At 64.8% G+C, this 48,425-nt stretch carries 52 protein-coding genes and 2 pseudogenes (1 of these 54 only partly in view); 19 read left to right on the forward strand and 35 right to left on the reverse strand.

Translation table 11 applies throughout. The annotated features are described in order from the left end of the window. Positions 1–913: the 3' portion of a hypothetical protein gene (locus FDT80_RS08115; RefSeq protein ID WP_138661671.1), read on the forward strand. Its footprint begins 140 nt before the window's first position; 913 of the gene's 1,053 nt are visible here — the last part of the coding sequence; its start codon lies off the left edge, out of view; it ends in the stop codon at positions 911–913. A 78-nt stretch (positions 914–991) separates the two neighbouring features. On the opposite strand, the gene FDT80_RS08120 is transcribed toward FDT80_RS08115, so the two are convergent. Genes FDT80_RS08120 through FDT80_RS08135 form a run of 4 tightly spaced genes read right to left on the reverse strand, consistent with a single transcriptional unit; the run spans position 992 to position 5,050 of the window. Beyond that, positions 992–3,049: a molybdopterin-binding protein gene (locus FDT80_RS08120; protein ID WP_138661834.1), complete on the reverse strand. Its 2,058-nt coding sequence runs from the start codon at positions 3,047–3,049 to the stop codon at positions 992–994. 20 nt (positions 3,050–3,069) lie between these two features. Then, the gene (gene mobB, locus FDT80_RS08125; RefSeq protein ID WP_138661672.1) at positions 3,070–3,561 is read right to left on the reverse strand and encodes a molybdopterin-guanine dinucleotide biosynthesis protein B; all 492 of its coding nucleotides are present in this window, start codon (positions 3,559–3,561) and stop codon (positions 3,070–3,072) included. Further along, on the reverse strand, positions 3,558–4,166 hold the full coding sequence (gene mobA / locus FDT80_RS08130) for a molybdenum cofactor guanylyltransferase MobA (RefSeq protein WP_138661673.1): 609 nt from the start codon (positions 4,164–4,166) through the stop codon (positions 3,558–3,560). The genes mobB and mobA overlap by 4 nt, the downstream gene beginning before the upstream one ends. After that, complete coding sequence (locus tag FDT80_RS08135; RefSeq protein WP_138661674.1) at positions 4,163–5,050, reverse strand: formate dehydrogenase accessory sulfurtransferase FdhD; 888 nt, start codon at positions 5,048–5,050, stop codon at positions 4,163–4,165. Before FDT80_RS08135 ends, mobA begins: the two co-directional genes overlap by 4 nt. A gap of 49 nt (positions 5,051–5,099) precedes the next feature. On the opposite strand from FDT80_RS08135, the gene FDT80_RS08140 reads away from it, so the two are divergent. Beyond that, on the forward strand, positions 5,100–5,819 hold the full coding sequence (locus FDT80_RS08140; RefSeq protein ID WP_138661675.1) for an AzlC family ABC transporter permease: 720 nt from the start codon (positions 5,100–5,102) through the stop codon (positions 5,817–5,819). Continuing rightward, a complete protein-coding gene (locus FDT80_RS08145; RefSeq protein ID WP_138661676.1) occupies positions 5,816–6,142 on the forward strand; it encodes an AzlD domain-containing protein in 327 nt (108 codons plus the stop codon). Before FDT80_RS08140 ends, FDT80_RS08145 begins: the two co-directional genes overlap by 4 nt. Here the strand turns inward: FDT80_RS08145 and FDT80_RS08150 are convergent. The 5 genes from FDT80_RS08150 to FDT80_RS08170 all read right to left on the reverse strand — a co-directional run bounded on the left by FDT80_RS08150 (position 6,139) and on the right by FDT80_RS08170 (position 10,245). Next, a complete protein-coding gene (locus tag FDT80_RS08150) occupies positions 6,139–6,738 on the reverse strand; it encodes a hypothetical protein (RefSeq protein WP_138661677.1) in 600 nt (199 codons plus the stop codon). The genes FDT80_RS08145 and FDT80_RS08150 overlap by 4 nt on opposite strands. A gap of 26 nt (positions 6,739–6,764) precedes the next feature. After that, on the reverse strand, positions 6,765–6,899 hold the full coding sequence (locus FDT80_RS08155) for an aa3-type cytochrome c oxidase subunit IV (RefSeq protein WP_138661678.1): 135 nt from the start codon (positions 6,897–6,899) through the stop codon (positions 6,765–6,767). A gap of 86 nt (positions 6,900–6,985) precedes the next feature. After that, on the reverse strand, positions 6,986–7,459 hold the full coding sequence (locus FDT80_RS08160) for a DUF6173 family protein (RefSeq protein ID WP_138661679.1): 474 nt from the start codon (positions 7,457–7,459) through the stop codon (positions 6,986–6,988). Between the two features lie 15 nt (positions 7,460–7,474). Further along, positions 7,475–8,521, reverse strand: coding sequence for an MBL fold metallo-hydrolase (locus FDT80_RS08165; protein ID WP_138661680.1), 1,047 nt, complete (start codon positions 8,519–8,521; stop codon positions 7,475–7,477). Beyond that, positions 8,521–10,245: an acyl-CoA dehydrogenase family protein gene (locus FDT80_RS08170; RefSeq protein ID WP_138661681.1), complete on the reverse strand. Its 1,725-nt coding sequence runs from the start codon at positions 10,243–10,245 to the stop codon at positions 8,521–8,523. Before FDT80_RS08170 ends, FDT80_RS08165 begins: the two co-directional genes overlap by 1 nt. 131 nt (positions 10,246–10,376) lie before the next feature. Here FDT80_RS08170 and FDT80_RS08175 point away from each other — a divergent pair, with 131 nt between their 5' ends. Beyond that, on the forward strand, positions 10,377–11,321 hold the full coding sequence (locus FDT80_RS08175; RefSeq protein ID WP_138661682.1) for an L-threonylcarbamoyladenylate synthase: 945 nt from the start codon (positions 10,377–10,379) through the stop codon (positions 11,319–11,321). 7 nt (positions 11,322–11,328) lie between these two features. Here the strand turns inward: FDT80_RS08175 and FDT80_RS08180 are convergent, their stop codons facing one another. Beyond that, positions 11,329–11,883 (reverse strand): YqgE/AlgH family protein, encoded by a 555-nt coding sequence (locus tag FDT80_RS08180; RefSeq protein ID WP_138661683.1) that lies wholly within the window; start codon positions 11,881–11,883, stop codon positions 11,329–11,331. Positions 11,884–12,068: 185 nt separating this feature from the next. Between FDT80_RS08180 and FDT80_RS08185 the strand changes: the two genes are divergently transcribed. Then, positions 12,069–12,896, forward strand: coding sequence for a protein-disulfide reductase DsbD domain-containing protein (locus FDT80_RS08185; RefSeq protein WP_246039898.1), 828 nt, complete (start codon positions 12,069–12,071; stop codon positions 12,894–12,896). A 41-nt stretch (positions 12,897–12,937) separates the two neighbouring features. Here FDT80_RS08185 and FDT80_RS08190 read toward each other — a convergent pair whose 3' ends face one another. The 5 genes from FDT80_RS08190 to FDT80_RS08210 form a co-directional block, all read right to left on the reverse strand. Beyond that, on the reverse strand, positions 12,938–16,345 hold the full coding sequence (locus FDT80_RS08190) for an efflux RND transporter permease subunit (RefSeq protein ID WP_138661684.1): 3,408 nt from the start codon (positions 16,343–16,345) through the stop codon (positions 12,938–12,940). A 4-nt stretch (positions 16,346–16,349) separates the two neighbouring features. After that, entirely contained in the window at positions 16,350–17,810 is a 1,461-nt protein-coding gene (locus FDT80_RS08195) for an efflux RND transporter periplasmic adaptor subunit (protein ID WP_138661685.1), read from the reverse strand. Positions 17,811–17,902: 92 nt separating this feature from the next. Continuing rightward, positions 17,903–18,445, reverse strand: coding sequence for a molybdenum cofactor biosynthesis protein B (gene moaB, locus FDT80_RS08200; protein WP_138661686.1), 543 nt, complete (start codon positions 18,443–18,445; stop codon positions 17,903–17,905). Between the two features lie 3 nt (positions 18,446–18,448). Further along, a complete protein-coding gene (locus FDT80_RS08205; protein WP_138661687.1) occupies positions 18,449–19,060 on the reverse strand; it encodes a LysE family translocator in 612 nt (203 codons plus the stop codon). Next, entirely contained in the window at positions 19,053–19,838 is a 786-nt protein-coding gene (locus FDT80_RS08210; protein ID WP_138661688.1) for a uracil-DNA glycosylase, read from the reverse strand. The genes FDT80_RS08205 and FDT80_RS08210 overlap by 8 nt, the downstream gene beginning before the upstream one ends. A gap of 114 nt (positions 19,839–19,952) precedes the next feature. Between FDT80_RS08210 and FDT80_RS08215 the strand changes: the two genes are divergently transcribed. The 6 genes from FDT80_RS08215 (at position 19,953) to FDT80_RS08240 (ending at position 24,233) form a co-directional block, all read left to right on the forward strand. Next, the gene (locus tag FDT80_RS08215; RefSeq protein ID WP_138661689.1) at positions 19,953–20,903 is read left to right on the forward strand and encodes an aspartate carbamoyltransferase catalytic subunit; all 951 of its coding nucleotides are present in this window, start codon (positions 19,953–19,955) and stop codon (positions 20,901–20,903) included. Then, the gene (locus FDT80_RS08220) at positions 20,900–21,397 is read left to right on the forward strand and encodes a hypothetical protein (RefSeq protein WP_138661690.1); all 498 of its coding nucleotides are present in this window, start codon (positions 20,900–20,902) and stop codon (positions 21,395–21,397) included. The genes FDT80_RS08215 and FDT80_RS08220 overlap by 4 nt, the downstream gene beginning before the upstream one ends. After that, positions 21,394–21,939 carry a hypothetical protein gene (locus FDT80_RS08225; protein ID WP_138661691.1) on the forward strand — a complete coding sequence of 182 codons (546 nt, stop codon included), beginning with the start codon at positions 21,394–21,396 and terminating at the stop codon, positions 21,937–21,939. The genes FDT80_RS08220 and FDT80_RS08225 overlap by 4 nt, the downstream gene beginning before the upstream one ends. A 128-nt stretch (positions 21,940–22,067) precedes the next feature. Continuing rightward, positions 22,068–23,351 (forward strand): dihydroorotase, encoded by a 1,284-nt coding sequence (gene pyrC / locus FDT80_RS08230; RefSeq protein WP_138661692.1) that lies wholly within the window; start codon positions 22,068–22,070, stop codon positions 23,349–23,351. Next, positions 23,351–23,974, forward strand: coding sequence for a glycerol-3-phosphate 1-O-acyltransferase PlsY (gene plsY, locus FDT80_RS08235; RefSeq protein ID WP_138661693.1), 624 nt, complete (start codon positions 23,351–23,353; stop codon positions 23,972–23,974). Before pyrC ends, plsY begins: the two co-directional genes overlap by 1 nt. A gap of 40 nt (positions 23,975–24,014) precedes the next feature. Beyond that, positions 24,015–24,233, forward strand: coding sequence for a hypothetical protein (locus tag FDT80_RS08240; RefSeq protein WP_138661694.1), 219 nt, complete (start codon positions 24,015–24,017; stop codon positions 24,231–24,233). Between the two features lie 6 nt (positions 24,234–24,239). Here FDT80_RS08240 and FDT80_RS08245 read toward each other — a convergent pair whose 3' ends face one another. The 4 genes from FDT80_RS08245 to FDT80_RS08260 all read right to left on the reverse strand — a co-directional run bounded on the left by FDT80_RS08245 (position 24,240) and on the right by FDT80_RS08260 (position 27,479). Next, positions 24,240–24,668, reverse strand: a complete 429-nt coding sequence (locus FDT80_RS08245; RefSeq protein WP_138661695.1) for a CBS domain-containing protein — start codon at positions 24,666–24,668, stop codon at positions 24,240–24,242. A gap of 111 nt (positions 24,669–24,779) precedes the next feature. After that, positions 24,780–26,150 carry a glutamate--cysteine ligase gene (locus tag FDT80_RS08250; protein WP_138661696.1) on the reverse strand — a complete coding sequence of 457 codons (1,371 nt, stop codon included), beginning with the start codon at positions 26,148–26,150 and terminating at the stop codon, positions 24,780–24,782. Positions 26,151–26,217: 67 nt separating this feature from the next. Continuing rightward, positions 26,218–26,709, reverse strand: a complete 492-nt coding sequence (locus FDT80_RS08255) for a hypothetical protein (RefSeq protein ID WP_138661836.1) — start codon at positions 26,707–26,709, stop codon at positions 26,218–26,220. 35 nt (positions 26,710–26,744) lie between these two features. Next, a complete protein-coding gene (locus tag FDT80_RS08260) occupies positions 26,745–27,479 on the reverse strand; it encodes a 16S rRNA (uracil(1498)-N(3))-methyltransferase (protein WP_138661697.1) in 735 nt (244 codons plus the stop codon). A gap of 25 nt (positions 27,480–27,504) precedes the next feature. Here FDT80_RS08260 and ubiA point away from each other — a divergent pair, with 25 nt between their 5' ends. The 3 genes from ubiA to FDT80_RS08275 are packed head-to-tail and all read left to right on the forward strand — an operon-like array spanning position 27,505 to position 30,755. Continuing rightward, positions 27,505–28,467, forward strand: a complete 963-nt coding sequence (gene ubiA / locus FDT80_RS08265; RefSeq protein ID WP_138661698.1) for a 4-hydroxybenzoate octaprenyltransferase — start codon at positions 27,505–27,507, stop codon at positions 28,465–28,467. Between the two features lie 60 nt (positions 28,468–28,527). Further along, entirely contained in the window at positions 28,528–30,432 is a 1,905-nt protein-coding gene (locus FDT80_RS08270) for an OmpA family protein (protein WP_138661699.1), read from the forward strand. After that, a complete protein-coding gene (locus FDT80_RS08275) occupies positions 30,429–30,755 on the forward strand; it encodes a hypothetical protein (RefSeq protein WP_138661700.1) in 327 nt (108 codons plus the stop codon). The genes FDT80_RS08270 and FDT80_RS08275 overlap by 4 nt, the downstream gene beginning before the upstream one ends. A gap of 53 nt (positions 30,756–30,808) precedes the next feature. Here the strand turns inward: FDT80_RS08275 and FDT80_RS08280 are convergent, their stop codons facing one another. The 11 genes and pseudogenes from FDT80_RS08280 to FDT80_RS08325 all read right to left on the reverse strand — a co-directional run bounded on the left by FDT80_RS08280 (position 30,809) and on the right by FDT80_RS08325 (position 39,542). Then, positions 30,809–31,255, reverse strand: a complete 447-nt coding sequence (locus tag FDT80_RS08280) for a molybdenum cofactor biosynthesis protein MoaE (protein ID WP_138661701.1) — start codon at positions 31,253–31,255, stop codon at positions 30,809–30,811. Between the two features lie 3 nt (positions 31,256–31,258). Next, positions 31,259–31,504, reverse strand: a complete 246-nt coding sequence (moaD, locus tag FDT80_RS08285; RefSeq protein WP_138661702.1) for a molybdopterin converting factor subunit 1 — start codon at positions 31,502–31,504, stop codon at positions 31,259–31,261. After that, positions 31,504–32,169 (reverse strand): CDP-diacylglycerol--glycerol-3-phosphate 3-phosphatidyltransferase, encoded by a 666-nt coding sequence (gene pgsA / locus FDT80_RS08290; protein ID WP_138661703.1) that lies wholly within the window; start codon positions 32,167–32,169, stop codon positions 31,504–31,506. Before pgsA ends, moaD begins: the two co-directional genes overlap by 1 nt. Before the next feature lie 58 nt (positions 32,170–32,227). After that, a complete protein-coding gene (gene uvrC / locus FDT80_RS08295) occupies positions 32,228–34,105 on the reverse strand; it encodes an excinuclease ABC subunit UvrC (protein ID WP_138661704.1) in 1,878 nt (625 codons plus the stop codon). A 292-nt stretch (positions 34,106–34,397) separates the two neighbouring features. After that, a pseudogene (locus FDT80_RS08300) lies at positions 34,398–35,186 on the reverse strand (SDR family oxidoreductase); the annotation flags it as partial. Between the two features lie 21 nt (positions 35,187–35,207). Next, positions 35,208–36,164 carry a calcium/sodium antiporter gene (locus tag FDT80_RS08305; protein WP_138661706.1) on the reverse strand — a complete coding sequence of 319 codons (957 nt, stop codon included), beginning with the start codon at positions 36,162–36,164 and terminating at the stop codon, positions 35,208–35,210. Between the two features lies 1 nt (position 36,165). Then, complete coding sequence (locus FDT80_RS18860; protein ID WP_170311814.1) at positions 36,166–36,333, reverse strand: hypothetical protein; 168 nt, start codon at positions 36,331–36,333, stop codon at positions 36,166–36,168. Between the two features lie 3 nt (positions 36,334–36,336). Then, positions 36,337–37,134 (reverse strand): S49 family peptidase, encoded by a 798-nt coding sequence (locus FDT80_RS08310; RefSeq protein ID WP_138661707.1) that lies wholly within the window; start codon positions 37,132–37,134, stop codon positions 36,337–36,339. Between the two features lie 72 nt (positions 37,135–37,206). Further along, positions 37,207–37,968, reverse strand: a complete 762-nt coding sequence (locus FDT80_RS08315) for an ABC transporter permease (RefSeq protein ID WP_138661708.1) — start codon at positions 37,966–37,968, stop codon at positions 37,207–37,209. After that, positions 37,965–38,903, reverse strand: a complete 939-nt coding sequence (locus tag FDT80_RS08320; RefSeq protein WP_138661709.1) for an ABC transporter ATP-binding protein — start codon at positions 38,901–38,903, stop codon at positions 37,965–37,967. Before FDT80_RS08320 ends, FDT80_RS08315 begins: the two co-directional genes overlap by 4 nt. A gap of 114 nt (positions 38,904–39,017) precedes the next feature. Further along, positions 39,018–39,542 carry an SRPBCC family protein gene (locus FDT80_RS08325; RefSeq protein WP_138661710.1) on the reverse strand — a complete coding sequence of 175 codons (525 nt, stop codon included), beginning with the start codon at positions 39,540–39,542 and terminating at the stop codon, positions 39,018–39,020. Positions 39,543–39,684: 142 nt separating this feature from the next. Between FDT80_RS08325 and FDT80_RS08330 the strand changes: the two genes are divergently transcribed. Next, a complete protein-coding gene (locus FDT80_RS08330; RefSeq protein ID WP_138661711.1) occupies positions 39,685–40,662 on the forward strand; it encodes a DMT family transporter in 978 nt (325 codons plus the stop codon). A gap of 6 nt (positions 40,663–40,668) precedes the next feature. Here FDT80_RS08330 and FDT80_RS08335 read toward each other — a convergent pair whose 3' ends face one another. After that, on the reverse strand, positions 40,669–41,634 hold the full coding sequence (locus FDT80_RS08335; protein ID WP_138661712.1) for an NADPH:quinone oxidoreductase family protein: 966 nt from the start codon (positions 41,632–41,634) through the stop codon (positions 40,669–40,671). Between the two features lie 207 nt (positions 41,635–41,841). Here FDT80_RS08335 and FDT80_RS08340 point away from each other — a divergent pair, with 207 nt between their 5' ends. Then, positions 41,842–43,647 (forward strand): CHASE domain-containing protein, encoded by a 1,806-nt coding sequence (locus tag FDT80_RS08340; RefSeq protein ID WP_138661713.1) that lies wholly within the window; start codon positions 41,842–41,844, stop codon positions 43,645–43,647. Then, positions 43,644–44,093 carry a response regulator gene (locus FDT80_RS08345; protein ID WP_138661714.1) on the forward strand — a complete coding sequence of 150 codons (450 nt, stop codon included), beginning with the start codon at positions 43,644–43,646 and terminating at the stop codon, positions 44,091–44,093. Before FDT80_RS08340 ends, FDT80_RS08345 begins: the two co-directional genes overlap by 4 nt. 415 nt (positions 44,094–44,508) lie before the next feature. Here FDT80_RS08345 and FDT80_RS08350 read toward each other — a convergent pair whose 3' ends face one another. Continuing rightward, positions 44,509–44,763, reverse strand: coding sequence for a PNPOx family protein (locus tag FDT80_RS08350; protein ID WP_170311815.1), 255 nt, complete (start codon positions 44,761–44,763; stop codon positions 44,509–44,511). Positions 44,764–45,006: 243 nt separating this feature from the next. Further along, a complete protein-coding gene (locus FDT80_RS08355) occupies positions 45,007–45,729 on the reverse strand; it encodes a winged helix-turn-helix transcriptional regulator (protein WP_138661716.1) in 723 nt (240 codons plus the stop codon). A gap of 102 nt (positions 45,730–45,831) precedes the next feature. Between FDT80_RS08355 and mddA the strand changes: the two genes are divergently transcribed. Then, entirely contained in the window at positions 45,832–46,617 is a 786-nt protein-coding gene (gene mddA / locus FDT80_RS08360) for a methanethiol S-methyltransferase (RefSeq protein ID WP_212733843.1), read from the forward strand. Between the two features lie 246 nt (positions 46,618–46,863). Beyond that, the gene (locus FDT80_RS18865) at positions 46,864–47,004 is read left to right on the forward strand and encodes a hypothetical protein (protein WP_170311816.1); all 141 of its coding nucleotides are present in this window, start codon (positions 46,864–46,866) and stop codon (positions 47,002–47,004) included. Positions 47,005–47,268: 264 nt separating this feature from the next. Here FDT80_RS18865 and FDT80_RS08365 read toward each other — a convergent pair whose 3' ends face one another. Together FDT80_RS08365 and FDT80_RS08370 are read right to left on the reverse strand one after the other, a co-directional pair. Further along, positions 47,269–47,730, reverse strand: a complete 462-nt coding sequence (locus FDT80_RS08365; protein WP_138661717.1) for a thiol-disulfide oxidoreductase DCC family protein — start codon at positions 47,728–47,730, stop codon at positions 47,269–47,271. 159 nt (positions 47,731–47,889) lie between these two features. Further along, positions 47,890–48,425 (reverse strand): annotated as a pseudogene (locus tag FDT80_RS08370) (IS6 family transposase); the annotation flags it as partial.

Genomic DNA, 48,425 nt, shown 5'->3' on the forward strand with positions numbered 1-48,425 from the left:
CTGGCTGCTAGGCGCGGGCCTGTTCTTTCTGCTGATGCCACCCAGCGCCGGCACGGGCGACGCGGGCATCGACAGCCTGCGTTTCCTGATGACGATGCTTGCGATCTTCATGCCCGTGGCGATGATCTGGGTCGCGGCCACGGCGGCGCGATCGTCGCGCGTCATGCGCGAGGAAAGCCAGCGCCTGCAAGCCGCGATCGACGCGATACGCCAGGCCTATATCGCACAACAACAGGGCCGCGACCTGAATAACGAACCCTCCGTCGCCCGCAAGCTCGATGAAATCGCCGCCGCAGCGCGCAAGACCGAAACGGCGCTTGCCACATTCTCGTCGCGCCGCGAGGCCGAAGCGTCCCGCCCCCGCCCGCCGCTGGTGCAGCCCGCCGCGCCCAACGACCAACCCGTGCTGGCGCTGGGAACGCCCGCAGGCGACATGACGCCGCCGCTCTCGACCGAAGATTTCATCCGCGCGCTCAACTTTCCCGAAACCGCAGAAGACGAAAGCGGCTTTGCCGCCCTGCGCCGCGCGCTCAAGGATCGGCCGGCGGCACAGCTCATACAGGCCGCCCAGGACGTGCTGACCCTGCTCAGCCAGGATGGCATCTACATGGACGATCTGCGCCCCGACCGGGCCCGCCCCGAGGTCTGGCGCCAATTCGGACAGGGCGCGCGCGGACGGCCCATCGCGGCTCTGGGCGGCATCCGCGACCGGTCGTCGCTGGCCCTGACGGCCGGGCGGATGAAACAGGACCCCATCTTTCGCGACGCCGCGCATCACTTCCTGCGCCGCTTCGACAAGACCTTCGCGGAGTTCGAAAAAACCGCGTCCGACGGTGAAATCTCGGCTCTGGCCGATACCCGCACCGCGCGGGCCTTCATGCTTTTGGGGCGTGTCGCGGGCACGTTCGACTGACCGCACGGCGGACACAACCGATCGACCGTTTCTCCTGGCCCGACATACCTCGGGGTCCGGCGCACAGCCCCGGAATGCCTACAGCCCGAAAGCGGCGAACGGGATATAGCGCACCCTGTCGCCCGGTCGGACATCGCGCGCCTCCGGTCCCAGCTCGACAAGCCCGTCAGCCCAGCTCAGGCCGCTGATCCGCCCCGATCCTTCAGAGCCAAAGACCTCCGCCGCACCCTCCCGGATGCGGGCCCGCAGGAATTCCGTTCGCCCCGGCTTCTTGCGCTTGGAAAACGCGGCGGGCACGTCGAACCCCTGGGGCACCGGCCACGCCTGCCCCGCCAGCCGCGCCATCGCCGGATGCGCGAAGATCAGCGCGCAGACCAGCGCCGCCACCGGATTGCCCGGCAAACCAAAGACGGGCACGCCGGACCACAGGCCCAACGCCAGCGGGCGCCCGGGCTTGACCGCAATGCGCCAAAGCTCCATCGCGCCCGCCGCGCGCAACAAGGCCGAAACATGGTCCTCGTCTCCGGCCGACGCGCCGCCGCTTGTCATGATCACATCCGCGCGCCCGGCGGCTTGATCCAGCCGCGCCCGCAACGCCTCTCGGTCATCGCCGACGCGGCCCATGTCCACGGGCTCATGCCCGAAGGCCGTGATCATCGACAGCAGCATGGGCCGGTTGGCGTCGTAGATCTGGCCCGGCAAGGCGGGCGTGCCCGCCTCCACCACTTCGTCGCCGGTGGACAGCACGCCGACGCGCAGGGGTTTGCGCACCGGCACATCGCCCACGCCCGTCGCCGCCAGCAACGCCGCCTGCGGCGGCCCGATCCGCGATCCGGCCTCCAGTATGATCTCTCCCGCGTGCACGTCCTCTCCGGCGTTGCGGGTGTTGGCGCCCTGCCTGACCGGACCCTGAAAGGCGATCTGCCCGCCGCCCAGCGTCACGTCTTCCTGCAAGACGACCGTATCGACCCCCTCGGGCAGGGCCGCACCGGTGAGCACGCGGATGGCCATCCCGTCCGGCACGCGCCGCGGCGCATCGCCCGCCGCCGCACGCCCCTCCGCCAAAGGCATCACATGCGCCCCCGCATCGCGCCCGCCGGCAAAACCATAGCCATCGACCGCCGTATTGGGCAGCGGCGGATTGGCGCGAACCGCGCGCACATCCTCGGCCACGATACGGCCCGTGGCCCTGGACGCAGGCAGGCTTTCGACTGCGGTCACCGGCGTCAGGCCCGCGCGCAGCAGCGCCAGTGCATCCTGGACCGGGGTCCAATCCACACCGGCAGGCAGGGCAAAGCAATCGTTGCGCAACGGCGGCGGCGCGGGCGGCTGGCTGCGCAGGATCTCCTCGTGTCCCAGGCCGAAAATCCAGCCCTCTTCCGAGGCCTCGACCGCAAGGATGTCCGCCAGGACTTCGGGCGCGAGCGCAGAGACCGACCGGGCAACCTCGCAGACCTGCCATGCGTCCTTGATCATCCCCTCGGGCGCTGCGCCGACGGTCAGCGACGGCCAGATCTCGACCAGCGCCACCGGCGTCTCGAGCGGCTGGAACGGCCAGACCGACACCGCATCGCCCAGCCGCGCGCGCAGCCGCGCCAGAACCGGCAGACCCATGAAGACCTGGCTGCCCACCGCCCCCGCGCCGGCCATCTGCCAGCAGGTGAACGCACCCTTGGCCTGCGTCTCGGCCTGCCGGCGATCCGCAAAGGGGTTCTCGTAATCCGCCTTGGTGCGCGGCAGCCCGTCGATATCGCGCCCCGGCAACCCATTGGCCCAGAACGGCCCCTTGCCGCCAAAGCGCAGGTTGATCTCTGCGGCGAGGTCAAAGCGGTTGTTGGCCCCGGGCTCATCCGTCACATGCGCCGCGTACCAGTCCCACAGCGCCAGCGGATCATCCAGCCCGGTCAGCGCCGCGGCATACCCGCGCGGATACCCGAACGGAAAATCGAACCCCGCCAGCACGCGCCGCCCCGCCTCCAGTTCCGTCTCCAGCAGTTCGGCGATCCACGCTTCGGCGACTTGACGATTGCGCAGGTAAACCGGCGCCTCCGCCGCGCCGGCCCGCGCGACGCAGGCCCAGATCGCGTCTTTCACCGGCTTGGCGCCACGGTCGTTGCCGCCCGACCAATCCACCATCAGCACCGTGTCGAAATGGCTCACAGGCCGACCTCTCGCAGGATGAAATCGGCGATCGTGCAAGTATCGTCGAGGTCGAACACAGGGCGATCCAACGCAAGCTCACTGTCACTGGCCACGGCCCGGATCGTGGGATCACCGGGTGCGATCAGCGGATTGCCGGTGACCGCGCGATGCGCTTCGATCTTGCGATGTCCGTCGCGCTTGTAACCTTCGATCAAAACCAGATCGACCGGCGACAACTTGGTCAACAGCACCTCCAGCGGGGGTTCATCCTCGGCCCGCAATTCGTGCATCAGCGCAAAGCGGTTGCGCGAGGCCAGCAGCACCTCGGTCGCGCCAGCGACGCGGTGGCGATGGCTGTCCTTGCCCGCGTGGTCCACGTCAAAGCTGTGGTGGGCGTGCTTGATCGTGGACACGGTGACGCCGCGGCCGGTGATTTCGGTCACCAGCCGCTCCATTAACCCGGTCTTGCCCGCGTTCTTCCATCCGACGACGCCGTACATCCTCATGCCAGTGCCTCGGCGCGGGTCAGATCGTCGGGGGTGTTGACGTTGAAGAACGGGTCCACGCCGGCGACCGCGAACACCGCCTCGCGCCCAGCGTGCCGATCGGTCCAGACCACGACCTTGCGCAGCCCGTCCTGCAAGGCCGCGCGCAGATCGTCGCGCAGCGCCACGGGCCAGAGGCCGAAGGTCGGGTGCCGCACCTGCCCGCGATCGGGGTCCGGCGTGGCGGCCAACACCAGCGGGTGCGCCATGCCCTCGCCCGCCTCGATCAGGCGGGGCACCAGGTCGCAGGGAAAGAACGGCGTGTCGGCAGCAGCGGTCACGATGCTGTCCGCGCCCTGCGCCGCCGCCCAGTCCAGACCGGCCAGAACACCGGCCAAAGGCCCTGCGAACCCTTCGACGCTGTCGGCCAGCACCGGCAGGCCATAGCCCGAGAACCGCGCCGGATCGCCGTTCGCATTCAGCGCCAGCGCCGCCACCTGCGGCGCCAGCCGGTCGATGACGCGCGCCAGCAGCGTCTGTCCGCCAAGCGCCAGAAGCCCCTTGTCGCCCCCGCCCATGCGGGTCGCCTGCCCTCCGGCAAGGATCACGCCCATTGGTTGCTTCATACCGCCCCCTTGCGCCCCGCACGGCGCGGTTCTTCGGCGACGGATGCCGGATCGGCGTCACGCAGCAGCCGGTCCTCGCCCGCCAGGCAGACGAACCGCTGGCCGCGCATCCGGCCGATCAGCGTCAAGCCGACCTGCTGCGCGATTTCCACGCCCCAGGCGGTAAAGCCCGACCGCGAGGCCAGCACGGGGATGCCCATCATCGCGGTCTTGATCACCATCTCCGACGTCAGCCGACCGGTGGTGTACAGGATCTTGTCCTCCGGCCCGGTGCCGCTACGCAGCATCCAGCCCGCGATCTTGTCCACCGCGTTATGCCGGCCCACGTCTTCCATATAGACCAGCGGGCGATCGCCCTGGCACAGCACCGTGCCATGGATCGCCCCCGCCTCGAGGTACAAGGACGGCGTGCGGTTGATCTTGGACGACAGCGCATAAAGCCAGGATGTCCGCACCGGGGTCGCCGGAAGCCGGACGCCCTCCAGTCCCTCCATCATGTCGCCAAAGACGGTGCCGACGGCGCATCCGCTGGTGCGGGTCTTCTTGCGCATCTTGTCCTCGTAATCGGTCTTGCGCGCGGTGCGCACGATCACGGTCTCAAGCTCTTCGTCGTAGTCAACGCCGGTGATCTCGTCGCTGTCGCGCAGCATCCCCTGATTGCGCAGGAATCCCAGCGCAAGGTAATCGGGATAATCCCCGATGGTCATCGCGGTCACGATTTCCTGCGCATTGAGAAAGATCGTCAGCGGGCGTTCCTCGACCACGTTGGTGATCACGGGCGCGCCTGTGTGGTCGAACCCCTCGACCGCACGGGTCAGGCCCGCGCGCCCGGGATCGGGCGCGATCAGGTAGTCGGAAATATCGTCATGGGCCGTCAATTGCATCCCCCCCGGATCGGCGCTAAGCGGTTGATCCGTAATGTAGGGGCAACGCATGGCCATCACCACCATCAAATCGGCCTATTGGAAGGGCTTTCGTGACGGCGCACCGTTTTTGCTGGTCGTGGGGCCGTTTGCGCTGCTGTTTGGCGTATTGGCGATCGAGGCGGGGCTGAATGTCTTTGAAACGATGGCCTTTTCCATTGTCGTCATCGCCGGCGCGGCGCAATTCACCGCGCTGCAACTGATGGATGAAAACGCGCCCACGGTGATCGTTCTGGCCTCGGCGCTGGCGGTCAACCTGCGGATGGCGATGTACAGCGCGTCGCTGACCCCCTACATCGGCGCGGCGCCGCTGTGGCAGCGGGCGCTGGCGGCCTATTTCACGGTCGATCAGTCCTATGCCTGTTCGGTCGCGCAATATGAAAAGGAGCCGGACATGACGGTGCCGGAGCGTATGGCCTATTTCGCCGGCGCGGTCAGCCCGGTCTGTCCGATGTGGTACGTGTTCACGCTGGTGGGGGCCCTGATCGGCGCCCAGATCCCGGACGGATGGGCGTTGGATTTCGCGCTGCCGATCACCTTTCTGGCGCTGGTTACGCCGATGCTGCGCACGCCCGCCCATGTGATCGCGGCGCTGGTCGCCATCGTGGCAAGCCTGGTCACCGCCGGTGTGCCTTACTCGTTGGGGCTGATCCTGTCGGGCGTTGCGGGCATGGTGGCCGGCGCACAGGCCGAAGTGTGGCTTGAAGCGCGCAAGGGGGGGCAGCAATGATCGATCCCGTCACCTTGTGGACCGTGATCATCGGGCTGGGTGTGGGCAGCTTTGCCCTGCGCTTTGCCTTTACCGGGCTGGTCGGCAACCGGCCCATGCCCGCATGGCTGCTGCGGCATCTGCGATATACCGCCGTGGCGATCCTGCCCGCGCTGGTCGCGCCGCAGGTCGTGTGGCCCGGTGCGACGGACGGCCAGATGGATGCCCCCCGCCTGATGGCCGCGCTGGCCACGGTCGCGATCGGTCTTGCCACGAAAAATGTCTTTGCCGCGATCATCGGCGGCGCCGTGACGCTATATGCGCTGCTCTACCTGCTTGGCTAGAGCTTGAGCGACGCAAGCCCGTCCAGCACGTCGCCCGCGTCATTCTCGTAATAGCGATCGGTCCGCACGTCAGGGCGTTGCGCGATCGCCTCCATCAGGGTGACGGGAAAGAACGTCACGCCGACGTTCTCGAACCCCGGCACATCGCGCAGCAGTCGCGTTGTGGAATTCGTGCAATAGGCGGCGGCGACCGGTCCATAGGTCTGCGCCAGTTGCAGGGCCCGCTCGGCCTGTTCGGGCGTGACTTCGATTTCCTGCGTCACCACGTGAAAGCTGTCGCGCGCATGGGCGCTTTTGTAGGAGCTGACCCAATTGGGCGTGATCCCGTAGAGCACGTCGTTCTTTTCCGGTACGGTTTCGTGCCGGAACGATCCCGCAGGATCAAAGATCACACGCTGCGATCCGTTGATCATCAGTGCCGTGTGGCCGCCGCTGCCCGTCCGGTTGTTGACCATGGTAAAGATGGTCAGCGTGGCGGGGCCGGGCGCGCGGTATGCGCTGGCGGCGATCGCCTGCGGGCTGGCATCCTTCCCGTCCGGAACCGCACAGGCCCCAAGGGCGGTCAGAACCGCCATCGAAAAAACGATACTCTTCACGCGCGCAGATCCCCGCCACAGAGGTGTCAGGTGATGAACAGCGCCATCAGGACGATGATGGCCAGGATCACGATCACCGACCACGTGGTGAAGCGCATGAAGCCTTCGAATGTCTTTTCCTGGGTTTCGGTGTTCATCTCACCGTGCTTGTGTTCTGCCATGGGTGCAGTCCTCTTTGAATGACGCTGGCTGCTGACTAATGGATTCTGCGGGCCGTGTCACGCCGTCAAAGCGGCGCAGGCGCAGATCAGGTCTCCGCAGGGGTATCGCCATCGAGATCCTGCGCCAGGCGAAAGCCGATCCGGCTGGGCGTCTCGCGTTCCACCGGTTTCGGCAGGGCGCGCAGCATCACGTTCAACTGGCTGACGTGCTGAACAAGCTGGGTCCGGCCGCCGCTGCCATCTGTGCCGTAGAAGGTGACGATATCGGGGTCGAAATACCCCATTCCCTCGATGCGCAGGACACCGGCATCGCCGCCGGTGAACCCCATTGCGACCTCCTGGTCGGCATCGAGCTGCTCTTCGAAGTTCCTGAGATACAGCACGACCCGCTCATAGGCCCATTGCGCCGGGCTTTTCTTGGCGAGCGGGGTGTCCTTCACCGCCCTTGGGATTGGTTGGTCGCCCGCATTGGCGGTGTTCGGGTCCGCGTGAACCTCGTGGCACCGCGGCAGCGCATCGTCTTCGTGGGCCTCCGCGGCGGTCCTGATGTCGTCGTCCATATGCTCCTCCCCGGTTCAGGCGGCGCGCTGGTACACCCATGCGCCGTCGTCGCGCATTTCGCGCGTGGCAAGGCCGGTCTGATAGAGATGGCTCAGATGGGCCACCGCCTCGACCAGCGCAAGGCCGTATTCGCCCTCGCCGATCTTGCGCTTGAACAACGGCGCGAAACACTCCGACGCGGCCTTTGGCGTGTCGATGAAGGCCAGCAGGCGCTTCAATGCGCCGTGATGATTGTCGATCAACTGGCGCATCCGCGTGGGCAACCCTGTAAAGGGCAGCTTGTGTCCCCCCAGCACCAGGTGGTCCTCGCGCGCCAGAGGGGCCAGACGCTCGCAGGCCTCCAGCCATTCGCCGATCGGGTCCGCCATCGGCTCTGTCGCATAGACGCCGACGTTCGGGCTGATCGACGGCAGGATCTGATCGCCCGCCAGCACGAGGTTGTCGTCACGGCTCCAGAAGGTCGCATGCTCGGGCGCGTGGCCGTTGCCCATGTGCACATCCCACGTGCGGCCGCCCATCGTGATCGTGTCATCCTGCCTGATGCGGGTATAGCCCAGCGGCATGGGCGACACGACGTCGGAAAAGTTGAAGGGCCGCTCGCTCGCGCGCTTGTCGTAGATTTCGGAATGCATGCCGGACTGGCGGTAGAACGACAGCGATTCGTCCGACGGAACCTGCTGTTCGTCCAGGGTCAGCATCCGTGCGGTCAGCCATGCGGTGCGCGTGGTGACCAGTTCGGCCCCGTGGTCTGTCTGGAACCACCCGGCCAGGCCCACGTGATCGGGATGATGATGCGTGACGACGACGCGGGACACGGGCTTGCCCCCCAGGGGCCCGGCCATGATGTCGGCCCAGATTCCCTTGGATTTCTTCGACGCGAACCCGGTATCGATCACGGTCCAGCTATCGCCTTCGTCCAGCGCGTAGACGTTGACGTGGTCCAGCTTCATCGGCAGCGGCAGGCGCAGCCACAGCACACCTGGGGCGACCTCTATCCCGGTGCCGGCGTCGGGCGGCGTCTCCCATGGATAGCGCAGTCCTCGGGGGGCTTGGGTATTCATCACGCGGCCAAATCGTCGGCCGTCAGCGCGTAAAGGTCCTGCGCCCCTGCTTGCGCATGGGCCAGCAGGCCGACATGTTCGGGCAAAAGCCGCTGGATGTAGAATCGCGCCAGCTTTTCGCGGGCGCCGCCCTTGTCGGCCAGCGCGGCACGCAGGTGCAGATGCCCGCCCAGCACCCGCGCAAAGGCCCGCAGATAGGGAACGGCCCCGGCAAAGCGCGCATTGAGATCCTTCTGCTCGGCCAGCCAGTCGGTCGCCTCGCGCAGGCTTTCGGCGGCGTTCCAGACGGCTTCGGCCAGATCGGGCAGCGTGGCTTTGGCGGCCTCGGCGGTGGCTTCGACCTCGTCGAGCAGCCGGCCCGCGGCATCGCCCCCGTCCATCATCTTGCGTGCCACGAGGTCCATCGCCTGTATGCCGTTGGTGCCCTCGTAGATCGCGGTCACGCGCACATCGCGGCTGAATTGCGCGGCGCCGGTTTCCTCGACGAATCCCATGCCGCCGTGCACCTGCACGCCGGTGTGGGCAACCTCCATCCCCACATCGGTGCCAAAGGCCTTGGCGATGGGGGTCAGAAAGGCCGCGCGCGCCTTCCAGTCGGCGTCGCCGGTGGCATTGGTCATGTCGATCGCCACGGCACAAGACAGCGCGATGGCGCGGGCGGCAAAGATGTCCGCCTTCATCGTGGTCAGCATGCGGCGCACGTCCGCATGATCGACGATGGTGCCGGTGTGGCCGTCCTTGCCCTCCAGCGCGGTGCGGCCCTGCTTGCGGTCCATCGCGTAGGCCAGCGCGTGCTGATAGGCGCCTTCGGCAACGCCGATGCCCTGCCCGCCGACGCCCAGCCGCGCATTGTTCATCATCGTGAACATCGCCGCCATGCCGCCCTGTTCGGGCCCGACCAGCCAGCCGGTCGCGCCGTCGTATTGCATCACGCAGGTGGGCGAGCCGTGCAGGCCCATCTTGTGCTCGAGGCTGACCACCTTGACGCCGTTGAGCTTGCCGGCATTGCCGGCGTCATCCGGCAGGTATTTGGGCACCAGGAACAACGAAATCCCCTTGGTGCCCGCGGGCGCACCGGGCAGCCGCGCCAGCACCAGATGACAGACGTTGTCGGCCAGGTCATGATCGCCCCAACTGATGTAGATCTTCTGGCCGGAGACGGAATAGGTGCCGTCACCATTGTCCTCGGCCTTGGAGCTGAGCGCGCCCACGTCCGATCCGGCCTGCGGTTCGGTCAGGTTCATGGTGCCCGTCCACTCCCCCGAAATCAGCTTGGGAAGGTACAATTGCTTGATCGCGTCCGAAGCATGGTGCTCCAGCGCCTCGATCTGGCCCTGGCTCATCAGCGGGGCCAGTTGCAGCGACAGGCAGGCGCCGCTCATCATCTCGTTCACCGCGCTCGTCACCGTCATCGGCAAGCCCATGCCGCCATATTCGGGATCCGCCGACATGCCGATCCAGCCGCCCTCGGCGATCGCCTTCCAGCCCTGGTCATACCCCGGCGAGGTGCGCACGACACCGTTTTCCAGCCGCGCGGGATGCAGGTCGCCGGGGCGTTGCAGCGGGGCCAGGACCTCGTCACACATCTTGCCCGCCTCGGTCAGGATGGCGCGGGTCACGTCGTCCGTGGCATCGGCAAAGCGGTCGGTGGCGCGGACCTGGTCCAGCCCCACGATGTGATCGAACATGAATGCATAATCGTCGACGACGGCGTGATATGGCATGGGAATTCCTCCTGGCGCGGGCCGCGCGCTTGGCAAGGCGCGCGTCACACTGTAATGGGCTGTCTTTGCACCGGAACATGAGCCGCGGATCGCGCCGCGGCAACCAAAACGCCGCGTCACGAGGACCGAGCATGCCCCAGAAGACCACCCGGACGCTCCGCCCCGACGCCGCCGGCATCGCCGCGGCGGCCGATATCCTGCGCGCGGGCGGGCTCGCCGCCTTTCCGACGGAAACCGTCTATGGTCTCGGCGCGGATGCCCGCAACGGGGCCGCGGTGGCGGCCATCTACGAGGCCAAGGGGCGGCCCAGTTTCAATCCGCTGATCGTGCATGTGGCCAGTGCCGTCATCGCCCGCCGTTACGGTCTGTGGTCCGATCTGGCGGAACGGCTGGCGGCCCCTTTCTGGCCCGGTCCCCTGACGCTCGTCCTGCCGCTGCGCGATGGTCACGGCTTGTCCTCGTTGGTGACGGCGGGCCTCGGGACAGTGGCGATCCGGGTGCCGGAACACCCGGTGGCACAGGCGCTGCTGGCGGCGTTCGACGGGCCGGTCGCGGCCCCCTCGGCCAATCCGTCGGGCCGGATCAGCCCGACCACGGCGGCGCATGTCCTGGACGGTCTGTCGGGCCGGATCGACGCCGTGATCGATGGTGGCCCCTGCCCGGTCGGACTGGAAAGCACGATTGTCGGGCTTGGCGGTGACGCGCCGACCCTGTTGCGGGCGGGCGGCCTGCCATCCGAGGCGATCGAGGCGGCGCTGGGTCACGCGCTGACGCAGCCGCGCGAGGGCGCGATCACGGCGCCAGGGCAACTGGGATCGCATTATGCCCCTGCCGCCCATGTGCGCCTTGGGGCGACCGCCGCCGGCGAGGGCGAACTGCTGCTGGGGTTCGGACCGATGGACTGCGATCTGAACCTGTCACCCGCCGGCGACCTGACAGAGGCGGCCGCGAACCTCTTCGATCATCTTCACCGTCTGGATGCGAGGGGCCGCCCCATCGCCGTGGCGGCCATACCCGATCACGGATTGGGCCGCGCCATCAACGACCGCCTGCGCCGCGCCGCCGCGCCCCGCTAGCGCGGGATCACGCGCGCCCGGCCGCCGACGACAGGCTCAGCGGATCTACCCCGATGCTCTCCAGCGCCGCCGACCATTGCGCCGAGGGTTTGGTGGCGAACACCAGCTCTGTGCTTGCCTCGGCGGTCAGCCATCCGTTCGCCGCGATCTCCGCCTCGATCTGTCCGGGGGCCCAGCTGGCATAGCCCAGCATCATCAGGATCTTGTCGGGGCCGCGTCCGCTGGCGATATCCTCAAGGATGTCCAGGGTGGCGGTCATGCCGAATCCTCCCGGCACCTTCAGCGTGTGCAGGCTGGATTGGTAATCGGGCGAATGGAGCACGAAACCGCGCCCCGTCTCGACCGGGCCGCCATAGAAAACCGGCACCACCGGGACCGCACGGTCGACGTCGATATCGAGCTGGTCGAGGATATCGCTCATGCGGACGTCCGGATTGGGCTTGTTCAGGATCAACCCCATCGCGCCCTGATCGGAATGCACGCAGATCAGCACGACCGACCGCTCAAAGCGCGAATCCCCCATGCCCGGCATGGCCACCAGTAGTTTGCCCGTCAGGTCCAAATTACGATCCCTTGTGCCAAAGCGAGGATGCGCCGATGCGCCCTGGTGAATAGAATGGCCGCAAGGAATGCATCGCGCAAGGCCGCTCGCAACATCCGACAGACCGTCGCGTCCGGTGCGGGCGGAAACATCGCTGACCAAGACGTGACTTGGCTTTCGCGCGTCCATCGCCCATGTAAAATCATATGAGACATGCATGCCTGATCGCCGCCGCCCTGATCGCTGCCGCCCCGATGACCCTCGGGGCGGCGGGACCATCTGGCACGGGCCCCTCCGCGACAGCGCCTGTTACAGCGCAGGTGCTGCCGGGGTGGGTGCAGGCAGATGGCAGCCGCGTCGCCGCGCTCGAGTTGTCGTTGGCGCCGGGGTGGAAGACCTACTGGCGTGCGCCCGGCGATGCGGGCATTCCGCCGGAATTCAACTGGTCGGAGTCAAAGAACCTGGGCGGGGTCACGATCCATTGGCCGACGCCTCAAGTGTTCGACACAAGCGGGATGCGCACCCTTGGCTATACCGACCGCCTGGTGATTCCGCTGGCGATTGCGCCGCAACGCGCCGGTCAGCCGGTGCATCTGAACGCCGAGATGAACCTTGGCATCTGCAGCGACATCTGCATGCCCTATGCGCTCAGCTTTGATGCGGTGCTGCAGGGCACCGACACCCGCCCCACGCCCGCCATCGCCGCGGCCCTTGCGCAACAACCCTTCACCTCGGACGAAGGTCGCGTGAGCGCGGCCACTTGCAGGGTCGAGCCGACGGCCGACGGCCTTTGGATCGAGGCGCGGATCACAATGCCCAGCGCGGGCGGCGCAGAGGTTGTCGTGATCGAACCCGGACAGCCCGACATCTGGGTGAGCGAGGCCGAAAGCCAAAGGCAGGGCCAGGACGTCGTCGCGGTGGCCGAAATGATGCAGGTCAACGGCCAGATGATCGCGCTGGATCGCTCGGCGATCCGGCTGACGGTACTGGGCACGTCCCATGCGGTCGATATTCAGGGCTGCACGCCGGACTGAACCTTGCTGCGGATCGTCCGTCCGTCCTCAGGCGCCCACCGTCAGGCGCGGGCGGTGCGGCGCCTGCGCGCGATCAGCACCCCGATGGCACCGACAAGGTAGCCAGCGGCAACGATCCCGGTCACACCCGCCACGAACAGCACGAGAGCCGCCTGCACGGCAGGCCATTCGGCAATTGTCGGAACCAGCCGCAGCACGGGACCGGGAAGCGCGCCCTGCCAGATGGCCCAGCCCAGAGTGACGCCGACCCAGCCCAACACGAGCCCCCAAAGCCCGCGCGCCGCCCAGCGCACGCCGGGCACGGGTGCGTGCAGGGCACGCCGCATCGCCGCGAACTGCCGGGCCAGATCATGCTGCATCGCGATCAGCGCGGGCACGATCAGCAGCACCAGCACCATGCCGAAGCCCAGGCCATACACCAGCGTGATCACCGTGGGTTTCAGAAACTGCGCCTGCTGCGATTGTTCGTAAAGCAATGGCGCCATGCCAAGAACCGTCGTCATCGTGGTCAGCATCACCGGCCTGAGCCGTGACGCCGCCCCGTCGATGATCGACGGGATCAGACCCCGGTCACGGGCATATTCGTCGATCGTCGTGATCAGAACGATGGAATCGTTGATGATGATCCCCGTCATCCCCAGCAAGCCCACCACCGTGAACATGCTCAGCGGCACATCCCAAAGGGCGTGGCCATAAATCGTGCCCACCAAGCCGAAGGGGATGATCGCCATCACCACCAGCGGACGGGTCCAGCTGCCGAATATCCACGCCAGCACGGCGAAAATGCCGGTCAGCACCAGGATCAGACCGGTCAGCGCATCGCTGAGAAAGCTGTCCTCCTGCTCGCTCAGCCCCGCCAGCCGCCACTCCACCTGACGCTCCGCCGCGATCCGGGGCAGAATGTCGCGCTCCAGCGCCTGCTGGATGGCGGTCGCGCGCGCCGGATCGTCCTCGGATATGTCGCCGGTGACCGACACCACGCGGACACCGTTTTCACGCCGCACGGTGCCAAAGCCCAGCCGCCGCTCCGCGCTGACGATATCGGCCAGCGGGACGTAGCTGCCCTGCGCGGTGCGCAACTGCGTGCGATCCAGGAAATCGGCCGTCAGCTCGCCCTCGGGAAGCTCGACGCGAATCGTGGCGCTGCGCGGTCCGTCGGGGTACGTCGCCGCCTCGATCCCGCCCAGCCGGTCGCGCAACACGCGGCCCAGCGTGTCGATCGTGAACCCCAGCGCCTGCCCCTGCGGCGTCAGATCCAGGATCAGCTCCTGCTTGTCATAGGCAAGGTTGTCCTGCACCGCGCTGACTTCGGGATAGTGCAGCAGGGCGGTCTGCAAATCCTGACTGGCCGCTTTCAGCACATCCGTCCCGGCCCCGAAAAACTGCACGTCGAGCGCGTCGCCGCCCGGACCCGACCGCCAGCCGCGAAACGATACGGTTTCCACCATCGGATGGTTGATCACCGCATCCTGCAAATCCGCCACGAAGGCAAAGCTGGAATAGGGACGCAGGTCGGCGTCGATCAGTTCGATGGAAATGCCGCCCAGCAGATCTTCGTCCTTGGTATCGGCGCCGGCAAGGCCATACCCTGCGTTGCCGCCTATTTCCGCGATGACGTAGTCGATGGGATTGCGGCCATGACGCTCGGCGTAGTCGGCGCCCAGCGCCTGCGTGGCGCGTTGCAACTCGCGCATCATCGCCAGCGTGTCGGCGCGCGTGGCCCCTTCGACCATCGCGAAATTGCCGGTGACCGACCCGCGTTCGGGCGCGTTGAAGAACCGCCATTGCACGTCGCCGCGGACGAACAGCGCGATCTGGCTGGCCAGCACCGCGACCGCGCCCGCCAGCACCACGTACCGTGCCGCGATCACGCCGGCCATGAAGGGCCGGAACAGCCGTTCGCGCATCCACATGAACCCGCGGTTGACCTGACGGCTGGGCCAATCGTACCAGCGCGCCTTGGCCGTGGAGGCCAGCGCATGCGCCATGTGGTGAGGCAGGATCAGGAAACATTCGACCAGCGACGCCGTCAGCACCACGATCACGGTAAAGGGAATATCGCGGATCAGGTCGCCAAAGCGTCCGCCGACCACGACCAGCCCGAAAAACGCGATCACGGTCGTCAGCGTCGCAGCAAAGACCGGCATCGCCATGCGCCGGGCGGCGGTTTCGGCGGCCACCACGGGCGTTTCGCCGTAATGGCGGGCACGGTGATCGGCGTGTTCGCCCACCACGATGGCGTCATCGACGACGATCCCCAGCGTGATGATCAGCCCGAACAGCGACACCATGTTGATCGTCAGCCCGCCCAGATACATCAGCGCGATCGCCGCCATCATCGCGACCGGGATGCCCGCCGCCACCCAAAAGGCCGTGCGCGCATTCAGAAACAAAAACAACAGCCCCACCACCAGCGCCAGCCCCATGAGCCCGTTGTCGATCAGGATATCGAGGCGCCCGCTGATCGCCTCGGCGCGGGTGCGGATCAGCTCGACACTTACATCGGGCGGCAGGGTCGCCTGCAGGCTGGCGGCGACATGCTCGACCGTCTCTTGCACGCCGATCGCGTCGCCCTTGTCAGACCGGTCCACCCGCACGGAAATCGCCGGGTTGTCGCCCACGAAATAGCTGCGTTCGCGGTCGACGCCCTGCGCGCGGACCGTCGCCACATCGCCGACCAGCAGCTTGGATCCATCGGGGTTGGAGCGCAGCACGATGCCCGCGATCTCGCGCGCGCTGCGCTTTTCCGAACCGGTGCGCACGCGGGTGTTGGAGCCGGTCACATCGCCCGCGGGGGCGGCATCGACCTCTGCCGCGATGGCGCGCGCGATGTCCGCCATCGCAATGTCATGGGCGATCAGCTTGGCGGAGGGGACTTCGACCAGCGTCTGCGGATCCGCGACGCCCTGGATCGTGCTGCGCGTGACCCCGTCGGCGAACAGGCGCGTCACGAATTCATCTGCAAAGAGCCCAAGCTGCTCGGGGCCGATCGGTCCGGTGATCACGACATCGGTCACCCGGTCGCGCCAGACCCCGCGCCGCACCAGCGGGTCTTCGGCGTCCTCCGGCAGGCCGGTGATCGCGTCCACGGCGGTCTGTACATCGTCGGTGGCGCGGCTCATGTCCCAGTCGGGCTCGAATTCCAGCGTGATGACGCCGCGGCCTTCGCGCGACGTGCTGGCCGAACTTTCGACGCCTTCCACCGAGAGCAGCGCGGGCTCGAGCACCTGCACGATCGCGGCATCGACGTCCTCCGCGCCCGCGCCCTCCCAGACGGCGGTGACGCTGACGTTTTCGAGGATCACATCGGGAAAGAATTGCGCCCGCATGTTCGGCGCGGCGGCAAAGCCCGCGACCAGCAAGATCACCAGCAGCAGGTTCGCGGCGGTCGGATGCCTGGTGAAATACGACAGCACCCCCCCTGCGGCGCGGGGAATATCGCGGGCCATCGGTCTAGCCTCCCATGCGCGCTTCGATCCGCTCGACCATGCGGGCCGGAACTTCGCGTTGCGCCAGTTGTGCCAGGACACGCGCCTTGGCCTCCTGCGGCATGCGCGTGTTGCCTTCGACGAACGCCACCAGCCGGGCGCGGCGTTCCGCGCTCAACTCCAGCATCGCGGGCGCGGCGGCGGCGGCCGGCGCGGTATCGCTGCGCAACGGTCTGACCGTGATCCCCGGGCCCAGCAGCGGTGTGCGCGCCACCACGACGTCGCGCCCGGCAAGGCCATCACCCCGCACCAGAACATCGTCACCCTGCCGCCGCATCACCGTCACCGGCAGCGCCTCCAGACGGTTGTCATCACCGAGCACCAGCACCTCGTCGCCCGAACCAAGTGCGGCGGCGGGCAGGCGCACCACGGCATCGAGCGGGGGTTCGGTGACGCGCACCGTGACGAAATCGCCGGGCTTGAACCCCGGCGCGGCACCAAGCCTCGCAAAGACCAGCCTCCCGGTCTGCCCGTCGCCCGCCCCGGCGCTGACGCGGCTGATGCGGCCGGTCGCGGTCAGGTCCACCCCGGTCACGTCCAGCGTGACCGTCACATCGGCGCGGGTGACAGCGCCGGAGGGGTCGAGAAGCCGGACATATTGCGCGGTCGAGACGCGAAACGACACCTCGAGGTCGTCGGGATCGACCAGGTCGGCGACGCGCTCGTTGCTGCCCACCAGCCGCCCCTCGACGACGGTTGGGTCGGACAGAGTTCCGTCGAACGGCGCGCGCAACACGGTGTCGGCCAGACGTCTTTGCGCTTCGGCGCGTGCGATCCCGGCGCGCGCCAGACGCGTTGCGGCCTGATCGACGCGCGCCTCGGCCTGGGTCAGCGCCTGCCGTCGCGCCAATACTGCCTGTCGTGCGGCGGATGCGGCAAGCTCTGCCACCTCGACCGCTGCGGCCGTGCCGACACCGCGTTCCGCCAGATCGACCTGCCGCTGGTAGGCGCGTTCACGCAGGGTGGCCTGATCCTCGGCGGCGGCCACTTCGTCGCGCGCCAGCACCAGGGCGCGCGCGGCATCGCGCTGCTCGGCCTGCGCATCGGCAAGGTCGCTTTCGATCCGCTGCACGACCAGTTCCGCATCCGCCGGATCGATCCGCAGCAGCACATCGCCCTTGTTCACCGTGCCGCCGTCCTCGAAGCCGGGGGCCAGTTCGATCACCCGCCCGCCCACGGGCGCGCGCACCTCCATCGTGCGGCGCGATTGCACCTCGCCAAAGGTTTCGAGCACGGGCGTCCGGGTGCCTTCTTGGGCAGTCAGGACCTTCACGGCAAAGACCCGTTCCCGCGCCGGGGGCGCGGCGGTGTCGCGGCTCATGCGGTCCTGCACCGCGCTGCCGATAATCTGGGCGGCATAGATCAGCAGGCCCAGCGACACCGCCGCCAGAAACAGGCCAATCATGCTTTGCCGTAAAAATCGCATTCGCGTCCTTTGCCCGCTGGTCCCGGCATATTAGTGTTATCTAAGCCGGGCGGGGAAAAATACTATGTCTTGGGGGCAAACGCCGCAGGCCGCTATTTGCGTCGCTGATGTTCGTCCAGCCGGGGCATGATTTCCACGAAGTTGCAGGGGCGATGGCGATAATCGAGCTGTTTGCCGAGAATTTCGTCCCATGCGTCCTTGCAGGCACCGGGGCTGCCGGGCAGCGCGAAAAGATACGTCCCCTGCGCCACGCCCCCCGTGGCGCGGCTCTGCACGGCGCTGGTGCCGATCTTTTGCATCGACACGATGGTGAACACCGTGCCGAAGGCGTCGATCTCTTTTTCATAGACGTCGCGGTGCGCCTCGACGCTGACATCGCGACCGGTAAGCCCGGTGCCGCCGGTGCTGATCACCACGTCGATGTTGGGATCGGCGCACCATGCGCGCAACTGGTCCGCGATCGCGGCGCGGTCGTCGCGCAGGATCTTGCGGGCGGCAAGGCTGTGGCCCGCGCCCTCGATCCGTGCGACCAGCACGTCGCCGGACTTGTCCTCCTGCGGACCGCGTGTGTCGCTGACGGTCAGCACGGCGATGCGCACGGGAATGAAATCAATGCTCTCGTCGATGCGGCTCATGGTTCAGGTCCTTTCCAAGATGGCCAGCCGCAGCGCGAGCGCGGCAAAAATTCCGCCGGTGATCCAGCCAAGCGCGCGGGCGCTGCGGGCCAGCCGCGTGCCCAGACCGCCCGCGAACACACCCACCAGCGCATTGACCGCGAAGCCGCCCAGCGCCAGAACCGCGCCCAATGTCAGGAACTGCGCCAGAACCGGCCCGGCCTGCGGCGACACGAACTGCGGTACGAAGGCCAGCACGAACAGGATCACCTTGGGGTTGGTCAGGTTCACGATCAGGCCCGCACGAAACGCCCGTGCCGCGGTCAGCGGCGGCGCATCGCTCCGGGTGGTGCCGCCGCGCACCGACTGCACCGCGAGACACAACAGATACGCAACCCCGGCCCAGCGGATCACGTCGAAAGCCAGCGGATGCGCGGCCACCAGCGCCCCGAGCCCGACCCCGGCCAGCGCGACGTGTACCATGGCCCCCGCAGAGATGCCGGCGCTGGCCGCCACGGCGGCCCGCGGCCCCGACCGCAACCCCTGCCCGAGACAAAACATCATGTCCGCACCGGGCGTGAGGTTCAGCGCCAGCGCCGCCGGGACAAAGGCCAGCAAGGTCACCAGGTCAGGCATCCGACAGCCGCGCCTTGAGCGCCAGCAGATCGGCCCAGGCCTCGCGCTTGGCCGTCGGATTGCGTAGCAGGTAGGCCGGATGCACCATCGGCAGCACCGGCAGGCCCAACGCCTCGCCCCACTGGCCGCGCAGACGCGTGATGCCGCGCTTGCCCAGAAGCGCCTGCGCGCCGGCATTGCCCATCACCACCAGCACCTCCGGTTTGGCCAGCGCGATGTGACGTTCCAGAAACGGGCGCATCATCGCGATCTCGTCGGGCTTGGGTTCACGGTTCTGCGGCGGGCGCCAGGGCAGGACATTGGTGATGTAGACCGGCGCATCCGCCCGGTCGCGGCCCATGTCGATGGCGGCCAACATCCGGTCCAGCAACTGGCCCGCGCGGCCCACGAACGGCCGGCCCTCGCGGTCCTCGTCGCGGCCGGGCGCCTCGCCGACGATCATCACGCGGGCGCCGGGGATGCCGTCGGAAAACACCATGTTGCGCGCGCCACGCTTGAGATCGCAATGCTCGAACCGCTCCATCGCGGCGCGCAGGGCATCAAGATCGCCGGCCGCCTCTGCCGCGCGGCGGGCCTCCGCCACGGGGTCGATCTCCACCGCTTTGGGCGGAGCGCTGCGCCTGGCAGGGCCGGTGGGGGCCGCCGCGGCCTTGGGCGTCTCGACGCGCGCGGGCACCTCGTAGCGATTGACGCCCGCGTCGCAGATCGCCTCGGTCGCGCCCAGTTCGACCTGCCAGTTCAAAAGCGCCAGCGCGTGATGATATTCGGTTGATTCCATGCCCGCAGTTTAGGCGCCCGCCCGGGGAAACAGAACCGCTTGTTGCACGCCGCGCGCCTTGCCCGTGCTGGCGCCTGTCCCTATAAGACAAAAAATAGCTCAAGGTTGCCGCCCATGACTTTCGCACACCGCCATCTGCTTGGCATCGAGCCGCTGCGCCAGCCAGAGATCGTGACCCTGCTGGACCTGGCCGATCGCTACGTCGATCTGAACCGGCAACCGCACAAACATGCCGATGCGCTGGCCGGGCTGACGCAGATCAACATGTTCTTCGAGGCCTCTACCCGCACGCAGGCCAGTTTCGAGATCGCGGGAAAACGGCTTGGCGCGGATGTGATGAACATGGCGATGCAGGCCAGTTCGATCAAGAAAGGCGAGACCCTGATCGACACGGCGATGACCCTGAATGCGATGCACCCCGATCTGCTGGTTGTGCGGCATCCGCAGTCGGGCGCGGTCGATCTGCTGGCGCAAAAGGTGAACTGCGCCGTGCTGAACGCGGGCGACGGCAAACACGAACACCCCACGCAGGCGCTTTTGGATGCGCTGACGATCCGCCGCGCCAAGGGACGGCTGCACCGCCTGTCGATCGCGATCTGCGGCGATATCGCGCACAGCCGGGTGGCGCGGTCGAACATCATCCTGCTGGGCAAGATGGAAAACCGCGTGCGACTGATCGGGCCGCCCACATTGATGCCCAGCGGCATCGCCGACTTTGGCGTCGAGGTGTTCGACGACATGGAAGAGGGCCTGCGCGACGTTGACGTGGTGATGATGCTGCGGCTTCAGAAAGAGCGGATGGACGGCGGGTTCATCCCCAGCGAACGCGAATATTACCACCGCTACGGGCTGGACGCCGACAAACTGGCCCATGCCAAGGACGACGCCATCGTGATGCACCCCGGCCCGATGAACCGCGGCGTTGAAATCGACGGCACGCTGGCCGACGACATCAACCGCAGCGTGATCCAGGATCAGGTGGAAATGGGCGTTGCCGTGCGCATGGCCGCGATGGATCTGTTGGCGCAGAACCTGGCACTGACCCGGGCCGAGGGTGCGGCATGACGCAGGCGGACTGGAGCGATGTTCTGACCGAGGGCGAGGTCGTGCAATGGCAGGGCCGCCCGGCGCCCGTCCCGACCTGGCAGAACAGGCGTCTTTATGGCCAGATGGGGTGGAGCGTGGTCTTGCTGCTGATGGTGACGACGGCCTTTGCCGTCAGCCCGGAGGCGCGCGACGCGCAACCGCTCAGCCTCGTGCTGCTTGTCGCGGTGCTTGGCTTTTCCTTCATGCGGTCCTGGTCGGCGTGGTTCGCGCTGCGCAAGACGCGCTATGCGATCACCGACACGCGGATCCTGTGGCGGCGGGGCGGCCAGTTGCGCGAATTCGACCGCGACGGCGCCACCGCAGAGCCGTTTCGAGATACACTGCCGCCGTCGCTGCTGATCAAGCGCGCGGACGCCCGGTCACCTTCGGATGCGCTGGCCTTTGAATTCATCGAGGATGCGCAGACAGTGACAGACCTGATACCCGGCACTCGAAAGGCGAACCCCGTATGACCGGCCCCATTCACATTCCCAAGGGCGAGCGCGGCAAGATCCGCGTCTTTGCCATCAACCGCCCGGTGCCCGAGATCCTGAGCGCGCTCGAGACCATGTCCAAGCCCGATCTGGCCCGCGACCTGCTGGCCAACGCATCGCTGGACACCGCCACCGCCGAGATCTTTCCGGTGGCCGATCTCGTCGGGGTCGGGCTGGCGGGATACCTTGCCGATGGCTATGCCGTGGACGAGGCGCAGATCGCCCCGGATCGCGCCCGCCTGGAGGCGCTGGACGGTTACGTGCTGATCGTGTTCTCCGACAGCTTCGGCGGCGAAGAGGTCACGCTGACCCCAGGTGCGGATCTCACGCTGATCGGGACCTATTCGGAATTTGAACCCGTCACCGACCTGCCGCCGCTGACCGCGGACAGCGCGCAGCCTTACACCGGCGCCCCCGGCGTGACCCCGCCCGCGCCGGCGCGCGGCCCCGCGGGCAGCGCGATGGCCGTGATGGCCGTGATCGCGGCGCTGGCGCTGCTGGTCTGGTGGCTGTTTGCCTGATCCCCTTTCCCTGACCCGGAGGTCGCCATGAAAGAGCCGAAACCCGATCCGAAAATGTCCGGGCGCATCGCGATGATCGCCCTTCTGGTGGCCTTCGGCGTGGCCGGGATGATGGTCTGGATCGCATCGTGAGCGCGACGACCTTCCTGAATGCCCGCCTGATCGACCCGGAACGCGGCACCGTCACGACCGGTGGGTTGCGGGTCGAAGACGGCGTGATCACCGCGCTGTTGCCCGCTCAGGCGCCGGCGCCGGGCGGTGACACCGTGATCGACTGCGGGCTCAGGCACCTGGCCCCCGGCATCGTCGACATCGGCGTCAAGGTCTGCGAACCGGGCGAGCGGCACAAGGAAAGCTATCGCTCGGCCGGGCTGGCGGCGGCGGCGGGGGGCGTCACCACGATGGTCACACGCCCCGACACGACGCCCGCCATCGACAGCCCCGAGACACTGGAATTCGTCACCCGCCGCGCGAACGAGGCAGCCCCCGTCAATGTCGTGCCGATGGCCGCCCTGACCAAGGGCCGCGCGGGGCGCGAGATGACGGAAATCGGGTTCCTGATGGACGCGGGTGCGGTGGCCTTCACCGATTGCGACCGGGTCGTCACCGACACCAAGGTGTTTTCGCGCGCTTTGACCTATGCCCGCAGCCTAGGCGCGCTGGTCATTGCCCATCCGCAAGAGCCGATCCTGAGCCTTGGTGCGGCTGCGACCAGCGGCAAGTTCGCGTCGCTGCGCGGTCTGCCCGCCGTATCGCCGATGGCCGAGCGGATGGGCCTCGACCGCGACATCGCCCTGATCGAGATGACGCGCGCACGCTATCACGCCGACCAGATCACCACCGCCCGCGCCCTGCCCGCACTGCAACGCGCCAAGGCCAACGGCCTTGATATCACCGCCGGCACGTCGATCCATCACCTGACGCTGAACGCGCTCGATGTCGCCGACTATCGCACCTTCTTCAAGCTCAAGCCGCCCCTGCGCGACGAGGAGGACCGCCTTGCGGTGGCGGAGGCCGTCGCCAGCGGGCTGATCGATGTGATCAGTTCCATGCACACGCCGCAGGACGAGGAAAGCAAACGACTGCCGTTCGAGGAAGCGGCCAGCGGTGCGGTGGCGCTTGAAACCTTCCTGCCCGCGGCGATGCGGCTGTATCACGCGGGGCTGATCGATCTGCCGGTTCTTTGGCGCGCCATGTCGCTGAACCCCGCCACCCGGCTTGGCCTGCCCGGCGGGCGGCTGGCGGTTGGCGCACCTGCGGATCTGGTCCTGTTCGACCCCGATGCGCCCTTCCTGATGGACCGCGCGACGCTTCGGTCGAAATCCCGGAACACGCCGTTTGACGGGGCGCGGATGCAGGGTAAGGTGCTGGCGACATACGTCGCCGGACATGCCGTTTATGAAAGAACCTGATGCCGATCATTGAAACTTCCGCCGCACTGCTGGGCCTTTGGGCCATCGTCGCCTACCTTCTGGGGTCGGTCCCCTTCGGGCTGATCCTCACCCGTGCGATGGGGCTGGGCAATCTGCGCAGCATCGGCTCCGGCAATATCGGTGCGACCAACGTGCTGCGCACCGGCAACAAGACCGCCGCCGCGCTGACGCTGCTGCTGGACGGGGTCAAGGGGGCCATCGCCGTGCTGCTGGCGCGCGCCAGCACCGGCGAGGATGCGGCACAGGTCGCGGCGCTCTTTGCGATGATCGGCCATTGCTATCCGGTCTGGCTTCGGTTCGCGGGCGGCAAGGGCGTGGCGACGTTCCTTGGCGTGATGCTGGCGCTGGCTTGGCCCGTCGGCTTGGGCTGCTGCATCGCCTGGGTCCTCGGCGCGCTGGCGTTCCGGATCTCGTCGATGGGCGCCTTGGTCGGCGCCGCGGCGTCCACCTTCCTGATCATCTTGCTCGGTTATGGGACGATGCTGCTGCTGGGGATTACGCTGACACTGCTGGTGTTCTGGCGGCACCGCGGCAATATCGCCCGGATCAAGGCGGGAACGGAACCGCGGATCGGCGAAAAGCGTGACGCACCGTCCTCCTGACAGCTTTGTCAAAGCCCTGGCCGCCCTGCCCGCGGGCACCATGACAGGGCGTGCCTGCGGTCAACGCTGGATCCTCTGCAAAACGATTTTCAATGGCGGCAGATCGATCAAGCTGGTGGCAGAAGAACTGGGCGGCCGCGACTACATCAGCTTCAATCTGTATAATCTGGACAGCGGGCCCGCGCTGTTCCCCTGCGAAATGAGCACGGGAAAGGTCGTCGCCTTTCTGACTGGTTTCCAGTTGGATCCAGATCCCTGAACCGGGTCAGACCGTCGCCCTGCGCCGCGCACCGCGAAAGAACCTCTCGATCGGGTTGATCGTATCCTTGGGAATATCCCGGAGCGACACGACACCCACAATCCTGCCACCTTCGCAGACGGGCAAATGGCGGAAACGCCCCTTGATCATCACCTCCAACGCCTCGGCAGGCCGGGCATCGGCGGGCAACCACTGCGGGTTCGGGGTCATCACCTGCTTGACCGTGGTGTCCTCGGGCAGGCGGTTGACGATCACGCAGCGGCGTATCACGTCGCGTTCACTCAGGATCCCGACCAGTTGCTTGCCCTCCACCACCGGAAGCGCACCGATGTTGGCGGCGCTCATCGCGGTACAGGCCGACCGGATGCTTTCTTGCTGTTCGGTGACATGGACAGGCCCGTTTCCGATCAGATCCTGAAGTGTTTTCGCTCTCATGGTGATCCATCCCGATGGCTGTGCGTTGCCTGCAAGCCTAGACCGGATCACCTTAAGACTTGGTGAAGGGGCGCAATGATCCTCGGGGGGGGCGATCCGCTCCCGGCACCGTCAATAGCTGTATTCGGCGTAGATCCGCGTCAGGTCGCCGCCCCATTCCCCATGGTACTTTTCCAAGAGCTCGTCCGCCGGAACCCTGCCGGTTTCGATGCTTTCGTGCAGAGTGTTGAGGAAATGCGTCTCGTCGGGGATCAGACCGCCCGCGCCGGGCCGTGCCCGCGCCTTCAGCCCCGCATGGCTCAGCGCCACGGCCTCGCGGGCGATGTCGTGCATCCTGATCCCGTTCACCTCGGCCTGCAGCGCATCGACCGATGCGGCCACACGCAGCGCATCGCGGGTCTCCGCGTCCCAGTCCTTGACCATGTCCCACGCCGCGTCGAGCGAGGATTGATCGTACATCAGACCGACCCAGAAGGCCGGCAAGGCACACAGCCTGCGCCACGGCCCACCGTCGGCGCCGCGCATTTCCATGTATTTCTTGATCCGCGCCTCGGGGAACGCCGTCGTCAGGTGGTCCGCCCAATCGCTCAGCGTCGGTTTCTCGCCCGGCAGCGCGGGTAATTCGCCCTTGAGGAAATCGCGGAACGACATGCCCAGCGCGTCGAGGTACTTGCCGTCGCGATAGACGAAATACATCGGCACATCGAGCGCGTACTGCACCCACCGCTCGAACCCGAAGCCGTCTTCGAAGACGAAGGGCAACATGCCGGTGCGCGACGAATCGAGATCGCGCCAGACGCGGCTGCGCCAGGACTTGTGACCGTTCGGCTTGCCCTCGAAAAATGGTGAATTCGCAAACAGCGCGGTCGCCACCGGCTGCAGCGCCAGCGCCACGCGCAGTTTCTTGACCATGTCCGCCTCGGATCCGAAATCGAGGTTGACCTGCACCGTGCAGGTCCGGCGCATCATCACGCGCCCCATGGTGCCCACGCGGGTCATGTATTCGTTCATCAGCTTGTAGCGGCCCTTGGGCATCAGATCCATGTCATCATGGGTCCAGATCGGGGCCGCGCCCAGCCCGATGAAGCCCGCGCCGATACGGTCGGCCACGTCCTTGACCTCGCGCAGGTGCGTGTTCACCTCGTCGCAGGTCTCGTGAATGCTCTGCAAGGGACCGCCCGAAAGCTCAAGCTGACCGCCCGGTTCGAGGCTGATGTTCGCATCGCCCTTTTCCAGCCCGATCAGCTTGCCGCCCTCTTCCACCGGGCTCCAGGCATGGGCGTCGCGCAGGCCCTCGAGCATGGCGCGGATCGACCGGTCGCCTTCGTAGGGCAGCGGCTTGAGCGTGTCCTTGCAATAGCCGAACTTCTCGTGCTCGGTGCCGATGCGCCAGTCGGACTTGGGCTTGCAGCCATCGGCCAGGTACTCTGCCAGTTGTTCGTGCCGCTCGATCGGGCCGCCGCCGTTTTGGGGAATGGACATGTGGGGTGGCTCCGGTGCTTGGGACTACGATCTGTTGCGGCAGGGATGCGGTGATTTGCCCGGTGTGTCAATGCAGAGGCAAATGTGCGGGACGTAACGGTTCGCGTTCCCAGATCACCACCGACACACCGCGCCGGGCCTGCAATTCGCCCAGCATGCGCTCGGTTCGAAACCCCGGCAGCGTGGCAAAGGCATCGAACAGCGCGTCCGTCCCTTCGGCATTCACCGGGATCAGCAGGGGCGGCTGTCCGGGTTGATCCAGGCGCCAGTGCGGCGGATAGACGGTGCGATCGAGTGTCAGGCGATCCAATTCGCGCAGGGCCACCGCGCCACCGTTGAGCGGCCCGAAATAGGTCACTTGCCCCTCGTCCACCTGCACCGCACCCGTGCCGCCGCCATCGCCGCGAAAGCGCCCCCGTTGCACGCCGATCCAGATCAGCGCGCCGCCCGCGACCAGAAGCGCAGCCCCCGGAATGGCCAGCAGGCCGCTGGGACCGACAGTCCACCAAAGCCCCACAAGCACTGCCGCGCCGCCCACCAGGGCCTCGCGCCAGCGCATCACGGCCCGCACGGCCTCGGGCCGGAAAAAGCCACTCACGCCCAGTCTCCGAACCGCTGCTGCCACAGGGTCATCGCCGCCACCGCCGCGGTATCTGCCCGCAATATCCGTGGGCCAAGCTGCACCGGGTGGGTGTGGTCGGGCTTGTGCAGACGCGCGCGCTCGCGGTCGGAAAACCCGCCTTCGGGGCCGATCAGGATGGCCCAGGGCGCGCCATCGTGGCCCGCCGCGCCAAAGGCGGGTTTGGGCGGCGCATCCGCCAGCGCCTCGTCGCAGAACATCACCTGCCGGGCGGTATCCCAGCCATCGATCAGACGGTCCAGCCGGATCAGATCGTCCACCTGCGGCACGAACGTGCCCCCGCATTGCTCTGCCGCCTCGACGGCGTGGGCCTGCAGGCGGTCGCGCTGGATCCGGCCCGCGTTGGTGAATTCGGTCTGCACCGGCAGAATGCGCCGCGCGCCCATCTCGGCGGCCTTTTCAACGATGAAATCGGTTCGCGCCTTCTTGATCGGCGCGAACACCAGCCACAGGTCGGGCGGCATCTGCAAGGCGCGGCTTTGCTCCACCAACACCAGTGTCCCGCCGCGTTTGCCCGCCTCGGCCACCGTGGCCAGCCATTCGCCATCGCGCCCGTTGAACAGCGCGACCGCGTCGCCCACCCCCTGCCGCATGACGCCAAAGAGGTAATGCGCCTGATCGCGGGACAAAGGAACAGATTGCCCCGGCCCCAGTGGGTGCTCTACATACAGTCTGATTTTCGCAGTCATCTTCTGATCCATAAGGCAGGTACATATGCAAGGCGACACGCCAACACCAGATGGTCAGGTCGCGGACGCGGTCAAGGACAACTGGGTCGACCGCTGGGCCCCGGCCGCGGCGCGCCCCTATCTGCGGCTCAGCCGGGCGGACCGGCCCATCGGCACCTGGCTGTTGCTGCTGCCGTGCTGGTGGGGATTGGCCCTGTCGATGCTGCACGACCAGCAGGCAGGCTGGTTCGATGCGTGGATCGCCATTGGCTGCGCCATCGGGGCGTGGCTGATGCGCGGGGCGGGATGCACGTGGAACGACATCACCGACCGCGACATCGACGGCAGGGTCGAACGCACCCGATCGCGTCCGATTCCGTCGGGACAGGTCAGCGTCGCCGGTGCGCTGGTCTGGATGTGTGCGCAGGCGCTGCTGGCGCTGTGCATTCTCCTGACCTTCAACCTTGCCGCCATCGGCCTTGGCGTTCTGGCGCTGCTGCCGGTCGCGGTCTATCCCTTTGCCAAGCGTTTCACCTGGTGGCCGCAGGTGTTTCTGGGTCTTGCGTTCAACTGGGGCGCGCTTCTGGCGTGGACCGCGCATGGCGGACAGCTGGGGGCGCCGGCCGTGGTTCTGTATCTTGCCGGCATCGCCTGGACGTTGTTCTACGACACCATCTATGCCCACCAGGACACCGAAGATGACGCGCTGATCGGCGTGAAATCCACCGCGCGGCTATTTGGCGACAAGACCGCGCAATGGCTGCGCCGGTTCCTGATGGCGACCGTCGGGCTGATGGGGATCGCGGTGATCTACGCCGCCCTGCCGCAGGCGTCGGTGCTGGCGATGGTGCTGGCCCTGGGCGGGCCCTGGGCGATGGGCTGGCACATGGCGTGGCAACTGCGCGGACTGGACACCCAGGACAACGCCAAGTTGTTGCAGCTGTTTCGCGCCAACCGCGACACCGGCATGATCCCGCTTGTGTTTTTCGTGGCGGCCCTGCTGGTGTGATTGAAACCCCGCGCGCTGCGGCGTATCAACTGACCCAAGTCAGACAACACATACGGTGACATGCGCCTTTCCTCCATCTTCATCACAGGGTTGACCTTTGCCGCGGCCGCCGCGATTTCGCTTGTTGCCGCAAATTTTTCCGTCGAATTGATCGAGGATTCGTCAGAGATCGGCGTGCGCGATGCGCTCGACGCGCGCGGCCTGACATGGGCCGAAGTGGAAGCCGACGGGCTTCAGGTCACGCTGGCCGGGCTTGCCCAGAGCGAAGCGGTCCGGTTTCAGGCGCTGACCGCCGCCGGAACCATCGTGGATGCGGCGCGCGTGATCGACGAGATCGAAGTGGAGGCGCAGGCCGCCATAGCGCCCCCCCGGTTTTCCGCCGAAGTGCTGCGCAACGACGCCGGTCTTTCGGTGATCGGCCTGATCCCCGTCAGCACCGACCGCGAGGCGATGGTCGACCGCTTCATTCGGGTCAGCGGTCAGGACCGTGTGACCGACCTGTTGGAGGTCGCGGACTATCCTGCCCCGCCGGGATGGGAGGACGCGCTTGGCTTTGCGCTGACCGCGCTGGACGACCTTCCGCGGGCCAAGGTGTCGATCAGCGCGGGCCGGGTCGAGATCACCGCGATCACCGACAGCGCCAAGGACAAGGCGGAAATGGAACGCGCGCTGAGCCGCGCGGCCCCGCCGGCGGTGTTGCTTACGCTGAACATCGCGGCGCCGCGCCCCGTCATCACGCCCTTCACGCTGCGCTTTGTCATCGACGACGGCGGGCCCCATTTCGACGCCTGTTCGGCAGATACCGAGCACAGCCGCGACGCCATCCTGAAGGCAGCCGCCGCCGCGGGCATGACCGATGTCGGTCGGTGCACGGTGGGCATGGGCGTGCCCAGCCCGACGTGGTCGGAGGCGGTGACGCAATCCATCGCCGCACTGGCCAGGCTGGGCGCGGGGTCGGTCACGTTTTCCGATGCCGACATCACACTGATTGCCGCCGAAGGCACAGCGCAGGACACGTTCGACACGGTGGTGGGCGAGCTTGAAAACAGCCTGCCGGATGTATTTGCGCTTTTCTCCAAACTGCCCGAAACCGTCGATCCCGACGTCGGCCCGCCCGAGTTCATCGCGACCCTGAGCCCCGAGGGCCAGGTGCAGTTGCGCGGCCGGGTGCCGGACGAGGCGTTTCGAAATCTTGCCGACAGCTTTGCCAAGGCGCGGTTCGGGTCCGACCGTGTCTATGTCGCGGCGCGCGTGGTGCCGGACCTGCCCGCCGATTGGGCCGCGCGGGTTCTGACCGGACTGGAGGCCCTCTCCGAGCTGAGCAACGGCGCCGTCCGCATCCAGCCCGACAGCCTTTCGGTGACGGGCAACACCGGCAATTCCGATGCCCGCGCGGTGATCGCAAGCCTGCTTGCCGCCAAGCTGGGCGAAGCCGAAAAATTCGAGATCGACGTGACCTACCGCGAAAAGCTGGACCCGGTCGCGGGCCTGCCCACGCCCGAGGAATGCGAGGCCGAAATCGGCGCGATCGTCGCTGCGGGCAAGATCAATTTCGAGCCCGGCAGCGCCACCATCGACGCCTCGGCGCTGGCCACGATGGACGACATCGCCGAGGTGATCAAATCCTGCGGCGATCTGAGGCTGGAAATCCAGGGCCACACCGATAGCCAGGGCCGCGAGGAAATGAACCTGTCGCTGAGCCAGAGCCGCGCGCAATCGGTCCTGAACGAATTGCGGGCGCGCCGGGTGCTGACCTCGTCGTTCACCGCCAAGGGCTACGGCGAGGCGCAGCCGGTTGCCGACAACGACACCGAAGAGGGCCGCGAGGCCAACCGCCGCATCGAATTTCGTCTGATTCAACCCGAACCAAGCGTGCCCGAGGGCGATTCAGCGCTGGAATCCATCGCTGAAAACAGCGATATACTGCCCAACGAGACGACGAGCGAAGAAGGGCCCGGGCAATGAGCAGGACGGAATTTGTTGTTGCCACAGCGATCATTCTTTTCGTGGCATTCTGCCTGGGATGGTTTTCCAACTGGCTGGTGCACCGGTTTTCGCGCGTCGCCGCCAACGATGTGGCAGAACTGGACCGGATGAGCCAGGAATTGCACGAGGCGGAAGAGACCCGCGATCAGGCGATCACCTACCTTCAGCAGCGCGAGGCCGAACTGACCAACCAGTTGGCACAGACCGAGGCCGAATTGCGCGCGGCGATGGACGGACTGCGCGATGCGCGTCACGAGGCCGAGGAAATGCGCGCCCATATCGACCGTCAGCAGGCCGGCTGACCGCGCGCGCGCCACCGCACAATGCGGGCCACCCCTGCCGACGTGACCGGCCCTTACGCCCAGCGGTCCAGCGCGTCCTCGTCTTCGGCTTTCGACGCCACCCAATCGGCGCCCTTGGCTGTCATCTCGCGCTTCCAGAACGGCGCACGCGATTTCAGGTAGTCCATCAGGAATTCCGCCGCCTCGAAGGCATCGCGGCGGTGCGGTGCGGCGGTCGCCACCATCATGATCATCTCGCCCGGTGTCAGGCGGCCGTGCCGGTGAATGACCAGCACATCGCCCAGCGACCAGCGGTCCAGCGCGGTCGCGGCGATGTCGTGCAGGGCGCTTTCGGTCATGCCGGGATAGTGCTCTATCTCCATCGCCTCGAGCGGATCGCCGGGCAGGTCGCGCACGACGCCGGTGAAGGTGACGATCGCCCCCATGTCACGGTGGCCCGCCGCAAAGGCAGTGCTTTCGGCGCCAAGGTCGAACGGCTCTGACTGGACAGAGATGCGCATGGTCTATCCCCCCGTCATCGGCGGGAAAAAGGCCACCTCGCGCACACCGGCCAATGGCGCGTCGAAATCGGCAAGCTGCTGATCGACGGCCACGCGCAGCGCCGACAGATCGGAAAACGCCATGGCATAACGGTCCTCGCGGGCGCTCAGTTCGGCGACCAACTCGGCCACCGTCGCGGCTTGGGTGTCGACCGTGTCGCGCGGATGACCGATGCGTTCCCGCACCCATGCGAAATACAGCACATCCATCAATGATCCTCCTTCAGATGCGGCGTTGCCTTGAGCATGTAATCGACGCCCGTGATCATCGTCAGCAATGCCGCGATCCACAAAAGCCAGAGCCCGACATGCCCTGCCCCCTTCATCGCCACGGCCTTCCAGCGCAGACCGTGCAGGTCTTCGGTGGTGCCGTCCAGGATGCTTGCGATCATCGCCTCGTCCATGCCCCAGGCCGACACGATCAGGTAATGTTCGAACACGCCTTGCGAAAACAGCACCGCGATGGCGACCATCTGCAGGGTGGTCTTCCATTTGGCCAGATAGGTCACCTTGAGCGTGCCCGCCGTGTCACCCAGGAATTCGCGCAGGCCAGACACGAACACCTCGCGAAAGAGGATCATCGTGGCGGGCAGCACCAGCCAGGGCGACCAGCTCGAGAATCCGATGATCACCATCAGCGCGATCACCACCATCGCCTTGTCGGCGATCGGGTCCAGCATGGCGCCCAGCTTGGTTTCCTGTTTCCAGGTCCGGGCAAGGTAGCCGTCGAACCAATCCGTGATCGCGGCGGACACGAACAGGATCAGCGCGAACCAGTCCGCATAGGGCCGGGTGAAATACAGGAACATGATGGCGACCGCAGGCGCCGCGACCAACCGCAAGGCGGTCAGGATATTGGGTAAAGTCCAATTCATACCAACACATTATACTCTGCGAAGTCGGGGCGAAAGCACCAACCGCACACGCAGGCGATCAGCCGCGATCATGAAAGAAATCATAGATCTTTTCGGCCAGCGCGTCAGAGACGCCCTCGACCGCCTTGAGATCGCTCAGATTGGCGCGGCTGACGGCCTTTGCCGATCCGAAATGCGCCAAGAGCGACCGCTTGCGCGCGGCCCCCACGCCCGGCACATCATCGAGCGGAGTGGCGCCGACCGCCTTGGCCCGCTTGGCGCGGTGCGTGCCGATGGCAAAGCGGTGCGCCTCGTCGCGCATGCGCTGCACGAAATACAGCACCGGGTCATTGTGGCGCAACGCAAAGGCCCGTTTGCCGGTGCGATAGAATTCCTCCTTGCCCGCGTCACGATCGATGCCCTTGGCCACGCCGACCATCGGGATGTCATCCACCCCGTGCTGCGCCATTATCTCGCGCACGGCACTGACCTGCCCTGCGCCGCCATCGATCAGCAAAAGGTCCGGCCACAATCCCCTGTCGCGATCCGGATCCTCCTTGATCAGGCGCTTGAAACGGCGGGTCAGCACCTCTTTCATCATTCCGAAATCATCGCCGGGGGTCAGGTCGTCGCCCCGGATGTTGAACTTGCGGTACTGGTTTTTCAGGAAACCGTCGGGGCCCGCCACAATCATGGCGCCCACCGCGAACGCCCCCTGAATATGCGAGTTGTCGTAAACCTCGATCCTCTGTGGCGGGCCCGGCAATTCGAACGCGTCTGCCAGTCCCTGCAACAGCTTGGTCTGCGTGGCGCTTTCCGCCATTTTGCGCGCCAGCGATTCCCGGGCGTTGCGCAGCGCGCCCTCGATCAATTCGGCCTTTTCGCCGCGCCGGGGCACAAGCAATTCCACCTTGCGGCCCAGCTTGCCGCTCAAGGCTTCGGCCATCAGGTCGGGATTTTCGATCTCGTTGCTGAGGATCAGTTGCCGGGGCGGTTCGCGGGTGTCGTAGAACTGTCCGATGAACGCCTCCAGCGCCTCGGCGGGGTCCACATCGGCCCCGACACGCGGGTAATAGTCGCGGTTGCCCCAATTCTGGCCCGAGCGGATGAAGAACACCTGCACGCAGGCCTGGCCGCTGTCCATATGCAGCGCGATGATATCCGCCTCGCTGACGCCCTTGGGGTTGATGCCCTGCGCCGTCTGTACCTGCGTCAGCGCACGAATCCGATCCCTCAGCGCGGCGGCACGCTCGAATTCCATCGCTTCGGATGCGGCCTCCATCTCCCCGGCCAGCCTGACCTGGATATCCGTCGATTTCCCGGACAGGAATTTTTCCGCGTCGCGCACGGTCTGACGGTAATCCTCCGCGCCGATCTTGCCCACGCAGGGCCCCGAGCAGCGCTTGATCTGATATTGCAGACAGGGCCGCGTGCGGCTTTCGAACATCGCGTTGGAACAGTCACGCAGCAAGAACACCCGTTGCAATTGGTTCAGCGTTCGGTTCACCGCGCCGGCGCTGGCGAACGGGCCGTAATACTGGCCCTTTTCCTTTTTCGCGCCGCGATGCTTCTTGATCTGCGGATAGGCGTGATCGGCCGTCACGAGGATATTGGGAAAGCTCTTGTCGTCGCGCAGCAGGACGTTGAATTTTGGCTTGAGTTGCTTGATCAGGTTCTGCTCGAGCAGCAGCGCCTCCGTTTCGGTGCGGGTGGTCAGAAACATCATCGACGCGGTCATCGAGATCATCCGCGCGATCCGACCCGAATGGCCAGTCGGCCGTGCATAGCTGCCAACCCGCGCGCGCAGGTTCCGCGCCTTGCCGACGTACAGCACGCGCGCCTGACCATCCAGCATCCGGTACACCCCCGGCGAGCTGTCCAGCGTCTTGAGATACCCCTGGATGACATCGTGGCCCGTGGGCACATCCTTGGGGGGAGTGTCAGTCGGTTCTGTCATCTTGATGCGGTTCTGATTCTCTGGTTTGGCTGCACTGTAGCGCGCGCATAGACAAGACATAAGAAGTCCACGGTTGCTGTGGATAACTCTTTGGGTAACTTCATGGCAGCCAATAATTTTCCTTGTTTCATGGGTGTTTCTTGAGATTGCCTATTTTTTGGGCACAGTTTCAACGCGTTGATATCAAATGATATTTTCTTTTCGCATTGGCAAGGCCCTGAAAACAATAGGGTTTTGGTAACGCTTTTGTAACACCCGTAAAGACGGTGCAGAACTTTCGTCCGCAACCCGTCTATTCCACGCCCTGAACATCCGGCGTTTCCCAACCGAGGTGCTGCCCGCCGTCCACGCACAGCAACTGCCCGGTGATCGCGGGCGCATCGAGGAAATAGCCCAGCGCGGCGGTGATGTCGGCCGGATTGGCCCCCCGTCGCAGCACGGTCGCATCGCGTTGCGCGGCGAAATGCGCATCCGTCTGGCGCGCGCCCTGCAGGGTCGGCCCGGGGCCGATGGCATTCACCCTGATCGCGGGGGCCAGCGCGCGTGCCGTCGTCTGGGTCATCGCCCAAAGGCCCATCTTGGCAATCGTGTAGGTCATGAACTCCGGCGTGAGTTTGCGCACGCGCTGGTCCACCATGTTGACGATCAGGCCGCTGGCGTGCGGCTCCCCTCGGGCATCGACCTCGGGCTTCAACCCTTGAGCGGCCATTGCCTGGGTCAGCACGAAGGGCGCGCGCAGGTTGCTGCCAATGTGACGATCCCAACTGTCCCGCGTGGCGGTGGCCACGGTATCGTATTCAAAGATCGACGCATTGTTGATCAGGCAGGTGATCGGACCACCCAATGCCTGTGCCGCGGCAGGCAGCAGGCGTTCCGCCTCTGCGTCCTCCAGCAGGTCGGCCTGGACCAGGACGGCGTTGCGGCCCATCGACTGGATCTCGTCCACCACGCTTTGCGCGGCGTCGCGCGAGGTGGCGTAGTGCACCGCCAAATCGTGCCCGCGCCCGGCGAGGTACAGCGCCATGGCGCGGCCCAAGCGGTGGCCGGCTCCTGTCACAAGGCTGCGGGTCATGGCAACGGTCGTCCTTTCGTTGTGCGCGGTTCAGCTGAGTACAATCGCCAGATAGCCCAGATACAACGCGGTCAAGGCAACGCCCCAGCGGCGCGTCAGGTCGCGCCCCATGAACACGAACGGCGCCAGCAGAACCGAGGCCCCCAGCATGACCCACAGATCGAACCGCAGAAACTCGGGATCGACCGGCATCGGCCCGACGAAGCTGGCGATCCCGATGATGGCCAGAAGATTGAACATGTTCGAGCCGATGACATTGCCCAGCGCCACGTCGGCCTGGCGCCGAAGCGCGGCCATCACGGTGGTCGCCAGTTCCGGCAACGATGTGCCGACCGCCACAAGCGTAAGACCGATGACGGTATCGGTGATGCCGTAGGTCTTGGCGATGATGGTGGCATTCGTCACCAACAGGTCCGCGCCCAGCGGCAGGCCGATAAGCCCAAGCACGAGATACACCGAAATCCGCCACCATGGCATGTTCGGGTCCGCGCCTTCGACGTCTTCCAGGTCGTTGTCGCCGTTGCGGCAGGCCTCGCGGTGGTTTTGCGCGTCGCGAAACGCGATCCCCAGCATCAGGGTCAAGGCGGTCAGCAGCACCGCGCCGGCGATCCAGTCGAAGGTGCCGCGGAACGCCAGCGCGATGAACAGCACCGAGGCCGCGATCATCTGCAGGTAGGTCTTGCGCGTGTTGCATTCCGATGTGCGCATCGTCGCCAGCAACGCCGGGATACCCAGCACCAGAAGGATGTTCGCCGTATTCGACCCCACCACGTTGCCAAGCGCGATCCCCGGCGCGTTGTCGAGAACCGCGTTGATCGAGATCAGCAATTCCGGCGCGGACGTCCCGAAAGCCACGATCGTCAGGCTGACGATCAGCGCGGGCACGCCCAGCCGCAGGCTCAGGTTGACCGCCCCCTTGACCAGTGCGTCCCCCGCCAGAAGCAGGATCACGAGCCCCAGGCCACACAAAAGCCACGGCGTCAGCATGTCACGCGCTCCCCTTGCCGCATGAACACGGACCACGCCCGATGCGGTAGCGACCGCAGCCGCGGCATTTGGCCTGGCTCAGGCGTTTGCCCCCGAGCCAATGCATCTTGCCGAACATGGCCAGCACACCGATGACCACCAGAAACAGGGAGACGATCTTGAAAATCATGCGCTACAGGCCAAACTGCGCATAGGCCGCGCGCTCTTCGATGCCCTGCACCGCATCCTCGACGACCTGCGCGCCAAAGCGTTGCAGGAAGGGGCGCCGCACCGCGTAGCGGCGGAACTTGACCTTGTCGCCGAACCGCTCCTGCATCATCGGCTTCACATGGCCCAACCCGTCGATCAGCCCAAGTTCGGCAGCGCGCCGCGCAAGCCAGACCTCGCCGGTGAACAGGTCTTCGCCGTCTGCCAGCTTGGCACCGCGGCGAGCCTTGACGTGATCGATGAAGTTGGTGTGGATGTCGCCCAGCAGCCCCTTGAGGCGTTTGACGTCGGCGGGCTGTTCGGGGCGGAACGGATCCAGCATGGATTTGGATTTGCCCGCCGTGTAGACGCGCCGCTCCAGGCCTTGTTTCGCCAGGAATTCATGCGCGCCGAACGACGCCGAAATAACGCCAATGGACCCGAGGATCGAACTTTCGTCGGCATAGATTTCATCCGCCGCCGCCGCCAGCCAGTACCCGCCGGATGCCGCCACGTCTTCGATGAAGGCAAGGACAGGCACGTTCTTTTCGCCCGCCAGCCGTCGGATCCGGGCGCCGATCAGCGAGGATTGCACCGGCGATCCGCCGGGCGAGTTGATCTCGAGCACCACCGCATCGGGTTTGCCGCGCGCGAAGGCTTTTTCAAGGACCGGCGCCAGCGTCGCGTCATTGAGCGTGCCGCGCCCGGAGGCACCGATAATTCCCGCAAGGCGCACGACGGCCACCGTGGGGGATGATTTCACAAAGGGGATCCAGCGTTTCATGTCGCTCCATGTAATCGGATAGCTGCGGCAAACAAGGCGCGTGCGCGCCCAGTCCCCGAGGTCACGTGGCGTTTAATCGCGGATACGCCACCCGGTCCTGAAAATCCACCAGATCGCAGCAAGGCAGATCCCGGTGAAGGCGGCGATGGCCAGCAGGCTGATGCCGATCGGCACATCGGCCGTGCCGAAGAACGACCAGCGAAAGCCCGAGATCAGGTAGACGACCGGATTGAACTTGGAAATGACCTGCCACACCGGCGGCAGCATCGAGATCGAGTAGAACGAGCCGCCCAGGAACACCAGCGGCGTCACGATGAGCAGGGGCACCAGCTGCAACTGTTCGAAATTGCCGGCCCAGATGCCGATGATGAAACCGAACAGCGCAAAGCTGAGACAGGTGAGGATCAGGAAGGCGATCATCGCCAGCGGGTGCTGGATGTCGATATCGACAAAGAAGAACGCGGTGATCAGGATGATGACCCCGATGAACATCGCCTTGGTCGCGGCCGCGCCGACATAGCCCATGACGATCTCGAGAAAGCTGATCGGCGCCGACAACAGCTCGTAAATCGTGCCGATGAATTTCGGAAAGTAGATGCCGAATGACGCGTTGGAAATCGCCTGTGTCATCACCGACAACATGATCAGTCCCGGCACGATGAACGCGCCGTAGCTGACGCCTTCGACCTGATCGATGCGGCTGCCGATCGCCGCGCCGAACACCACGAAATACAGCGACGTGGACAGCACCGGTGAAATCAGGCTTTGCATGATCGTGCGGAAAAATCTTGCCATTTCAAAAACGTATATGGCACGGATCGCGGTCCAGTTCATGCTGCGGCCTCCTTGTCTTCATGCACGAGGTCGACAAAGATATCCTCGAGACTGCTTTGCCGGGTCACGACGTCGCGCAGGGTAAGACCTTCGTTCGCCACCTGCGCCAACAGCTTGGTGATGCCCGTCCGCTCACCGCGCGTGTCGTAGGTGTAGATCAGCTCGGCACCGTCTTCGGACAGGGTCACGTGTTCCGATTTCAATGAAGCGGGCAACGCATCTATGGGTTCGGTCAGCTGCACGTGCAATTGTTTCTTGCCCATGCGCGCCATAAGCTTGGCCTTGTCCTCCACCAGCAGCAATTCACCCTTGGCGATCACGCCGATGCGGTCCGCGATGGCTTCGGCCTCTTCGATATAATGCGTCGTCAGGACAATGGTCACGCCGTCGGATTTCAGCCCGGCGACGATGTCCCACATATCCTTGCGCAATTCCACGTCGACCCCCGCCGTGGGTTCGTCGAGAAACAGAACGCGCGGCTCGTGCGCCAACGCCTTGGCGATCAGTACACGGCGTTTCATTCCACCCGACAATTCGCGGATCTGGCTGTCTTTCTTGTCCCACAGGGACAGTTGCCGCAGGATTTGCTCCAGCTTTTCGTCCTTTGACGACTTTCCGAACAGCCCGCGTGAAAACCGCACCGTGTTGATGACCTTCTCGAACGGCTCGAGCGCGATTTCCTGCGGCACCAGCCCGATCATCGACCGGGCTTCGCGATATTCGGTCTGGATGTCGTGACCGCCGACCGTCACGCTGCCCGCCGTGGCCGTGGTGATGCCGCACACGGTCGAAATCAGCGTGGTCTTGCCCGCGCCATTGGGCCCCAGAAGCGCTATGATCTCGCCCTCTTCGATCTCGAGGCTGACCCCCTTGAGCGCCTCGAACCCGCCGTCATAGGATTTGCGCAGGTTGGATATCTTCAGAATGGGGGGCATGCCTGTCTCCGGTTTGGTCTTGAGGCGCAACCTAGGGCGCGGACAGGACCTTGAACAGAGCAGAAGCGCACATCCCCGCCGCACAGCGCGCAGGGACCGGCACGCAGGCTGCGATCAGGATTTGCCGGTCAGACGCTTCAGCCAGCTTTTCTTGTCCGTCTCGGGCGCGTCGTCGGCAGGGGCGTCCGCGGACTGCGCCGGCCCTTCCAACGTTTCCTGCAGATTGGAAAAGAACTGATCGGCCATCTTCTTGGCGAAGCCGTCGATGATGCGGCTGCCCAGCTGCGCCAGCTTGCCGCCGACCTTGGCCTCCACGTCGTAGCTCAGTTCGGTCCCGCCGTCCTTTTCCGCCATGCGCACCTGCGCGCCGCCCTTGGCAAAGCCCGCCGCCCCGCCCTTGCCTTCTCCGCTGATCGTCATGGACTGGTCCGGCACCATGTCGGTCAGCGTCACCTGCCCCTTGAAGGTGGCCTTCACCGGGCCGACCTTTTGCACCACTGTCGCCTCGAAACCGTCGTCGGGGTTGCCCGTCACATCCTGCGCGCCGGGCACACAGGCCTCGAGCACTTCCGGCGTGAGCAAGGCCGCGTAGACCTGTGCGGGGGTCGCTGCGATCTGGCGGGTGTCGGACATCTTCATGGCGCGAGGCCTCCTTGGGGGTTGGTCTTGCTTCGTCATAGCGCACCGCGCACCACCCCGCCAACCGATTTGCGCCACATGCGCCCTTTGATACGGCGTTATCGGTGCTGGACAGGGCCGCCGGGGCTGATAGGTCTGGCGCATGACACCTGTACCTCTCAACCGTGCGGGGCTGGCCATTGCCTTTGTTCTGGCGGGGGTCTTTGCCATATCGATCAACGATATGCTGGTGAAACAGCTGTCGGGCGGCTACCCGCTGCACGAAATCGTCCTTGCCCGCTCGGCCATCGGGATCGCGTTTTCCCTGATCATCGTGCAGTTCGAAGGCGGCCTGGGCATTCTCAAGACCCGCCGCCCGGCACTGCACCTGTTGCGCGGATTGCTGGTGGTCGTGGCCAACATGACGTTTTTCCTCGCGCTCGCCGCGATCCCGCTGGCGGATGCCACGGCCCTGTTCTTTGCGGCGCCGCTGTTCATCACGCTCCTGTCGATTCCGATCCTGGGCGAAAAGGTCGGGCCGGTGCGGATGACGGCGGTCATGGTGGGGTTCGCCGGCGTCGTCATCATGCAACGCCCCTGGGCGGATGCCGGCCAGCTGGAGGCCAGCCGCCTCGTGTTGCTGCTGCCCGTCGTGGCCGCGTTGACCTATGCGCTGAACCAGTTGATGACCCGCAAACTGGGAGTGGACACCAAGGCGTCGGCGCTTTCGATTTATATCCAGGGCACCTTTATCGTCGTGTCGCTGTTGTTTTTCGCCATCGCGGGCGACGGCCGCTTCGTGACCGACGCCAGCAGCCCGTCGATGCAGTTCCTGTTGCGGGCGTGGGTCTGGCCCACACGCACGGACACATGGGTCCTGCTTGGCATGGGGGCCAATGCCGCCGTCATCGGCTACTGCCTGAGCCAGGCGTACCGCATGGCGGACGCGGCCACCGTTGCGCCCTTCGAATACATCGGCCTTCCGCTGGCCGTGTTCTGGGGCTGGATCATCTTTTCCGACCTGCCCGTGTGGGAGGTCTGGGTCGGCATCGCGTTGATCCTCGCCTCCGGCGTGTTCGTGTTCCTGCGCGAGCGGCAAAAGGCCCGCGGGATCACGCGCGGACCCTTGCAGCGGCGCTGACCTTGCCTAGCCGTCGATCGTGACGACGACCTTGCCGGTCGCCTTGCGCGTCCGCAAAAGCTCGAGCGCTTCGTTCGCCTGCTCCAGCGGCAGCACGTTGCTGACATGCGGTTTGATCTTGCCATCGACATACCACGCGATGAGCTGTTTGAAGCTGTCGGTCAGCACCGCCGGGTTCACCCGCGTATATCCGCCCCAGTAGTAGCCGATGACGGTCAGGTTCTTGACCAGCAGGATGTTGGCGGGAATCTGCGGGACCGTGCCCGAGGCAAAGCCCAGCGGCAGGATGCGCGCCTCGGGGTTGCAGGCACGCAGGGCCGCCATGAATTGGTCCCCGCCGATCGGATCATAGACCACATCGGCCCCGCCAAGCGCCTTGACCTGCGTGCGGATGTCGTCGGAATCGGAATTTATCAGGTGGTCGGCCCCGGCGGCCTGCGCGACCTCGAGCTTGTCCGCGCCGCGCGCCACCGCGATCACCTCTGCGCCCATCAGCTTGCCCAACTCGACCGCGGTCAGCCCCACACCGCCCGACGCGCCCAGAACCAGCAGCCGTTCGCCGGGGCGCAGGTGCGCCTTGTAATCAAGCGCCACGTGACTGGTGCCATAGGCGATCAGGAACGCCGCCGCGTCGATATCGGTCATCGCATCGGGAATCGCCACGCAGATATCGGCCGCCATCACGGCATAATCGGCCAATCCGTGGACACCGGTATAGGCCGCGATCCGCTGGCCGACCGACAGCGACGTCACCCCCTCGCCCAGCGCCGTGACCGTGCCGCACAATTCCATCCCGAGGGTAAAGGGCAAGGACGGTTTTTCCTGATAGGTGCCCTTGATCAACAACAAATCCCCAAAATTCAGCCCGCAACTGTGCACTTTGACCTGAACTTCGCCGGGTCCCGGATCCGGAACGGGGATGTCGTTCAGGCGAAGCGGTTGATCGTATTGGGTGACTTGCATGGCGCGCATGGGTAAATCCTTTGACGGGTCGGTGGTGCGCGCGAAAAGGCCAGACTGCGCCACAAATGGCAAGGCCCGTGGCCGGACGCAGCCGCCATGCCCGCACATTTTGACGCCGGACAAGGTGCGCCTATTAACGCTTGGTTCAGACCTGATGGCCTATAGCTGACGCGGAATGAAAACGCGGCTCCACAGCACTCAGGCGGTTTGACGATCATGCAAGAGTCCGAACTCAAAGATCTCGCGACAGAACGCTCGGCAATCGCCCGTATGGGGTCGCTGCACCGGATGCACTGGATCGTGGTGGGCCTGTCGCTCTTGCTGACTTTCGGCGCATGGTACATCACGCGTGAACAAATCAATTCCCGCGTCGCGGACCGGTTCGACCGAAACGCCGCGCAGGTCCTGGAATTGGTGTCCGAACGGTTGCAGAAATACGAGGACGCCCTGTGGGGCGGGGTGGCCGCGATCCAGGCCGCGGGCGGTGATATCAGCTATGATAAATGGCGGACCTACGCGGACACGCTGAATATCGAGACGAAATACCCCGGCATCAACGGGATCGGCGTGATCCATCATGTCCAGCGCACCGAGATTGACAATTTCCTCGCCCGGCAACGTCTGGTCCGTCCCGAATTTCGCATCCATCCCGATCAACCGGGCGACGACCTCTTTCCCATCACCTACATCGAACCCTCCGCCCTGAACGCGGCGGCTGTCGGGCTGGACATTGCGCATGAGGCCAACCGGCTGCGCGCGGCACGGCGGGCGGGCGACATCGGCGCGGCGCAGATCACGGCGCCCATCGTCCTGGTGCAGGATGCCGAACGGACGCCGGGCTTCCTGTTCTACGCGCCCTTCTACACCGAAAACGTGTCATCGACACTGGCACAAAGGCGCGACAATTTTGGCGGGCTGGTCTATGCCCCGTTCATTTTCCACAAACTGGTCGAAGGGGTATTGGGCCGCGACAGCCGCCTGGTCCGGTTCTCGATCCACGACAACGACGACGTCCTGTTCGACGAAGGCGACACCATGCCGGAGGGTTTCGTTCCGCAATTCACCAAGACGCGGACGTTGCACCTTTATGGCCGCGTCTGGACCTTCAAGATCTGGGATGCGCCGCAGTTCCAGGCCCTGACCGGCAGCAGCGAACCGATGATGATCCTGATTGGCGGGCTGTTCATCGACACCATGCTGCTGATCCTGTTCGTCACCCTCGCGCGGTCCAACCGTCGCGCGCTCGCCTTTGCCGACCGCATGTCGCAAGAGCTTACCCGGCAGATGCACTCGCTGGCCCAGTCGAACAAGGAACTGGAACAATTCGCCTATGTCACCTCCCATGATCTCAAGACGCCCTTGCGTGGGATCGGGTATCTTCTTGATTACCTCGGAGAAGAGCTTGAGCCGTTTGTCAGCGGGCCGGAGGACACACAGGAAATCGAAGATAACCTGACGCGGCTGCACGGGCAGGTTCGGCGGATGGAAAACCTGATCGCGGGAATCCTCGAATATTCGAGCATCCAGAACACCAACAACAAGCTGTCCGTGGTCGATACGCATACTCTCGTGCGGGAGATTTGTTACACTCTCGATCTGCGTCAGGATCAGTTCGTGTTCGATGGGCACTTTCCTGAATTCACCACCGACTCCATTCGACTGGAACAGGTTCTGACAAACCTGATCTCGAACGCGCGGAAATACAACGATAACCCCGATACCGCCGTGATCCGCATCAACGTCCGCGACATGGGCGAACGGCTGCGGTTTACGGTGGCTGACAACGGTCCGGGCATCGAGCCGCGGTTTCACGCCCGCATCTTCGAGATTTTCCAGACACTGCAACCCAAGGATGAAGTGGAAAGCACCGGGATCGGTCTGTCGATCGTCAAGAAAGCCGTTGAACTTTATGGCGGCACGATCGAGCTGAAATCCGAACCCGGTGCCGGAACGGAAATCAGTTTTGACTGGCCGTGGCGCATAGATATCGAAAACGGACCGGAACAGAAAAGGGCGGCATGAGCGTGTCACGCAGTAAGCAAATCCAGTTTCTGATCGTTGAAGACAGCGACCTCGATGCCGAACGTGTTTTACGCACGTTCAAGAGGTTGAAGATCCCGAACAAGACCCATCGCGCAAAAGACGGGATTGACGCGCTGGATCTTCTGCGCGGCGCACAGGGCGAGATATTGCCGAATGCCCCGCTCATCGTATTGCTCGACATCAACATGCCCCGCATGAACGGGCTTGAATTTCTGCGCGAAGTGCGCAGCGATCAGGCGCTCCGCGACATTCCGGTGTTCGTCTTCACCACCTCCGAACGACCCGATGACGTCGACACGTCTCATCAGCTGAATGTCTGCGGCTATATCGTCAAACCTCTTCATTCCGCCGAGATGACGCATGCGTTCGAAACGCTGAGCCGCTTTTGGGCGCTATGCAAGTACCCGCGCGCGGCAGCCTGGTAGCTTGTGCCACAGGCGGTCACGTCCTGCCCGGACAGCGCCGTAGTGGCATCACCATGCCTTTTGGCCGACCATGCCGATCGGCAGATCGCCGCGGTTTCACGCCACAAGGCCAATTTCGATATAACTCCAGTGCGGGTGCGAAAGTTCGGCCCTGGCCGAGCCGCAGGATGCCTGCGCTCAATTGAGGCGCGCGCCTTCATCCGCCGTGTGGTCTTTCTGCACGTCATGGACGTGTTTGCTCATTGTCGATCCTCACGATCACTCACTCTGCCGGCGTTGGCGCTGACTTGCGTTCCGGCCAATGATCCGGGTGCCACAAAGGCGACCGAATAAGCGATTTCGAGCAGTTCATGAAGGTTTCCTCGCGATCAACGACGAGGGCCAACCATGGCTCCCTTCGCTTGTTGATGGCATATTATTTGTTGATTGCCGCATCCGGCAGGATGCGCGCCTTGCCGGCAACGCGCAATGTATCACCATGACCTGGCACGACGAACAAGAGCGCCGTGTCGGGGGCTTCGATCAAGATGTGAAAGCCCTCGACGCGAAGATTGCCGAGCCGATCCGGAATGATCGGCGTCTTGTCGCCACAGACCTCGACGACCCCGGAGGGCCCCCATTTCGGAGAGATGTCGATCAGGCCTTCGGATGCCTTTGTCGCGATGATCACGAATGGCCTATGTTCAATGAATTTCCACGCGACATCGTTCCGCCGGTCACTCACCTAGAGAAAGGTCTTCACAAAACTCTTGTCGGCAGGAGCTCTCTTTCTGGCCTACGACGGTCTTGATCTGTTGATCGGCTTCGAGCACGGCAGCCTCAGCAAGGGGATAGGTCAAGCCCCAGGGCAAGTGCGCCCATTCTCCTAACCGCTATTTCTATCGGTCAAGGTAAATGGCGTATCGGCAGTTGGTCAGCCACCCCCCGAACCTGTCCCGGTTTTCGACGCAGGTCGCACGCCGACCAATGGCGATTGTGCCATCCAGTCCTGCGCGGCATTGATCAGGTGCCGAGGCCCGTCAAGAAAGACGGTCTTTGCCTCGATCGCGTCCCGAACCGTCACATCCCCCAGCCAAAGCGATATCAGATCTGGAAGCGGTGCGGTAAGGTAGACATCGACTTGGTGGCCCGGATCATCGGGGCAGAGGTCGACGGCATCGCCGTTCGCCATCACCCACCATGTATTAAGATCGGTGCGGTCGGAGATTTGCACGAGGATCACGGTTTCCCCGTCGGGCAAGCCTTGGGTGTTCAACGTGCGGTGAAAATCCCACATGAACCCGCCGACATCGCAGTCCTGTGCCGCGATACTGCGCTTGCGCCACCGCATCCCCCAGATTGCCATATTTTCGACAATCGGCCCCAGTTCCCGGCCAGAGCGCGTCAACTTGTACTCGGTAGCCTGCCCGGACTGCGCCGCCCTTCGGATGATGATCTCGGCGGCTTCCAGCGTTTTTAACCGCTTGCTCAGGATAGACGGGGACATCCGTGGGATCGCTTTTTGAAACCGGCCGAAACGCGTGGTTCCCAGAAACATCTCGCGCAGCAACAAAAGGGTCCACTTGTCCCCCAAGATATCTGCAGAGGCCATGGCCGGGCACAAGCTGCCCGAAGTGTTCTTTGTTCTGATGTCCATCGGCAGAGCATACTTCGTGCGAAGGCGCCCTGACTACTTCGGATTGTGTAGTGGTTTGATACGGATTGCGAAGTATCCTGCCTCTCTACATGCGCACACCCTATGGCAGAGCCCGGCATCACGGGCGATTTCACGCGAATGGGGCATGCCATGGGCCGCTCAATCATCTTTGTCTACGGCATTGCCGCCTACGTCATCTTTCTGGCTACATTCCTCTATTCAATTGGTTTTGTTGGAAATATTCTGGTCCCGAAATCCATCGATTCCGGCGTGCAAGGCCCTGTGGGTGTATCCGTCGCGATCAATCTGGCGCTGCTGTCCATCTTTGCGCTTCAGCATAGCGTCATGGCGCGCCCGGCCTTCAAACGTGTCTGGACCAAGATCATTCCCAAGGCCGCCGAACGCAGCACCTACATCTGGATGACATGTGCAGCGCTGATCCTGATCTTCGTCTTTTGGCAACCGCTTCCGACACCGATATGGAGCGCCGCCGGTACATTCGCGGGCACGGCCTTGTCGGCGCTGTTCTGGGTCGGCTGGCTGGTCGTTCTGGCCTCGACATTCATGATTGATCATTTTGATCTGTTCGGCCTGAAACAGATCTACGCAAACCTGAGAACCCGCGTGGCAACACAACCGGAGTTCATGAAGACCGGTCTGTACCGACTGGTGCGCCATCCTATCATGACCGGTTTTCTGATCGCATTTTGGGCCACGCCCATCATGACAGTGGGGCATCTTTTGTTTGCGGTGGTGACGACGGGCTACATCGTCATCGCGGTTCGACATCTTGAGGAAACAGATCTTATTGCCGAGATCGGCGACGACTACTTGGCATACCGGCGCGACGTGCCCGCATTTGTTCCAGGCTTTCGGTGGGGTCGATGAGATGACGCTGGGCCCCAAACGTCTCAGCCACATCCAACCTTGCGCAGAGACAGGGCCGCTTGACTCGCCAGCACTTCAAATGCGGCATGCGCGAATACTTCGCGTCGAATGTGACGCGATGCTGCCTCGTCCCATGTCGGCCCTCCAAAGACCAAGGCAAAAATTCATTGACTCGGGGGGCAATAAAAACCTGCGGTCCCTTTAGCGACCGAAGGGTCGATCTAATGAACAGGGCAGAATCTGAAAATGACTGGAAAACTGATACTCACAACGACTGCGCTGGCGCTGCGCGCCCATCTGGGGCGCAAGATCGTCTATCGCGGCGCTGACCTGAATGCCTGGGTCAAGGAAGGCTGCGTCGGGCCTTCGGTAAGCGGGCGATCATGAAAGGTGCTCTTCACCACGTATCGCAGAGCGTGCATTCATATTCCCACCTCCTCTCTATCGGTCGGCCTGCATCGGCCTCGGTGGACAGAGAGGTCCAGTGTTTGGGCGCGCCTCAGTCGGAGACGCAGTGAAGCCAGCCCGGCGGCTGACCAAGACCCGTGCCGATGCGTTCATATCGACAATGTTCCAAGACCGGTCAATCGCAAAGGACGGTTAAGGGCCGATACCGTCCCTTTGAAAGCGTTGCGTGGATCGCCCGTCTGCTCAGGTCATCAGTCTTCGACGCAGGTTATCGTCGGGCGTGGCGCACATGTCGGCCTTGCCGAAGCGATACCGATTGTGCGCGATCCGGCGATATATCCATTCGCGAAGGCCTCGCGGGAGAACACGCAGAAGTGTGGCGAGCCTTGCTACACCGCCCAACCGCTCGCCGATCCGGATGATCGCTTCCATGCCGGACCATGCTTGCCCATCTTCGATAAAGAGCCAAGTCTCCGGGTCCATCGGGTCCAGTCCGTAGTGACGCACGAGAGCATCGCCAGTTTTCGACTGAGCGGGGCAGATGCGGAAGGTCCCGGCGTTATCAAGTTTCGCAATTGTGCGCGCCCCCCAGGAGCAAAGAGCGCAGTCACCGTCCATGACCGCTATTTGACCACTGTCGTCGAAGTCAGGAACGGCTGGATCCTCCCGATACGAGTAGGCTGTTCTCTCAAGAAGTGCTGCCATTCTAATCTCCACAGGTCTTTGGACCCAGCATGCGTGGTTTCGTGATAAACAACAACACAGGGCGAGTACGGGCGGCAAATGGCAGCTTGGTGATATCAGCTGTGATGGTGGTATCAGACGAATTCGAACCCGTCTCGGTTTGCCGCGGAATACGTGAACTTATCCGGAGCAAAGCTGCCGCCACTCGGACAGAGCAGCGACGCGGTAGAGCTTGAAATTGCCTTTGCTGTAGAGTGAACGCTCTAGGTTGAAATGGGTGCGGACCGAGGCATGAACGGCGGCGAATTTCTGTAAACATCACATGCTCCGGAACCGCTGCATGGCCCGCTCTCGGCGTCGAAACGGCAGGTGTGAATTCTCCGCCCATTGTTGCGCCAGCGCCCCGTTTCCTGACGATTGTCGTTCGCGATGACTTTCATAGCGGCGCCATGGGATCGAAGTTTATCCGTCACGATCAACGGCCCGCCAAAGCTAGTGCTGCGCGCCGTTGATCTTCACGAAAACCTCGTCGAGATGCCATCGCCAGTTCGAGCAATACCGCATCTTCTGGATACGTTTGCGGCAGATTTCAGCGGCAAACATCGGGCCAAATCCATTCCACCAATAGCGCACGGTTTCATGGTCGATGTCGATGCCGCGTTCGTGCAATAGGTCCTCGACGTTGCGAAGCGAAAGTGGAAATCGCACACACATCA

The sequence above is a fragment of the Sulfitobacter sabulilitoris genome, assembly GCF_005887615.1.
GTDB classification, from domain to species: Bacteria; Pseudomonadota; Alphaproteobacteria; order Rhodobacterales; family Rhodobacteraceae; genus Sulfitobacter_E; species Sulfitobacter_E sabulilitoris.

What these genes read in the sequence shown, in the direction of transcription:
- FDT80_RS18860 (WP_170311814.1), bottom strand. Translation starts at nt 36,333, where the DNA reads ATGATTTTCAAGATCGTCTCCCTGTTTCTGGTGGTCATCGGTGTGCTG.
- FDT80_RS08210 (WP_138661688.1), bottom strand. Translation starts at nt 19,838, where the DNA reads ATGGAATCAACCGAATATCATCACGCGCTGGCGCTTTTGAACTGGCAG.
- FDT80_RS08225 (WP_138661691.1), top strand. Translation starts at nt 21,394, where the DNA reads ATGACCGGCCCCATTCACATTCCCAAGGGCGAGCGCGGCAAGATCCGC.
- FDT80_RS08120 (WP_138661834.1), bottom strand. Translation starts at nt 3,049, where the DNA reads ATGGTGGATTGGTCGGGCGGCAACGACCGTGGCGCCAAGCCGGTGAAA.
- FDT80_RS08250 (WP_138661696.1), bottom strand. Translation starts at nt 26,150, where the DNA reads ATGTCCATTCCCCAAAACGGCGGCGGCCCGATCGAGCGGCACGAACAA.
- FDT80_RS08280 (WP_138661701.1), bottom strand. Translation starts at nt 31,255, where the DNA reads ATGCGCATCTCTGTCCAGTCAGAGCCGTTCGACCTTGGCGCCGAAAGC.
- FDT80_RS08205 (WP_138661687.1), bottom strand. Translation starts at nt 19,060, where the DNA reads ATGCCTGACCTGGTGACCTTGCTGGCCTTTGTCCCGGCGGCGCTGGCG.
- FDT80_RS08315 (WP_138661708.1), bottom strand. Translation starts at nt 37,968, where the DNA reads ATGAACTGGACCGCGATCCGTGCCATATACGTTTTTGAAATGGCAAGA.
- FDT80_RS08170 (WP_138661681.1), bottom strand. Translation starts at nt 10,245, where the DNA reads ATGCCATATCACGCCGTCGTCGACGATTATGCATTCATGTTCGATCAC.
- FDT80_RS08165 (WP_138661680.1), bottom strand. Translation starts at nt 8,521, where the DNA reads ATGAATACCCAAGCCCCCCGAGGACTGCGCTATCCATGGGAGACGCCG.
- mobA (WP_138661673.1), bottom strand. Translation starts at nt 4,166, where the DNA reads ATGAAGCAACCAATGGGCGTGATCCTTGCCGGAGGGCAGGCGACCCGC.
- FDT80_RS08365 (WP_138661717.1), bottom strand. Translation starts at nt 47,730, where the DNA reads ATGGCAGCACTTCTTGAGAGAACAGCCTACTCGTATCGGGAGGATCCA.
- FDT80_RS18865 (WP_170311816.1), top strand. Translation starts at nt 46,864, where the DNA reads ATGACTGGAAAACTGATACTCACAACGACTGCGCTGGCGCTGCGCGCC.
- ubiA (WP_138661698.1), top strand. Translation starts at nt 27,505, where the DNA reads ATGCAAGGCGACACGCCAACACCAGATGGTCAGGTCGCGGACGCGGTC.
- FDT80_RS08255 (WP_138661836.1), bottom strand. Translation starts at nt 26,709, where the DNA reads ATGCGCTGGCGCGAGGCCCTGGTGGGCGGCGCGGCAGTGCTTGTGGGG.
- FDT80_RS08340 (WP_138661713.1), top strand. Translation starts at nt 41,842, where the DNA reads ATGCAAGAGTCCGAACTCAAAGATCTCGCGACAGAACGCTCGGCAATC.
- FDT80_RS08310 (WP_138661707.1), bottom strand. Translation starts at nt 37,134, where the DNA reads ATGAAACGCTGGATCCCCTTTGTGAAATCATCCCCCACGGTGGCCGTC.
- FDT80_RS08155 (WP_138661678.1), bottom strand. Translation starts at nt 6,899, where the DNA reads ATGGCAGAACACAAGCACGGTGAGATGAACACCGAAACCCAGGAAAAG.
- moaB (WP_138661686.1), bottom strand. Translation starts at nt 18,445, where the DNA reads ATGAGCCGCATCGACGAGAGCATTGATTTCATTCCCGTGCGCATCGCC.
- FDT80_RS08345 (WP_138661714.1), top strand. Translation starts at nt 43,644, where the DNA reads ATGAGCGTGTCACGCAGTAAGCAAATCCAGTTTCTGATCGTTGAAGAC.
- FDT80_RS08175 (WP_138661682.1), top strand. Translation starts at nt 10,377, where the DNA reads ATGCCCCAGAAGACCACCCGGACGCTCCGCCCCGACGCCGCCGGCATC.
- FDT80_RS08325 (WP_138661710.1), bottom strand. Translation starts at nt 39,542, where the DNA reads ATGAAGATGTCCGACACCCGCCAGATCGCAGCGACCCCCGCACAGGTC.
- FDT80_RS08305 (WP_138661706.1), bottom strand. Translation starts at nt 36,164, where the DNA reads ATGCTGACGCCGTGGCTTTTGTGTGGCCTGGGGCTCGTGATCCTGCTT.
- FDT80_RS08275 (WP_138661700.1), top strand. Translation starts at nt 30,429, where the DNA reads ATGAGCAGGACGGAATTTGTTGTTGCCACAGCGATCATTCTTTTCGTG.
- FDT80_RS08245 (WP_138661695.1), bottom strand. Translation starts at nt 24,668, where the DNA reads ATGAGAGCGAAAACACTTCAGGATCTGATCGGAAACGGGCCTGTCCAT.
- FDT80_RS08260 (WP_138661697.1), bottom strand. Translation starts at nt 27,479, where the DNA reads ATGACTGCGAAAATCAGACTGTATGTAGAGCACCCACTGGGGCCGGGG.
- moaD (WP_138661702.1), bottom strand. Translation starts at nt 31,504, where the DNA reads ATGGATGTGCTGTATTTCGCATGGGTGCGGGAACGCATCGGTCATCCG.
- plsY (WP_138661693.1), top strand. Translation starts at nt 23,351, where the DNA reads ATGCCGATCATTGAAACTTCCGCCGCACTGCTGGGCCTTTGGGCCATC.
- FDT80_RS08330 (WP_138661711.1), top strand. Translation starts at nt 39,685, where the DNA reads ATGACACCTGTACCTCTCAACCGTGCGGGGCTGGCCATTGCCTTTGTT.
- FDT80_RS08195 (WP_138661685.1), bottom strand. Translation starts at nt 17,810, where the DNA reads ATGCGATTTTTACGGCAAAGCATGATTGGCCTGTTTCTGGCGGCGGTG.
- FDT80_RS08160 (WP_138661679.1), bottom strand. Translation starts at nt 7,459, where the DNA reads ATGGACGACGACATCAGGACCGCCGCGGAGGCCCACGAAGACGATGCG.
- FDT80_RS08240 (WP_138661694.1), top strand. Translation starts at nt 24,015, where the DNA reads ATGACAGGGCGTGCCTGCGGTCAACGCTGGATCCTCTGCAAAACGATT.
- FDT80_RS08135 (WP_138661674.1), bottom strand. Translation starts at nt 5,050, where the DNA reads ATGCAATTGACGGCCCATGACGATATTTCCGACTACCTGATCGCGCCC.
- uvrC (WP_138661704.1), bottom strand. Translation starts at nt 34,105, where the DNA reads ATGACAGAACCGACTGACACTCCCCCCAAGGATGTGCCCACGGGCCAC.
- FDT80_RS08270 (WP_138661699.1), top strand. Translation starts at nt 28,528, where the DNA reads ATGCGCCTTTCCTCCATCTTCATCACAGGGTTGACCTTTGCCGCGGCC.
- FDT80_RS08145 (WP_138661676.1), top strand. Translation starts at nt 5,816, where the DNA reads ATGATCGATCCCGTCACCTTGTGGACCGTGATCATCGGGCTGGGTGTG.
- FDT80_RS08220 (WP_138661690.1), top strand. Translation starts at nt 20,900, where the DNA reads ATGACGCAGGCGGACTGGAGCGATGTTCTGACCGAGGGCGAGGTCGTG.
- FDT80_RS08190 (WP_138661684.1), bottom strand. Translation starts at nt 16,345, where the DNA reads ATGGCCCGCGATATTCCCCGCGCCGCAGGGGGGGTGCTGTCGTATTTC.
- FDT80_RS08335 (WP_138661712.1), bottom strand. Translation starts at nt 41,634, where the DNA reads ATGCGCGCCATGCAAGTCACCCAATACGATCAACCGCTTCGCCTGAAC.
- mddA (WP_212733843.1), top strand. Translation starts at nt 45,832, where the DNA reads ATGGCAGAGCCCGGCATCACGGGCGATTTCACGCGAATGGGGCATGCC.
- FDT80_RS08215 (WP_138661689.1), top strand. Translation starts at nt 19,953, where the DNA reads ATGACTTTCGCACACCGCCATCTGCTTGGCATCGAGCCGCTGCGCCAG.
- FDT80_RS08320 (WP_138661709.1), bottom strand. Translation starts at nt 38,903, where the DNA reads ATGCCCCCCATTCTGAAGATATCCAACCTGCGCAAATCCTATGACGGC.
- mobB (WP_138661672.1), bottom strand. Translation starts at nt 3,561, where the DNA reads ATGAGGATGTACGGCGTCGTCGGATGGAAGAACGCGGGCAAGACCGGG.
- FDT80_RS08185 (WP_246039898.1), top strand. Translation starts at nt 12,069, where the DNA reads ATGAGACATGCATGCCTGATCGCCGCCGCCCTGATCGCTGCCGCCCCG.
- pgsA (WP_138661703.1), bottom strand. Translation starts at nt 32,169, where the DNA reads ATGAATTGGACTTTACCCAATATCCTGACCGCCTTGCGGTTGGTCGCG.
- FDT80_RS08140 (WP_138661675.1), top strand. Translation starts at nt 5,100, where the DNA reads ATGGCCATCACCACCATCAAATCGGCCTATTGGAAGGGCTTTCGTGAC.
- FDT80_RS08355 (WP_138661716.1), bottom strand. Translation starts at nt 45,729, where the DNA reads ATGGACATCAGAACAAAGAACACTTCGGGCAGCTTGTGCCCGGCCATG.